This window comes from Rahnella sp. AA (genome assembly GCF_002834385.1).
Taxonomy (GTDB): domain Bacteria; phylum Pseudomonadota; class Gammaproteobacteria; order Enterobacterales; family Enterobacteriaceae; genus Rahnella.
In genome coordinates, this window is sequence record NZ_PITQ01000001.1 from 403,700 (window position 1) to 461,370 (window position 57,671).

A 57,671-nucleotide genomic window follows, 5' to 3' on the forward strand; every position below is an offset into this window, starting at 1 on the left:
TGATTAACTCCTGCATCTGAATGCGCGCCATTTCGCCGCTTGCATTGATGTCTTTGGTTTGCGTGGACACGTTGTGATCCATGGTCGCAAAGGTTTTGCCCGGCTGACGCACCGGACGCCCCATCGCGCGCAGGCCGTCGAATGCCTGCGGAGAGGTCACTTCGTGAACCAGATGGCGGTCGATATATAACAATGGCGTTTCGTTTTGCGCTTCGTAAACCACGTGAGCATCAAACAATTTTTGGTACAGAGTCTTGGCCATGTTATGCCCCTTCTTTCACAAAGCGGGCAATAATGTCGCCCATTTCACTGGTGCCCAACGCCTGTTGGCCGTTCGCCAGATCGCCGGTGCGGTGACCGGCTTCCAGCGCTTTATTCACGGCCTGTTCGATTGCATTTGCCGCGTCATCCGCGCCCAGGCTGTAACGCAGTAACAGCGCCGCAGACAGGATTTGTGCAATCGGGTTAGCGATGTTTTTACCGGCGATATCCGGGGCAGAACCGCCTGCCGGTTCGAACAGACCAAACGCCTGCTCATTCATGCTGGCAGAAGGTAACATGCCCATAGAGCCGGTGATCATCGCGCACTCGTCAGACAGGATGTCGCCGAACAGGTTGGAACACAGCAGCACGTCAAACTGGGACGGATCTTTAATCAGCTGCATCGTCGCGTTGTCGATATACATGTGGCTCAGGCTGACGTCCGGGTAATCTTTCGCGATTTCGTTAACCACTTCGCGCCACATAATCGAGGTCTGCAACACGTTGGCTTTATCGATGGAGGTCACTTTGCTGCGGCGTTTGCGCGCAGATTCAAACGCGATGCGTGCAATGCGTTCGATTTCAAAGCGGTAATAAACTTCGGTATCAAACGCTTTTTCGTGCTGACCCTGACCTTCGCGGCCTTTCGGCTGACCGAAGTAGATACCGCCGGTCAGTTCACGTACGCACAGAATGTCGAAGCCTTTTGCGGCAATGTCGGCACGCAGCGGGCAAAACTCTTCCAGACCCTGATACAGACGGGCAGGGCGCAAGTTGCTGAACAATTTGAAGTGCTTACGCAGCGGTAATAATGCGCCGCGCTCCGGCTGATCGTTCGGCGGTAAATGTTCCCATTTCGGGCCGCCGACGGAGCCAAACAGAATGGCATCAGCCTGTTCGCAGCCAGCCACGGTGGCTTCCGGCAGCGGGCTGCCGTGTTTATCGATGGCTGCACCACCGACGTCATATTCGCTGGTTGTAATTTTCAGGCCAAAGCGCTGACGCACTGCGTCCAGAACTTTATAGGCCTGGGCCATAACTTCAGGGCCAATTCCGTCTCCGGGTAAGACGGCAATATGATGGGTCTTGCTCATGTTCACACCGTTTCCTGATTATTTTGAATGTTGTTGTGTTGCTGACTTTCCTGCTGCAAACGTTGTTTTTCAATCTCAACTTGTTTGCTGCGCCAGATGTTGTTCAGGACATGCACCATCGCCTGTGCGGAGGATTCGACGATGTCCGTCGCCAGACCCACACCGTGGAAGCGGCGGCCATTAAAGGAGACGACAACGTCGACCTGGCCCAGCGCGTCGCGGCCCTGACCTTTTGCACTCAGCTGGTATTTGACCAGCTCAATCTGATAGCCGGTGATGCGGTTGATGGCCTGATAGACAGCATCAACCGGGCCGTTGCCGGTGGCCGCTTCGGTCACAATTTCTTCGCCACAGGCCAGATTCACAGAAGCCGTGGCGGTAATTTTGGAGCCGGACTGCACGCTGAAGTTATCCAGACGGTAGAATTCCGGCTCTTCCTGCTGCTTATTAATGAAGACCAGCGCTTCTAAATCGTAGTCGAAAACCTGACCTTTTTTGTCGGCCAGCTTCAGGAATGCGGTATACAGATGATCCATGTTGTAATCGGATTCTTTATATCCCATTTCTTCCATACGATGCTTCACGGCCGCGCGGCCGGAGCGGGAAGTCAGGTTCAGCTGAATCTGGTTCAGGCCGATAGATTCCGGAGTCATGATTTCGTAGTTTTCGCGGTTTTTCAGCACGCCGTCCTGGTGAATACCGGACGAGTGTGCGAACGCGTTAGACCCGACAATCGCTTTGTTGCCCGGGATTGGCATGTTGGTGATCTGGCTGACAATCTGGCTGGTGCGGTAGATTTCTTTATGATTGATGTTGGTATGAACATTCATGTATTCCGAACGGGTGCGGATTGCCATGATCACTTCTTCCAGCGCGGTATTCCCGGCGCGTTCGCCGATACCGTTCAGCGTGCCTTCTACCTGACGCGCACCGGCCTGAATGGCGGCGATGGAGTTACCGACCGCCATACCCAAATCATCGTGGCAGTGAACGGAGATAATCGCTTTATCGATGTTAGGCACGCGTTCGTACAGATTAGTAATGATGCCGCCGAACTGAACCGGCGTGGTGTAACCGACGGTATCGGGGATATTAATGGTGGTCGCACCGGCTTTGATGGCAGCTTCCACGACGCGGCACAGATTATCCAGCGGCGTACGGCCTGCATCTTCGCATGAGAATTCAACGTCATCGGTGTAATTACGGGCGCGTTTCACGGAGTGAATCGCCATATCCAGCACCTGATCAAACGAACGCTTCAGTTTGGATTCAATGTGCAGGGTAGAGGTCGCCAAAAACACGTGGATACGGAACGCTTCGGCCACGCGCAATGCTTCGGCAGCGGCATCGATGTCACCGTCTACGCAACGGGCCAGACCGCAAACACGGCTGTTTTTAATCTGGCGCGCGATGGTTTGTACAGACTCGAAATCGCCGGGAGAAGAAACCGGGAAGCCAACTTCCATGACATCCACGCCCATTCTTTCCAGCGCCATTGCAATTTGAATCTTCTCTTTAACACTCAGGCTGGCTTGTAACGCCTGTTCACCATCACGCAGCGTGGTATCGAAAATAATGACTTGCTCGCTCATGGGTTGTTCCTTGTCTGTTTTATTTTCGCGCCCTGCGGGGAGATAAAAAAAAACCCGCGCATCGGCGCGGGTTTATTGTCTGTGGAAGTTGAAATCAGTTCTGATTTTCGCCCACTGGCTTACCGCGCAAATTTTCTGCGTTGAGTAGTAGGCCTAGGAGACGGGTAATCATGAACATGTTTTCAGCTTCTCATAATCGGGTGGTCAGAACGGATGTCGTTCAAACAGTGCCTAAAGTGATACGGGAATGTCCTTTGTATGTCAACCTTCGTTGTGTGGAAATCGCGAAAAACCTAGCAAATGATATTTTGTCTCATTTAGCATAAAAAACTGGATGTTGATGTCTGTGAGTCGTAAATGTTTTACATAAAATGACGTGCAATGGAACTATAAACAAAAAGAACGGCATGGATTTGAAAATTATCTAAAAATAAAGCTTGTATTACAATGGATTAAAAATGATTTACTTCTGGTTAATTTATTATTCATTTTTTGAATATTGTTTGAAAAACCATTTTATAGTCTTATATCATCAGTTTTTTAGCGGTTACTAGAGAGTGCATTACAGTTTCTGATTATAAGAATGAATGCTTTTTTTGGAAAGAAAAAGGATTATTAAAAAATAGCTTTCCTGATTTATTTTTATGATCTGATATTGTTTCGTCTTTTATAACTAAATCAATTAATAATATTCTTCTCAAATGGGAAGGCTATTCTTTGATGGAGAATCCTGTGCCTGAAATCATTGCAGAAAATAAAAAGAATTCAGCGGAAACAGAAACGCATCTTCGTAATGTCGACTTGAATTTATTGACAGTCTTTGATGCTGTGATGCAATTGCAGAATATCACCCGCGCAGCGCATCTTCTGGGCATGTCCCAGCCGGCGGTCAGCAATGCAGTTGCGCGCTTAAAAATTATGTTTAACGATGATTTATTTGTTCGCTCCGGGCGCGGGATTCAACCGACGATGCGCGCCCGTCAGTTGTTCGGCCCGATACGGCAAGCTCTGCAGTTGGTCATGAATGAACTTCCGGGGTCTGGTTTTGATCCCAATATCAGCTTGCGCCAGTTTAACATCGCCATCTGCAGTCCGCTTGATAAGTTCCTGACATCTCAGGTGCTTAATGCGGTTGAGATGTCTTCGGCTGGTATTAGTGTCAAATTACAAACTATTGTAAGTGATAATATTGAACATCAGTTACGTTATCAAAATATTGAGTTTATGATCAGCTACAGTAAATTTGAACGTGCTGATTTTTGTCATCAGGCATTATTTAATGATGAGCTGGTATTAGTCGCGGCGAAAAATCACCCAAGAATTAGCCCGCATATGTCTGATGAAAAATACCTGAAAGAAAGACATGCTGTAATGATGTTGGATAGATTTTATTCTTTCAGTTCTCCTTATTATGACGATCATGAATTACATTCTTTAATCGCGTATCAGGGAACGGACCTTTTAAGCGTTATGGATGTTGTTTCTAAAACCGAGATGGTGGCATTGGTTCCCCGGTGGTTGGCGCAATCGAATGCCGGAATACTGAATTTATCCGTTATTCCATTGCCTTGGATGAAAAGTAATTTGACCTGTTACCTTTCATGGCACGAGTCATCGAGCAAAGATAAAGGCAATATGTGGATGAAGTCACTGCTGAGCCAGTGCGTTCTCTCGTTGTAATCAGCCAATAGCCTTAACTCTTGCTGCCGTATCGGGTGCAGTAAGAGTTGCTGTTAAATTTCTATCAGGCAATATTTTATCCTGCACTTTTTCAGGCTTTATCCGGGCGCTTCGGGCTCCTGAAATTTCAGAAATCTTCCGGTTTTTTTTCTTGAATTGCCATGCAACCACAATTTCATTTCACCGCACAATGTTTGCCGGTAAACTGCGTTAAATCTTTGTAACAGAGCAATGTGGTCAGTTTCTTTCTTACTCTGACCGCGCTGGACGTCGGTATAAGCGCTCAATGAACCCAACCTTGAATAACTTTCATCTGATTACCCGTTTCCGCCAGCAAGTCAGTGCCCGTGCTGAGCAAATTGCTTTCCGTGAATGGTCCCCTGCGGCAGAAACCTCCCTGATCTGGCGCGAGCTTGGCGAAAAAGTGAATGCCCTGTCCGACGTGTTATTGCAGGAACAGGTGAGTGTTCAGGAACGCATCGCGATTTGCGGAAATAACTCCATGGCGTGGGCCATCGCCGATCTGGCGATCCTCCAGTTACGTGCCGTGACCGTGCCCATTTATGCCACGAATACGCCTTCCCAGTCGGCGTATGTGCTCAATGATGCCGATATCCGCATTCTGTTTGTTGTGGGCCAGAAACAGTATGACGCGGCGGTTGCCTTGCGCGATTTGTGTCCGCAGCTGAAACATATTCTGGTGCTGGACAGTGACGTCGATTTGCGTGCTGTTCCTATTGCCCGGCATGTCGCCGACATTGTGCCGCAGGACCGGGCTCTGGCGGCGGAGCGCGAAGTTCGCGTGAACGCTTGTAGTCTGGACGATCTCTTCACGCTGATTTATACGTCAGGCACCACTGGTGAAGCCAAAGGGGTGATGCTCGATTACAGCAGCATGGCGACCCAGCTTATGCAGCATGAAAAACGTCTGAACATTTCTGAACATGATATTTCCTTATGTTTTCTGCCGCTGGCGCACGTTTTTGAACGGGCCTGGAGTTTTTTTGTGCTCCACTCCGGCGCGCAGAATGTTTTCCTGCGGGAAACCGATCTGGTTCGCGATGCGTTGCAGGCAGTTAAACCAACGGTCATGTGCGCCGTTCCGCGTTTCTATGAAAAAGTCTTCAGTGCGATACACGATAAAGTTGCCCGTGCAGGGACGATCAAAAAAAGGCTTTTTCACTGGGCAGTGGCACAGGGAAAAGAGAAGTTTCTGATCGAACGCCGTGGTGAGCGCTATCCCTTCTGGCTTTCTCCTGCCTACTTCCTTGCCGATAAACTGGTGTTGAAAAAGCTCCGTGGTCTGCTTGGCGGTAATTTGCGTTTTCTGCCTGCGGCCGGTGCCAGCCTGGATGACAATGTGATCCTATTTTTTGAATCACTGGGTCTGAAAATTAAATACGGCTACGGCCTGACAGAAACCTGTGCGACGGTAACCTGTTGGGAAGAAAATGATTTTCGCTTTGGCTCCGTCGGCACAGCTTTGCCTGAAATTGAAGTCCGGATCGGGGAAGAAAATGAGATCCAAGTCCGGGGGCCAACATTGTTGCGAGGCTACTTCAATAAACCGGAAGAAACTGCCGCCAGTTTTACCGCTGATGGCTGGTTCAAAACCGGCGATGCCGGGAAAATGGACGAGCAGGGCAACGTATTCATCACTGAACGCCTCAAAGATCTGATGAAAACATCGGGTGGGAAATACATCGCGCCGCAACGGATCGAAGGCACGCTGGTGCAGGATCGTTATATTGAGCAGGCGGCGGTGATTGCCGATGAGCGGCATTTTGTTTCCGCACTGATCGTACCGGATTTTGATGTGCTGAACGTATATGCGCAGGCCCACCACATTGATTATTTCAACCGCGCCGGTCTGGTAAAAAACGAACAAATCCTGTCGCTCTTTGCGCACCAGTTACGTGAGGTCCAGCACGATCTGGCCGGTTTTGAGCAGGTGAAAAAGTTTGTGCTGCTGACCAAACCGTTCACCATGGAAGCCGGAGAACTGACGCCGACGCTCAAACTGCGGCGGAAGATCATTTTCAGCCGCTATCAGAAAGAAATCGATAAGCTTTACCTGGAGTAGCGTTCCACCTGCCTCAGTCACCGGCGGATGTCAGTTCGCCGGTTTTCTCTCCTTTTTATGTCAGCCACGGACATAATTTAATACTGTAATTTTCTCAGCCTTCCTGATATTTCTGACTGGTTACCGCACGCAGGCAGTGTTTTGTCCCAAGCGGGGTAATGAAGACAGTGTGAGGCCATAAAACAACGGTTCCGGACAATTTTTGGCGTTTGCCTGACTCAGATTCTGACGCTAAGGTACTGAGTTAGATTCGTGAACGCCAATAAGAACAGCAGGGTCTTGTGAGCCAGAATTAAAGTCCTAAAATTCAGCAATTTATCGCTAAATTGTTGCCTGATAGAACAGATAGCTGAAATAAAAAGTCATCCTATAGAAGAAACAAAAAGCCTGGAGGCAAAACCATGGAGATGTTGTCAGGAGCCGAGATGGTCGTCCGGTCGTTAATCGACCAGGGCGTAAAGCACGTATTCGGTTATCCCGGCGGAGCGGTGTTGGATATCTATGATGCCCTGCATACGGTCGGTGGGATTGATCATGTGCTGGTGAGACATGAGCAGGGTGCTGTTCATATGGCTGACGGTTATGCGCGCGCCACAGGCGATGTGGGCGTGGTGCTGGTGACTTCGGGTCCCGGCGCAACCAATGCGATCACCGGTATTGCCACGGCTTATATGGATTCCATCCCACTAGTGGTGCTATCCGGCCAGGTACACAGTTCACTCATCGGGTATGACGCGTTCCAGGAATGCGACATGGTGGGGATTTCCCGCCCGGTGGTGAAACACAGTTTTCTGGTAAAACGCGCGGAAGATATTCCGACTGTCCTGAAAAAAGCGTTTTATCTGGCCTCAACCGGCCGTCCTGGCCCGGTAGTGGTTGATTTGCCTAAAGACGTGGTGAATCCGCAAATCAAACTGCCTTATGCCTACCCCGATCAGGTTGCGATGCGTTCGTATAACCCGACCGTACAAGGCCATCGCGGGCAAATCAAACGTGCCGTTCAGACTCTTCTGGCCGCAAAAAAGCCGGTGTTGTATGTCGGTGGTGGTGCGATCAACTCTGAATGTGACGCGGAACTTTTACAACTGGCCGAGAAACTCAATCTGCCGGTGACCAGTTCCCTGATGGGGCTGGGCGCGTTCCCGGGCACACATCGCCAGAGCCTCGGTATGCTGGGCATGCACGGCACCTATGAAGCTAATATGGCAATGCACAATGCGGATCTGATCTTCGGCGTGGGCGTGCGTTTCGATGACCGAACCACTAACAATCTGGCCAAGTACTGCCCGAATGCGACGGTCATGCATATCGATATCGACCCTACGTCCATTTCCAAAACCGTGAATGCGGACATTCCGATTGTCGGCGATGCGAAGCAGACGCTGGTTCAGATGCTCGAACTGCTGGCGCAAAGCGATGAAAAGCAGGAGTTCGATGCGCTGCGCGACTGGTGGCAGAATATTGAGAACTGGCGCGGTCGTGAATGCCTGAGCTACGACAAAAATACCGGCACCATCAAACCGCAGGCGGTCATTGAAACGCTGCACCGTCTGACCAACGGTGAGGCGTATGTGACGTCAGACGTTGGCCAGCATCAGATGTTTGCCGCGTTGTATTACAAATTCGACAAACCGCGCCACTGGATCAACTCCGGCGGCCTGGGCACGATGGGCTTCGGCTTACCGGCAGCGCTGGGCGTGAAACTCGGCCTGCCAGACGAAACGGTCATTTGTGTGACCGGCGACGGCAGTATCCAGATGAATATTCAGGAGCTGTCCACTGCACTGCAATACGATTTGCCGGTGATTGTCGTCAACCTGAACAACGGTTATCTCGGCATGGTGAAACAGTGGCAGGACATGATTTACTCCGGCCGTCATTCACAGTCTTACATGCAGTCACTGCCTGATTTCGTCAAACTGGCGGAAGCTTACGGCCATGTGGGTATTGCCATCCGTAAACCTGAAGAGCTGGAAAGCAAACTGGCGCTGGCGCTGGAACAGAAAAATCGCCTGGTATTTGTCGATATCAGCATTGATGAAACAGAACACGTTTACCCGATGCACATCCGTGGCGGTGCGATGGACGAAATGTGGTTAAGCAAAACGGAGAGGACCTGATCATGCGCCGGATTTTATCAGTATTACTGGAAAACGAATCGGGTGCATTGTCCCGCGTAGTCGGCCTGTTCTCTCAGCGTGGCTACAACATTGAAAGCCTGACGGTTGCGCCGACAGACGATCCGACGTTGTCGCGCATGACGATTCAGACCGTGGGGGACGCCAAGGTGCTGGAGCAAATCGAAAAGCAGCTGCACAAGCTGGTGGACGTGCTGCGCGTGACCGAGCTGGTGCAGGGCGCGCACGTCGAGCGTGAAATAATGTTGGTGAAGGTTCAGGCTTCCGGTTATGGCCGCGAAGAAGTGAAGCGTTCAACCGACATTTTCCGTGGTCAGATTGTTGATGTCACGGCGACGCTTTACACCGTTCAGCTTGCCGGAACCAGCGATAAGCTTGACGCATTCTTAGCCAGTATTCGTGATGTGGCAGAAATAGTAGAAGTTGCACGCTCTGGCGTGGTTGGCGTTTCACGCGGCGACAAGATCATGCGCTAAAGCGTAAATAATCAGCAAGATGTAAAATTTATCTGCTTCATAAAAGCCCAACTTTTTCGTTGGGCTTTCTTTTTTGCGCGTCAGGTGAAGCGATTCGGTAAAACACCTTGCCCGGCAGTGGCTTCTGGGGTTAGATAAAGCATTATCTTTATTAAGGGGTTTTCTCAGTGAAGCTGGATGAGATCGCGAGGTTAGCGGGCGTTTCGCGTACCACGGCCAGTTATGTAATTAATGGCAAAGCGAAACAGTATCGTGTCAGCGATAAGACAGTCGAAAAAGTCATGGCTGTCGTGAAGGAACATAACTATCACCCGAATGCGGTGGCAGCAGGTTTGCGTGCCGGCCGTACTCGTTCTATTGGTCTGGTGATCCCCGATCTGGAAAACACCAGCTATACCAAAATTGCCAATTTTCTTGAACGTCAGGCCCGGCAGCGAGGGTATCAGCTGTTGATCGCCTGTTCTGAAGATCAGCCTGACAATGAGATGCGTTGCATCGAACATCTGCTTCAGCGGCAGGTTGACGCGATTATTATTTCCACCTCATTGCCGCCGGAACATCCTTTCTATCAGCGCTGGGCCAACGATGATTTCCCGATCATCGCACTCGACCGCGCGCTGGATCCTGAGCATTTCATCAGCGTCGTGGGCGCTGATCAAGATGACGCCCTGATGCTGGCGCAGGAATTGCGCACATTCCCGGCTGAATCCGTCTTGTATCTGGGCGCGCTGCCGGAGCTTTCCGTGAGTTTCCTGCGTGAGCAGGGCTTCCGTCAGGCCTGGGCGGAAGACCCACGTCAGCCGAAATATTTGTACGCCAATGCGTACGATCGCGAATCGGCGGCCGTCGTTTTCGCCGAGTGGCTGAAAACCAATCCGATGCCGCAGGCGTTATTCACGACATCCTTCCAGCTGTTGCAGGGGGTGATGGATGTGACGCTCAAAACAGAAGGGCGTTTGCCGGTCGATCTGGCTATCGCAACTTTCGGGGATAATGAGCTGCTCGATTTCCTCGAATGCCCTGTTCTCGCCGTCGCTCAGCGTCATCGTGATGTGGCCGAACGCGTGCTGGAACTGGTGCTGGCTTGCCTTGATGAACCTAAGAAGCCGAAAGCCGGCCTGACCCGAATCCGCCGTAACTTGTTCCGCCGTGGCCGTCTGAGCCGCAAGTAAACACCGCAACGGGCATTCGTAAAGATTGCCCGTCACTTTTTGCCCGGTATGCTCCCTCTTTGTTTCGGATAATTCGAATCATTCTTGCTGATAATACAAATACGAAAATTCCCATAGGGGATGAATGGATAATTTAGGAGCATTCCCAGATGCCTGAATTATTAACAAATGTTTTCGCTTTTCTGCAGTTGATATAAACCTTCCAATCAATTTCTAAAATACGTTAATGCTGACTGCAAAAGTGCTGTAGAATTCCCCGCTTAATTTCCTTCAGTTTGTGTTTACATCGGCACTGATGGTTTTTGAAACGCCTTAAAGGCTTGTGCCATGCGGGCTGGCATTTAAAATGATGATGATTTAGCAGTGATGGCCAGAAAAAAATTGAGAAGGATTTTTCTTATGGCTAACAGGTTAAGAAATGAGAGTTAGATAGCAGAAGAATATAAATAGTTAAATAATGTTCAGTTTGGTTTTTTTTTAAACGAAATTATTAACCCTCCGAAATTTCTTCAACTAATCATGACGTTATTTTCTATTCCTCTTCTAAAACACCTCACAAGATTGCGCTGCGCTTTCGCAGGCCTGCGTAAATATTGCTAAACCGCCTCCGCTCTGGCTTGACAAGGTTTTAAAACCATCCGTAAACTCTTTTCTGTGGGAATTTGTGGAGGAAAGTGGTGAAAAGGGTCACAGAGGGGTAGATCGGTCATGTTTCGTGGCGCGACGATGGTTAACCTCGACAGCAAAGGGCGACTTGCCGTACCCACCCGTTATCGGGATTTGCTGAGCGAAGAATCGCAAGGTCAAATGGTGTGCACCATAGACCTCCATCACCCATGCCTCCTCCTTTACACACTCCCGGAATGGGAAGTTATCGAACAAAAATTGTCCCGTCTGTCGAGCATGAACCCCGTTGAGCGCCGTATTCAGCGCCTGTTACTTGGGCATGCCAGTGAATGTCAGATGGATAACGCCGGGCGTTTGCTGATCGCAACAACTTTGCGCCAGCACGCCGGGCTCGCAAAAGAAGTGATGCTGGTTGGGCAGTTCAATAAGTTTGAACTGTGGGATGAACAGACCTGGTATCAACAAGTTAAGGAAGACATCGACGCTGAACAATCGTCTCAGGAACCGCTTTCTGACCGATTACAGGACTTGTCATTATAAGCATGGTTGAAAATTACAAACACACTTCCGTTTTGCTGGATGAAGCCGTTAACGGCCTCAATATTCGACAGGACGGCATTTATATAGACGGAACCTTTGGCCGTGGTGGCCACTCACGTCTGATTCTGTCCCAGCTTGGGCCGGACGGGCGCTTGCTGGCGATTGACCGCGATCCTCAGGCGATCAAGGCCGCAGAATCTATTGACGATCCGCGATTTTCCATCGTTCATGGGCCTTTTTCTGATCTGGCTGAATATGTGCGCGATCGTGGGCTGGAAGGCAAGATCAACGGTGTCTTGCTGGATTTAGGGGTTTCTTCTCCACAGCTTGACGATCCTGAACGCGGCTTCTCTTTTATGCGCGACGGGCCTCTGGATATGCGTATGGATCCTACCCGTGGTTATTCAGCCGCTGAATGGCTGATGAAGGCAGAAGCAGAAGATATTGCCTGGGTGTTGAAAACCTTTGGCGAAGAGCGTTTCGCCAAGCGTATTGCGCGCGCGATTGTTGAGCGTAATCGTGAACTGCCGATGACCCGAACCAAAGAGCTGGCCGATTTGATCGCCAATGCTTCACCTGTTCGTGAGAAACATAAGCATCCCGCGACGCGCAGTTTCCAGGCAATCCGTATTTATATCAACAGTGAACTGGAAGAAATCGAACGTGCACTGGATGGGGCTCTGGAGATTCTGGCACCGGAAGGGCGTCTATCTGTGATCAGCTTCCATTCATTGGAAGACCGTATCGTGAAGCGTTTCATCCGCCAGCACAGCCGTGGCGCGCAGGTTCCGGCGGGTATCCCGATGACCGAGGCGCAGATCGCCGAACTGGGTGGTCGCTCGCTGAAGTCTGTCGGGAAAATGATGCCTTCCGAAGCGGAAGTCGCTGAAAACCCAAGAGCCCGTAGTTCTGTTCTGCGTTTTGCACAGAGAACGACTGCGTGATTGGCAACGAACGCCACGGATTAGTGGGAGTCATCGCCAGCGATATTCTTCGCAATGGCAAGATCCCGATGATTTTGCTGATCGCTGTTTTGGTCAGTGCGATTTTTGTGGTGACGACGGCTCACCGCACGCGTTTGCTGACGGCGCAACGCGAACAGTTAGTACTGGAACGGGATGCGCTGGATATCGAATGGCGCAACCTGATCCTTGAAGAGAATGCCCTCGGCGATCATAGCCGGGTTGAACGCATCGCAACGGAGAAATTGCAGATGCAACATGTTGATCCATCTCAAGAAGTTATTGTGGTTCAGCCTTAAAATGCGCACGGAGAATACAGGCAGCTAATGAAAGCAACACGCACCGCGAAGTTAAAGCGTCCAGAAGATCAAGCCAGCTTTATTAGCTGGCGTTTTGCGTTGTTGTGCGCCTGTATCCTGTTGGCATTGGTGGGTCTGATGTTGCGCGTGGCATATTTGCAGGTCATTAACCCGGATAAACTGGTTAAAGAAGGGGATCTGCGTTCCCTGCGTGTGCAAACAATTCCTACTTCGCGCGGCATGATCACGGATCGCTCAGGCCGCCCTCTGGCGGTCAGCGTTCCGGTCAACGCCATCTGGGCGGATCCGAAAGAAATAAGCGATCGTGGTGGCATCACTGTTGATACCAAATGGAAAGCGCTGGCCGACGCGCTGAACATGCCGCTCGATCAACTTTCGTCGCGAATTAATGCCAATCCGAATGGGCGTTTCGTCTATCTGGCGCGTCAGGTCAACCCTGCCGTTGGCGAATATATTCACAAACTCAAATTGCCGGGGATTTCCCTGCGCCAGGAATCCCGCCGTTATTATCCGGCCGGGCAGGTCACGTCGCACGTTATTGGTGTCACCAACATTGATGGCGAGGGTATCGAAGGTGTTGAGAAGAGTTTTGACCGCTGGCTGACGGGTAAACCGGGCGAACGTACCATCCGTAAAGACCGATTTGGCCGCGTCATTGAAGACATCTCCACCGTTGACAGTCAGGCTGCGCATAACCTGGCGTTAAGCATTGATGAACGTCTGCAAGCGCTGGTTTACCGCGAGCTGAATAACGCCGTGGCTTTCAACAAAGCAGAATCAGGTACGGCGGTGCTGGTAGACGTACAAACGGGCGAAGTATTGGCGATGGCCAACAGCCCGTCATATAACCCGAACAACATGCCGGATACGCCGAAAGACGTCATGCGTAACCGGGCGATCACTGACATTTTCGAACCGGGTTCTACCGTTAAGCCGATGGTAGTCATGACCGCGTTGAAAAATGGCGTAGTCCGTGAGAACAGCGTTCTTAACACGCTGCCGTACCGGATCAACGGCCATGAGATTAAAGATGTGGCCCGTTATGCGGAGCTTTCCGTCACGGGTATCTTGCAAAAGTCGAGTAACGTCGGTGTTTCACGACTGGCGTTATCGATGCCATCCGCAGAGCTTGTAGATACTTACTCGCGATTCGGATTGGGAAAACCAACCAATTTGGGGCTGGTTGGGGAAAGCAGTGGCCTATACCCTAAAAAACAACGGTGGTCTGACATAGAGAGGGCCACCTTCTCTTTCGGCTACGGGCTAATGGTGACACCTCTCCAGTTAGCGCGAGTCTATGCCACGATCGGCAGTATGGGCGTCTATCGCCCATTGTCGATCACGAAAGTTGATCCACCTGTTTCCGGTGAGCGCGTGTTCCCGGAGCCGCTGGTGCGTACCGTCGTTCATATGATGGAAAGCGTCGCGTTGCCGGGCGGCGGCGGCGTGAAAGCCGCCATCAAGGGTTACCGTATTGCGATCAAAACCGGTACGGCGAAGAAAGTCGGTCCGGACGGAAAATACGTCAATAAATACATTGCTTACACCGCAGGCGTTGCGCCGGCCAGCAATCCAAAATTTGCCCTGGTGGTCGTGATTAACGATCCGCAGGCAGGGAAGTATTACGGTGGGGCCGTTTCCGCACCGGTGTTTGGCGCCATCATGGGCGGAGTATTGCGCACCATGAACGTTGAACCAGATGCGCTGACTGCCGATGAAAATGCAGACATAGTAAATAATCAAAAAGAGGCAACAGGTGGCAGATCGTAATTTGCGCGACATCTTAGCGCCCTGGGTGAGTGAAGCCCCGGCAGTAGCGCTAAAAGACATGATCTTAGACAGCCGCATCGCGGCTGCCGGCGATCTGTTTGTCGCGGTCTCAGGCCATACCAGTGATGGGCGTCGTTTTATTCCCCAGGCAATTGCTCAGGGCGTCGCTGCCGTCGTGGCCGAAGCAAAAGGTGAACAAGAGCACGGAACGGTTTGCCAGATGCATGGTGTACCGGTGATTTATCTCGAGGATCTCAATGTCTCGCTTTCCGAACTGGCAGGACGTTTTTACCAGCAGCCAGGCAAGTCATTGCGTCTGGTTGGTGTGACAGGCACCAACGGCAAAACCACCACCACACAATTGCTGGCGCAGTGGAGCCAGTTGCTGGGCGAAACCAGCGCGGTGATGGGGACGGTGGGAAATGGCCTGCTCGATAACGTGGTTCCGGCGGAAAACACCACCGGTTCTGCCGTTCAGGTCCAGCATATTCTGGCTGATTTAGTGAAACAGGGGGCCACCTTCGCCGCGATGGAAGTCTCTTCCCACGGGCTGGTGCAGCATCGTGTGGCCGCGTTGCCGTTTGCTGCCGCCGCGTTTACCAACCTGAGCCGCGATCATCTCGATTACCACGGTGACATGCAAAGCTATGAAGAAGCCAAATGGCTGCTCTTCTCCTCGCATCCGGTCGGTCAGAAAATTATCAATGCTGACGATGAAGTCGGGGCGCGCTGGCTGGCGAAAACCCCGGATTCCGTTGCGGTCAGCATGGAAGAAAAAATCCCGGCAGGCTGGAAAGGCCGCTGGCTGGTTGCGCGTAGCGTGAATTACCACGACAACGGTGCGACGGTGAATATCGATTCAAGCTGGGGCGAAGGCAAGCTGGAGAGCCGCCTGATGGGCGCGTTCAACGTCAGCAATTTGCTGGTCGCGCTGGCTACTCTGCTTTCTCTGGATTACCCGCTGGCACAGTTGCTGACGACGGCTTCTCAGCTACAGCCGGTTTGCGGTCGTATGGAAGTCTTTAACGCGCCGGGTAAACCGACCGCCGTTGTCGATTACGCGCATACGCCGGACGCGCTGGAAAAAGCGCTGGCGGCTGCCCGTCTGCACTGCAAAGGGCAACTGTGGTGCGTGTTCGGTTGCGGTGGCGATCGCGATAAAGGCAAACGTCCTCTGATGGGTGGGATCGCCGAACAGTTCGCCGATCGCGTTATCGTGACCGATGACAACCCGCGTAGCGAAGAACCTCGCGCCATCGTGGCGGATATTCTTGCCGGGTTGCTTGATGCTGGCCGTGCGCAGGAAATCCACGGTCGTGCGGAAGCGGTGACCAGCGCCATCATGCAGGCGAAGGAAGACGACGTCGTTCTGATTGCCGGCAAAGGCCACGAAGATTATCAGCTGGTGGGAAATCAGCGTCTTGATTACTCCGATCGCGTGACCGTCGCACGTTTGCTGGGGGTGATTGCATGATCCGCGTTTCTCTGCAAACTCTGGCTGACGCGCTCAACGCTGAACTTGTCGGCGCGGATACACAAATTGACAGCGTGACGACGGATACCCGTCAGATCACCTCCGGCTGTCTGTTTGTGGCGCTGAAAGGCGAAAAATTTGATGCACACGATTTTGCGGCAGACGCCGTTAAAGCGGGTGCAGGGGCATTGCTGGTGAGTAAGCGCTTACCGGTGGAGGTCCCTCAGTTAGTGGTCGCTGACACCCGCATCGCACTGGGGCAACTCGGTGGCTGGGTTCGCCAGCAGGTCCCTGCCCGCGTGGTCGGTCTGACCGGTTCCTCCGGCAAAACCTCTGTGAAAGAAATGACCGCGGCGATTTTGCGTGAGTGCGGCAATGTGCTGTACACCGCAGGCAATTTCAATAACGACATCGGCGTACCGTTGACGTTACTGCGCCTGACCGCAGAGCATGATTTTGCCGTCATTGAGATGGGCGCAAACCATCCGGGCGAAATCGGTTATACCACCGCGCTGGCACGTCCCGAGACGGCGCTGATCAACAACCTCTCAGCGGCGCATCTGGAAGGTTTTGGTTCTCTGGCTGGCGTTGCCCGCGCTAAAGGCGAGATTTTCGACGGTTTGCCTGAAAACGGTATTGCGGTGATCAACGCGCAGAGCAATGACCTCGCAAACTGGCAGCACAAGCTGGCCGGCAAAACCGTCTGGCAGTTCTCTTCTGCAAAAACGGAAGGCACTGATTTCAACGCGACCGATGTCAGACTCAGCCCGCTGAACACGGCTTTCACTCTGCATTCTCCAAAAGGCAGCATTGATGTTTCGTTGCCTGTGCCGGGCCGCCACAATATTGCCAACGCTTTGGCTGCGGCTGCGCTGGCGCTGTCTGTCGGCGCATCGCTTGAAAACGTACGTGCTGGCCTGAAAACCCTGCAATCCGTCAAAGGGCGTTTGTTCCCGATTGCGCTTAGCGAAGGTAAAACTCTGCTCGATGACAGCTATAACGCGAACGTCGGTTCAATGACGGCAGCGGCACAAGTGCTGTCAGAAATGCCGGGCTACCGCGTGATGGCCGTCGGCGATATGGCTGAGCTGGGCGCTGAAAGCGAAAGTTGCCACCGTCAGGTCGGCGAAGCGATTCGTGCAGCAGGTATCGATAAAGTATTCAGTATTGGCCACGACAGCCGCATCATCAGTGATGCCAGCGGATGTGGTGAGCATTTAGAGGATAAGGCAGCCCTGACGGCCCGTTTAACGAGCTTACTGTCTGAACATGCGGTAATTACCGTTTTGATTAAAGGTTCACGTAGTGCCGCAATGGAGCAGGTAGTACGCGCGTTACAGGAGAATGCAACATGCTAGTTTGGCTGGCCGAACACTTGGTCAAATATTATTCCGGCTTCAACGTCTTTTCCTATCTGACGTTTCGCGCCATTGTCAGCTTGCTGACTGCTTTGTTCCTGTCTTTGTGGATCGGACCACGGATGATTGCCCGTCTGCAAAAAATGTCTTTCGGTCAGGTTGTCCGTAACGACGGCCCGGAATCGCATTTCAGCAAACGCGGTACTCCAACGATGGGCGGCCTGATGATTCTGGCGTCCATCACGATTTCCGTCCTGATGTGGGCTTACCCGTCGAATCCATACGTCTGGTGCGTACTGTTTGTCCTGCTGGGCTACGGTGTTGTCGGTTTTATCGATGACTATCGCAAAGTTGTCCGTAAAGACACCAAGGGCCTGATTGCCCGCTGGAAATACTTCTGGCAGTCGGTTATCGCACTTGCCGCCGCTTTCACGATGTACGCCATCGGGAAAGACACGCCAGCCACCGAACTGGTGGTTCCGTTCTTCAAAGACATCATGCCGCAGCTTGGCTTGCTGTATATCCTGCTGAGTTACTTCGTGATTGTCGGAACCAGTAATGCGGTCAACCTGACGGATGGTCTGGATGGTCTGGCGATTATGCCAACCGTGTTTGTCGCTGCCGGTTTTGCGCTGGTGGCCTGGGCGACCGGTAACATGAATTTTGCCAGCTACCTGCATATTCCTTACCTGCGCCACGCAGGTGAACTGGTGATCGTGTGTACCGCCATTGTTGGCGCCGGGCTGGGCTTCCTGTGGTTTAACACGTATCCGGCGCAAGTCTTCATGGGCGATGTCGGTTCACTGGCTCTCGGCGGTGCGCTGGGGACTATCGCCGTGTTGCTGCGTCAGGAGTTCTTACTGGTGATTATGGGCGGTGTGTTCGTGGTCGAAACACTGTCGGTCATCTTGCAAGTCGGGTCCTTTAAGTTACGCGGTCAGCGCATTTTCCGAATGGCGCCGATTCACCACCATTACGAACTTAAAGGCTGGCCGGAACCGCGCGTCATCGTGCGCTTCTGGATTATTTCGCTGATGCTGGTCCTGATTGGCCTGGCGACGCTGAAGGTGCGGTAATTATGGCTGACTATCAGGGTAAAAAAGTGGTCATCATCGGGCTGGGTCTTACCGGCCTGTCCTGTGTTGATTTCTTTGTGGCACGGGGCGTGACGCCGCGTGTTATTGATACCCGCGTCAGCCCGCCCGGACTGGATAAACTCGCGGATAACATTGAGCGCCACCTCGGTTCACTCAATGAAGACTGGCTGCTCGATGCGGACCTGATTATTGCCAGCCCCGGTATGGCGCTGGCAACGCCTGCGCTCAGCGCTGCCGCCGATGCAGGCGTGGAAATTGTGGGTGATATCGAGCTGTTCTGCCGCGAGACGCAAACGCCAATTGTGGCGATCACCGGTTCGAACGGTAAAAGCACCGTAACGATGCTGGTCGGCGAAATGGCGAAAGCCGCCGGATGGCGCGTCGGAGTGGGTGGCAACATTGGCTTACCGGTGCTGACCCTGCTTGATCACGAATACGATTTGTTTGTCCTTGAGCTGTCCAGTTTCCAGCTTGAGACCACGTACAGCCTGCACGCTGCGGCCGCGACGATCCTTAACGTGACCGAAGATCATATGGATCGTTATCCGTTTGGTCTGCAGCAGTACCGTGCGGCAAAACTGAAGGTTTATGAGAACGCCGCGCTGTGCGTCGTCAATGCTGATGATGCGCTGACAATGCCGGTGCGTGGCGCGGATAAGCGTTGCGTGAGTTTTGGTGTGGACGTTGGTGATTATCACCTGACACGCCAGCAGGACGATATCTGGCTGCGCGTGCATGGCGAGAAGGTTCTGAATACCAAAGAAATGCCGCTCACGGGCCGCCACAATTATACCAATGCGCTGGCTGCGCTGGCGCTGGCGGATGCCGTGGGCATTCCTCACGCATCAGGCCTGCAAGCGCTGACGACCTTTACCGGCCTGGCGCATCGTTTTCAGGTAGCGTGGCAACACAATGGCGTGCGTTGGATCAACGATTCCAAAGCGACCAACGTGGGCAGTACCGAAGCGGCACTCAACGGCCTGCATGTTGATGGCACATTGCATCTGTTGCTGGGTGGGGACGGGAAATCCGCAGATTTCTCACCACTGACGCAATATTTGCAGGGCGATAATCTGCGTATTTACTGCTTTGGCCGTGACGGCGCGGAGCTGGCGGATTTACGCCCTGAAGTTTCTTCTTTGTTTGAAACCATGGAGCAGGCGATGCGTGATATCAGCACGCGTGTGGCTTCTGGTGACATGGTTTTACTGTCTCCGGCCTGCGCGAGCCTCGATCAGTTCCGCAGTTTTGAACAACGCGGTGATGTTTTCACTGCGCTGGCGAAGGAGCTGGGTTAATGCGGATCCGTATCCCAAAACTGGGCCTTGCCGGAAGATTTAACGATTGGGTGATGGGGTCGAAAGAAAACGACGCATTAACGCTCGTGCTATACGACCGGACCTTGCTTTGGCTGACTTTTGGTCTGGCGATTGTGGGTTTTGTGATGGTGACGTCAGCTTCGATGCCGATTGGCCAGCGCCTTGCAGATGACCCGTTTTTATTTGCCAAGCGTGACGCGATTTACCTTGCGCTGGCCTTTGGGCTTTCGATGGTCACGCTGCGTGTACCGATGGCGGTCTGGCAGAAATACAGCAACGTTCTGCTGTTGCTTTCCGTGGTGATGTTGCTGGTTGTACTGGTGGTCGGGAGCTCAGTTAACGGGGCATCGCGCTGGATTTCGCTGGGGCCATTACGTATTCAGCCGGCAGAGTTTTCCAAACTGTCACTGTTTTGCTACCTCGCCAGCTATCTGGTGCGAAAGGTCGATGAAGTCCGGAGTAACTTCTGGGGTTTTTGTAAACCGATGGGCGTCATGGTGGTTCTGGCGGTGCTCCTGCTGGCTCAGCCAGACCTGGGTACCGTCGTTGTACTGTTTATTACCACGCTGGCGATGCTGTTTCTGGCGGGGGCGAAGATGTGGCAGTTCCTGGCTATCATCGGTTCCGGTGCTTTCGCTGTCGTGTTGCTGGTTTTGGCGGAACCGTATCGTATGCGCCGCGTAACGTCGTTCTGGAACCCGTGGGCGGATCCGTTTGGCAGCGGTTATCAGCTGACCCAGTCTCTGATGGCATTTGGCCGCGGTGAATTCTGGGGGCAAGGGCTAGGGAATTCGGTGCAGAAACTGGAGTATTTACCGGAAGCGCATACCGACTTCATCTTCTCCATTTTGGGGGAAGAGTTGGGCTATTTCGGTGTGGTTCTGGCCTTGTTGATGGTATTCTTCGTCGCTTTTCGGGCGATGTCCATCGGGCGTCGTGCTCTGGAGCTTGATCAGCGTTTTTCCGGCTTTTTAGCCTGCTCAATTGGCGTGTGGTTCAGCTTTCAGGCGCTGGTCAACGTAGGGGCCGCCGCGGGGATGTTGCCAACGAAAGGTCTGACTTTACCGCTCATCAGTTACGGTGGTTCGAGTCTGTTAATTATGTCGACGGCAATCGTGTTATTGCTGCGAGTGGATTTTGAAACGCGTCTGGCAAAAGCCCAGGCGTTTGTAAGGAGCGCCCGATGAGTGGCAATACCCGGCGTTTAATGGTGATGGCAGGCGGTACCGGCGGGCACGTTTTCCCCGGTCTGGCGGTCGCACATCATCTGATGGCGCAAGGCTGGGAAGTTCGCTGGCTGGGCACGGCAGACCGGATGGAAGCGGATTTGGTGCCGAAAAATGGCATTGAGATTGATTTCATTAAAATTGCAGGATTGCGTGGGAAAGGTCTGAAAGCGCAGCTCACCGCCCCTGTTCGCATATATCATGCGTGGCGCCAGGCAAAAGCCATCATGAAGCGCTTCCAGCCTGATGTGGTTTTAGGCATGGGCGGTTACGTTTCCGGCCCCGGCGGTCTGGCGGCATGGTCGCTGGGTATTCCGGTGGTGCTGCATGAGCAAAATGGTATTGCGGGCATGACCAATCGCGGTTTGTCGCACATTGCCAAAAAAGTATTACAGGCGTTTCCCGGCGCGTTCCCGAATGCGGCTGTGGTCGGTAATCCGGTGCGTACTGATGTGCTGGCGCTGGAATTACCGCAAACCCGCCTGGCCGGGCGTGAAGGTCCAATCCGCGTGCTGGTTATTGGCGGAAGTCAGGGCGCGCGGGTGCTTAATCAGACCCTGCCGGAAGTGGCGGCGCTGATGGGCGATAAAATTACGTTGTGGCATCAGGTCGGTAAAGGCGCGCTGGAGTCCGTGGATCAGGCTTACGAAAAAGCCGGTCAGACTCAGCATAAGGTCACCGAATTTATTGATGACATGGCGCAGGCTTATGCCTGGGCAGATGTCGTGGTTTGTCGTTCCGGTGCACTGACCGTCAGCGAAATTGCGGCTGCGGGTTTACCGGCGATATTCGTGCCGTTTCAGCATAAAGATCGTCAGCAGTACTGGAATGCGCTGCCGCTGGAAAAAGCCGGTGCCGCGAAGATTATTGAGCAGAAAGATTTTAGTGCCGCAGCCGTCTCTGATCTGATGGCCGGATGGGACAGAACCCATCTGATGGACATGGCGATCGCTGCCCGTGCAGCCGCGATCCCCGATGCGACAGAGCGTGTTGCCGCAGAAGTGGTCGCCGTCAGCAAAAAATGAAATTGAACGGGCCATGCGCAGCGTGGTCCCAGCCGTAAGAAACGGATTAATCAGTAACCTGAAATAGTGAATAAAAACGTGAATACACAACAATTGGCGAAACTACGTACCTTCGTGCCCGAGATGCATCGTGTCCGGCACATTCACTTTGTTGGCATCGGTGGTGCCGGCATGGGTGGTATCGCCGAAGTGTTGGCCAATGAAGGCTATCAGATTAGCGGTTCTGACTTAGCACCGAATGCGGTCACTCAGCAACTGACCGCGCTGGGCGCGACCATTTATTTCAATCACCGCCCGGAGAACGTGCTGGATGCCAGCGTGGTGGTGGTTTCGACGGCAATCTCTTCCGATAATCCGGAAATTGTCGCCGCCCGTGAAGCGCGTATCCCGGTTATCCGCCGCGCGGAAATGCTCGCCGAGCTGATGCGTTTTCGTCACGGTATTGCCGTGGCAGGGACACACGGTAAAACCACAACCACCGCGATGGTCACCAGTATTTATGCAGAAGCCGGGCTGGACCCGACTTTCGTAAATGGTGGGCTGGTTAAAGCGGCAGGCACGCATGCGCGTCTGGGCTCAAGCCGTTTCCTGATTGCAGAAGCGGACGAAAGCGATGCGTCCTTCCTGCATCTGCAACCGATGGTGGCGATTGTGACCAACATCGAAGCAGACCATATGGATACGTATCAGGGCGATTTTGAAAACCTGAAACAGACGTTTGTGAATTTCCTGCACAACCTGCCGTTCTACGGACGCGCGGTGATGTGCATTGATGATCCGGTGATCCGTGAGCTGATCCCACGCGTAGGCCGCCATATGACCACCTACGGATTCAGCGAAGACGCTGATGTGATTATCGAAAATTACCGACAGGTTGGCGCGCAGGGGCACTTTACGATACGTCGTCAGGATCTGCCGCTGATCAGCGTCACGCTGAACGCTCCGGGCCGTCATAACGCCCTGAATGCCGCTGCGGCTGTGGCTGTTGCGACAGAAGAAGGTATCAGCGACGACGCAATTTTGCGTGCACTGGAAGGTTTCCAGGGAACCGGTCGTCGTTTTGATTTTTTGGGCGATTACGCGCTGGAAAATGTGAACGGAAAAACCGGCAGCGCGATGCTGGTTGATGACTACGGCCATCACCCGACAGAAGTGGATGCGACAATCAAAGCTGCGCGCGCGGGCTGGGCGAACAAGCGCCTGGTGATGATTTTCCAGCCTCACCGTTACACGCGTACCCGCGATTTGTACGACGACTTTGCGAACGTGCTGTCTCAGGTCGATGTGCTGATCATGCTCGACGTTTATCCGGCCGGTGAAGCGCCAATTCCGGGCGCGGACAGCCGTTCGCTGTGCCGCACCATTCGTGCGCGAGGAAAACTGGATCCTATTCTGGTTTCTGACATTGATGCCGTGCCTGAAAACCTGGCGCAGATCCTCGAAGGCGATGATTTAGTGCTGGTGCAGGGTGCTGGCAACGTTGGCAAAGTGGCCCGTAAACTGGCTGATCAAAAGTTGCAGCCAGTGAAAAAAGGTGAAGAACATCATGTCTGAGAAAGTAGCGGTATTATTGGGTGGTACTTCCGCAGAACGCGATGTGTCATTACAGTCCGGCGCGGCCGTGCTGGCCGGTTTACGCGAATCAGGTGTGGATGCGCATGGCATCGACACCAAAACATTCAACGTGGCGCTTCTTAAAGAAGAAGGGTTCAGCAAAGTCTTTATCGCGCTGCATGGCCGCGGCGGTGAAGACGGTACGTTGCAAGGGCTGCTCGAGCAAATCGGCCTGCCGTATACCGGCAGCGGCGTGATGGCTTCTGCGCTGACCATGGATAAATTCCGCACCAAGCTGGTGTGGCAGGCGCTGGGTTTGCCGGTTGCCCCGTTCGTGGCATTGCATCGTTCACAAATTGAAGAAGCAGGGCAGGGCGCTCTGGCGGCAAAAATCGCCGAATTAGGCCTGCCGGTTATCGTCAAACCGAGCCGTGAAGGTTCCAGCGTTGGCATGAGTAAAGTGACAACTGAAAAAGAGTTGCTGCCAGCCCTGCAGGAAGGCTTCCGACATGACGATAACGTTCTGATTGAAAAGTGGTTAAGCGGCCCTGAATACACGGTAGCTATCGTTGGCGATCAGGTTATGCCATCAATCCGTATCCAGCCAGCCGGGACGTTTTATGACTATCAGGCGAAGTATCTGTCGGACGAAACACAGTATTTTTGCCCAAGCGGTTTGAGCGGGGAGCAGGAAAAACAATTATCTGCACTGGCACTGCAGGCTTACCAGGCACTGGATTGCAGTGGCTGGGGGCGTGTTGATGTGATGCAAGACGGTGATGGCAGCTTTAATTTGCTGGAAGTGAATACGTCGCCGGGAATGACCAGCCACAGCCTGGTGCCGATGGCGGCCAGGTATGCCGGGCTGAGCTTCCCTCAACTCGTTTTCCGTATTCTGGCATTGGCTGACTGATATGTCTCAAGCCGCCCTGAATACCCGAGAGCGCGAGACGGCCGAAAACAACGGTCGTCGCAGTAACGGTGGCCAGCTGGCAGGGATCGTGTTTCTGCTGTTGGTAGTAGGAACAATTTTATGGAGTGCGTGGGCTGTTGTTGGCTGGATGCAGGATGCGAACCGGTTGCCGTTGTCCCAGCTTGTGGTTACGGGGGAACGTCATTACACGACCAATGATGATATTCGTCAGGCGATTCTGTCCTTAGGGGCACCGGGAACGTTCATGACGCAGGATGTAAACGTCATTCAGCAGCAGATTGAGCGTTTACCCTGGATAAAACAGGTCAGCGTACGTAAGCAATGGCCGAATGAATTGAAGATACACCTGGTGGAGTATGTGCCGGTCGCACACTGGAATGATCTGCATATGGTTGATGCCGATGGCAAATCATTCAGCATACCCGCTGAACGTGTGGTCAAACAGAAAATGCCGTTGCTTTACGGTCCGGAAGGCAGCGAACAGGATGTTTTGCAGGGCTTTCAAACGATGAGCCAGACGCTTGCCGTCGGGAAATTCACGCTGAAAGCAGTAGCAATGAGTGCGCGTCACTCGTGGCAGTTAACTCTGGATAATGACGTCCGGCTGGAATTGGGAAGAGATGACCGGATGGGGCGTTTACAGCGTTTTATCGAGCTTTACCCGCGATTCCAGCAACAGGCAGAAGCCGATAAAAAACGCATCACTTATGTCGATTTACGTTACGACAGCGGTGCGTCAGTAGGCTGGGCGCCAGAGTTTATTGACCAGCAAAACAGTAATCAGCAACAGAATCAGGCACAGGCTAAACAACAATGATCAAGTCGACGGACAGAAAACTGGTAGTTGGGCTGGAAATCGGTACGGCAAAGGTTGCCGCATTGGTGGGGGAAGTTCTGCCCGATGGCATGGTCAATATTATCGGTGTGGGCAGTTGCCCGTCCCGTGGCATGGACAAGGGTGGAGTGAATGATCTGGAATCGGTGGTGAAATGCGTACAGCGCGCCATCGATCAGGCTGAACTGATGGCGGATTGCCAGATTTCCTCTGTTTACCTTGCTTTGTCCGGTAAACATATCAGTTGCCAGAATGAAATAGGGATGGTTCCTATTTCAGAAGAGGAAGTCACGCAGGAAGATGTAGAGAACGTTGTGCATACCGCGAAATCGGTTCGCGTACGTGACGAACATCGTGTTCTGCATGTGATTCCTCAGGAATATGCCATTGATTATCAGGAAGGGATCAAAAACCCCGTCGGACTTTCCGGCGTGCGTATGCAGGCAAAAGTTCACCTGATTACCTGCCATAACGATATGGCAAAGAACATTGTGAAAGCGGTTGAACGCTGTGGCTTGAAAGTTGACCAGCTGATTTTTGCCGGTCTGGCAGCCAGTTATGCGGTTCTGACCGAAGATGAGCGCGAATTAGGGGTCTGTGTCGTCGATATTGGTGGTGGAACCATGGATATCGCGGTTTATACCGGCGGCGCACTACGTCATACTAAGGTTATCCCTTATGCAGGGAACGTGGTCACCAGCGACATCGCTTATGCGTTTGGAACGCCACCGACCGATGCCGAAGCTATCAAAGTTCGCCACGGTTGTGCATTAGGTTCGATTGTCGGCAAAGACGAAAACGTCGAAGTGCCGAGCGTAGGCGGACGTCCGCCACGCAGTCTGCAACGTCAGACACTGGCTGAAGTCATCGAGCCTCGTTACACAGAATTGCTGAATTTAGTGAACGACGAAATTTTGCAATTGCAGGAGCAGTTACGTCAGCAGGGCGTAAAACATCATCTGGCCGCAGGTATTGTTTTGACAGGCGGTGCAGCACAAATTGATGGTCTGGCAGCTTGTGCGCAGCGGGTATTCCATACCCAGGTGCGTATCGGGCAACCTCTGAACATCACAGGGCTGACAGATTATGCGCAGGAACCTTACTACTCAACGGCTGTAGGGCTGCTGCACTATGGTAAAGAGTCTCACCTGAGCGGTGAGGCCGAAGTGGAAAAACGCGCCTCAGTGGGCAACTGGTTCAAACGAATCAACAGCTGGCTGAGAAAAGAGTTTTAATGTTTTAACAACGGGATCATGCTGTTATGGCTTTTGGTCCCGACGCGACAGGCACAAAACGGAGAGAAACTATGTTTGAACCTATGGAACTGACCAACGACGCGGTGATTAAAGTCATCGGCGTCGGCGGTGGCGGCGGTAACGCTGTCGAACACATGGTGCGTGAACGCATCGAAGGTGTTGAATTCTTTGCCGTTAATACAGACGCCCAGGCGTTGCGTAAAACGGCTGTAGGCCAGACGATTCAGATCGGTAGCGGTATTACCAAAGGTCTGGGTGCTGGTGCGAACCCTGAAGTGGGTCGCAATTCTGCAGAAGAAGACCGTGAAGCCCTGCGCGCTGCGCTTGAAGGTGCCGACATGGTCTTTATTGCAGCGGGCATGGGCGGCGGTACCGGTACCGGTGCTGCACCAGTAGTCGCTGAAGTTGCAAAAGATTTGGGTATTCTGACCGTTGCTGTCGTGACTAAGCCTTTCAACTTTGAAGGCAAGAAGCGCATGGCATTTGCGGAGCAGGGTATCGCTGAACTGTCCAAGCATGTGGACTCCCTGATCACAATCCCGAACGATAAGCTGTTGAAAGTTCTGGGTCGCGGCATCTCTCTGCTGGACGCCTTCGGTGCGGCCAACGACGTGCTGAAAGGCGCGGTGCAGGGTATCGCTGAGCTGATCACCCGTCCGGGTCTGATGAACGTCGACTTTGCTGACGTGCGCACTGTAATGTCCGAAATGGGTTATGCCATGATGGGTTCCGGCGTGGCATGTGGTGAAGACCGTGCTGAAGAAGCGGCTGAAATGGCGATCTCCAGCCCGTTGCTGGAAGACATCGACTTGTCTGGTGCGCGCGGCGTTCTTGTCAACATTACAGCGGGCTTCGACCTGCGTCTGGATGAATTCGAAACCGTGGGTAACACTATCCGTGCTTTCGCTTCTGACAACGCAACCGTGGTTATCGGGACTTCCCTTGACCCGGAAATGAATGACGAATTGCGTGTTACCGTGGTTGCGACCGGTATCGGCATGGACAAACGTCCTGAGATCACTTTGGTGACCAACAAGCCAGCCAGCCAGCCAGTGATGGATCACCGTTACCAGCAGCACGGGATGTCTCCGTTGCCGCAGGAAACCAAGCCAGCGGCTAAAGTGGTGAATGATCAAAGCGCGCAATCTAATAAAGAGCCCGACTATTTGGACATCCCGGCCTTCCTGCGTAAGCAGGCAGACTAGTCCGAATTGTAGGATCTCCGCTCTTTGTGCTAAACTGTCCCACCGATCTTAAGGTAAGCTTAGGTCGGTTGGATGGATAACATTGCGAGATAAATACGATGATCAAACAACGTACATTAAAACGTATCGTTCAGGCGACGGGCGTCGGTTTGCATACCGGCAAGAAAGTCACCCTGACTCTGCGTCCTGCACCGGCAAATACCGGGGTCATCTATCGTCGCACTGACTTGAATCCACCGGTTGATTTCCCGGCAGATGCAAAATCCGTGCGTGATACCATGCTCTGTACTTGTCTGGTTAATGAGCATGACGTACGTATTTCTACGGTTGAACACCTTAATGCAGCATTAGCGGGGCTGGGCATTGATAACATTGTTATCGAAGTCGATGCGCCTGAAGTGCCCATTATGGACGGTAGCGCTGCGCCTTTTGTCTATCTTTTGATGGATGCAGGGATCGAAGAACTGAAAAGCGCGAAGAAATTCCTGCGCATCAAAGAAACCGTGCGTGTTGAAGATGGTGATAAGTGGGCAGAGTTCAAACCATTCAATGGTTTCTCTCTGGATTTCACTATCGACTTCAATCACCCGGCGATTGATTCCAGTTCACAGCGTTACAAAATGAACTTCTCCGCAGAAGCATTTGTTCGCCAAATCAGCCGTGCACGTACTTTTGGTTTCATGCGTGATATCGAGTATCTGCAGTCACGCGGTTTGTGCCTGGGTGGCAGCTTTGATTGCGCGATTGTTGTGGATGATTACCGAGTGCTTAACGAAGATGGTCTGCGCTTTGAAGACGAATTCGTTCGTCACAAAATGCTTGATGCTATCGGCGACCTGTTTATGTGTGGACATAACATCATTGGTGCGTTTACCGCATTCAAGTCCGGCCACGCGTTGAACAACAAGTTATTGCAAGCGGTACTGGCTAAGCAGGAAGCCTGGGAATTAGTTACCTTCCAGGATGAAGCTGAAATGCCTGTGGCTTTTAAAGCACCTTCTACAGTATTGGCGTAATCGGTACTGATATCATTACTTATTACGACTGGTTGTTTTGGCACCCTCTCCGGCCAATTCTGCCAGTCGTTCTAATGCTTTTCTCAGTTTTTCCGGGCTACGGCTCGCAAGCCCTCGCAATTCTTCCGCACTCTGTGCACTCAAATGCCTGACCGGCATCGATTCAGAAGCGTTCGCTTTATTTTTAACCGCAATCTGCGAAGCATTTTCCATTTTCGCCATGAGCGAAGGATTAATCCTGATGTCGATTGATGACAATGATGGTAGAATTTGCGCTCGAAGTGCAGAGAGTAATGCGGGTTGTTCATAGCGTAAGCGCATCATCCAACTGGCATTAGCTATCTCAAGTACTAAAACTCCCTGTCGATAATTACCGACACGACACCATGGTTGCATGGGCGCCGGTAACAGACCTTTCACTGCGCGGTTTAGTTTTAATAACGCCGCCGCACGCTGTTGAACAATACGCAGCGGGCTTTGCTCTGTGGAAGAGGCATCATCGAACAGGATATCTAATAATTGTGGGCGGCTATCGCGCATGATGGGCTCCGGCGGATTGTAAACGTGTGATTGGCATTCTAAATCGTTGGCGACAATTTGGCAGAAGGTATTTTTGGCCGCATCTCCTGTTGGGGATGGTCGCGGCGAGCCTTGGCGTGTCAACGAACCTCTCGCAAACGGAACTGCCTGCGGTTCCCAATACGTCCTCAAGTCTAAACCGACTTAACATCGGCAGTACAGGGCTGAGTAACCTCGCGTTGCTCCAGGCAAATCGCCGCCCGTCTTTCGGTGTGGATTACTGGCAGCAGCATGCACTGCGCACGGTCATCCGTCATCTTTCTTTTGCGCTGGCGCCGCAGGTGGTTTACACCACAGCCCAACCTGAAATTGTCGCGCAGGCAGCAGAACCTCTTCATGTACAGCAGCTCGCGTTGCTGGTGACCCTGAACGCATTACTGACGCATGAGTCCAAACCGCCGGTTATCATCCGTTACACGCAACAACCTTTCCTGAATTTCTCTTCATCACATCAAACCGGACTGTGGTTAGCACAGGTGCAAGGCATTCGTGCCGGCCCGGTCTTCCTGATTTAACAGACTGTAAATTTAAACTCTATCTATAAATCAACAAATTAGTGGCTGCGTTAGGTGGCCTCCAAGAGATATTAAGCATCATGTTAATCAAATTATTGACCAAAGTTTTTGGTAGCCGTAACGATCGTACACTGCGCCGCATGCGTAAAGTTGTGGAACTTATTGGCCGCATGGAACCTGAAATTCAGAAGCTTACTGACGAGCAACTGAGAGCTAAAACTGATGAGTTCCGTGAGCGTCTGGCAAAAGGCGAAGTTCTGGAGACCCTGATCCCGGAAGCGTTTGCAGTGGTTCGCGAATCCAGTAAACGTGTGTTCGGCATGCGTCACTTCGACGTCCAGTTGCTCGGCGGTATGGTACTGAACGAGCGTTGCATCGCAGAAATGCGCACCGGTGAAGGTAAAACGCTGACCGCAACGTTGCCGGCTTACCTGAACGCACTGAGCGGTAAAGGTGTTCACGTTGTCACCGTCAACGACTACTTAGCTCAGCGTGACGCCGAAAATAACCGCCCATTGTTCGAGTTCCTCGGTCTGAGCATCGGGATTAACCTGCCGGGCATGCCTTCTCCGGCTAAGCGCGCTGCTTACGCTGCCGACATCACTTACGGTACAAACAACGAATACGGCTTTGACTACCTGCGCGATAACATGGCTTTCAGCCCGGAAGAACGCGTTCAGCGTAAACTGCATTACGCGCTGGTGGATGAGGTTGACTCCATCCTGATCGATGAAGCACGTACTCCGCTGATCATTTCCGGTCCGGCAGAAGACAGTTCAGAAATGTACACCCGCGTTGACAAACTGATCCCTAAACTGATCCGTCAGGAAAAAGAAGACTCCGACACCTTCCAGGGTGAAGGCCACTTCTCTGTGGACGAAAAAGCGCGTCAGGTTCATCTGACCGAACGTGGCCTGGTTCTGATTGAAGAAATGCTGGTTGATGCAGGCATCATGGAAGAGGGCGAATCTCTGTATTCCCCGACCAACATTATGCTGATGCATCACGTGACCGCCGCACTGCGTGCGCACGTGCTGTTCACCCGCGATGTCGATTACATCGTGAAAGACGGTGAAGTTATCATCGTTGACGAACACACCGGTCGTACCATGCAGGGGCGCCGCTGGTCTGATGGCTTGCATCAGGCAGTGGAAGCGAAAGAAGGCGTCGATATTCAAAACGAAAACCAGACGCTGGCTTCTATCACCTTCCAGAACTACTTCCGTCTGTATGAAAAACTGGCCGGTATGACCGGTACTGCGGATACTGAAGCGTTCGAATTCAGCTCCATCTACAAGCTGGATACCATCGTTGTGCCAACGAACCGCCCTATGGTGCGAAAAGACATGGCCGACCTGGTGTACATGACCGAAATGGAAAAAATTGGCGCGATTATCGAAGATATCCGTCAGTGTACTGCCAAAGGCCAGCCGGTTCTGGTGGGGACTATTTCGATTGAGAAATCCGAAGTCGTTTCCAACGAACTGACTAAAGCAGGCATCGCGCACAGCGTGCTGAACGCCAAGTTCCACGCAAAAGAAGCAGATATCGTCGCACAGGCGGGCCAGCCGAGCGCGGTAACCATCGCCACCAACATGGCCGGCCGTGGTACGGATATCGTGCTGGGCGGCAGCTGGCAGGTTGAAGTTGAAAACCTGGGCGAAGAAGCCACCGACGAGAAAATCGCTGAAATTAAAGCGGCATGGCAGATTCGTCACGATGCCGTATTGGCTTCCGGTGGTTTGCATATTATCGGTACCGAGCGTCACGAATCTCGCCGTATCGATAACCAGTTGCGTGGCCGTGCAGGTCGCCAGGGTGATGCCGGTTCATCCCGCTTCTATCTGTCCATGGAAGATGCCCTGATGCGCATTTTTGCTTCTGACCGTGTGTCGAGCATGATGCGTAAACTGGGTATGAAACCGGGCGAAGCGATTGAGCATCCTTGGGTGACCAAAGCGATTGCCAATGCTCAGCGTAAAGTTGAAAGCCGTAACTTTGATATTCGTAAGCAATTGCTGGAATATGATGATGTTGCCAGCGATCAGCGTCGCGCGATCTACAGCCAGCGTAACGAATTGCTGGATGTGTCCGACGTGAGCGAAACCATCGCCAGCATCCGTGAGGACGTGTTTAAAGCGACTATCGACAGTTACATTCCACCGCAGTCTTTGGAAGAAATGTGGGATGTGCAGGGCCTGGAAGAACGCCTGAAAAAAGACTTCGAGCTGGAAATGCCGATTGCAGAATGGCTGGATAAAGAGCCTGAACTGCATGAAGAAACCCTGCGCGAACGTATTATGGAAATCGCGAAAGAATCTTACGCCCGTAAAGAAGAAATAGTTGGCGCAGAAATGATGCGTAACTTCGAGAAAGGTGTGATGCTGCAAACGCTTGATTCCCTGTGGAAAGAACATCTGGCAGCGATGGACTATCTGCGTCAGGGTATCCATTTACGTGGCTATGCGCAGAAAGATCCTAAGCAGGAATACAAACGCGAATCCTTTGCTATGTTTGCCGCCATGCTGGAATCACTTAAATATGAAGTGGTCAGCGTGCTGAGTAAAGTTCAGGTTCGTATGCCTGAAGAAATTGAAGCAATGGAGATTCAGCGCCGCGAAGAAGCCGAGCATCTGGCCCGCCAGCAGCAGCTAAGCCATCAGGATCAGCAGGAAATTGAAGTGGCTGAAGCTGCACGACTTGCCGCATCCGGCGAGCGCAAAGTGGGTCGTAACGATCTCTGCCCATGTGGTTCAGGCAAAAAATACAAACAATGCCATGGCCGCCTGCAAAAGTAAGATCTCAGGCTAAGTCATCGTGTTAATCTAAAAGGCGGCTAATCACCGCCTTTATTTTTGTCTAAAAATTCTTATATAAGATAGTCATTACAGTCAGTCAATAGGTGGAAAAGTGACGCTTAAACAACTGAATATCGCAGCCGGTATTATCCGGAATTCAGCTAAAGAAATCTTTATCACTCAGCGTGATGCGTCATCGCACATGGCGGGTTTTTGGGAATTTCCGGGCGGTAAAATCGAAGCTGGCGAGACGCCTGAGCAGGCTGTTATTCGTGAGTTGCAGGAAGAAGTGGGTATTGACGCAGAAGCGCCCGTGTTGCTGAAAACCCTTGAACACCGGTTTCCGGATCGTATTATCACGCTTTACTTCTTTTTGGTGGAAGAATGGCAGGGCGAGCCATATGGAAAAGAAGGACAACCAAAGCGCTGGGTTAAACAGTCCGAACTGAAAGCGGAAGAGTTTCCTCCTGCCAACGAAGCCATCGTGAACGCGCTTAAAAACAGCCAACTCTGATGATTTGAGAATGAGATTGTTCACAAAAAAAGGGGCTATGCCCCTTTTATCGTTACTGAATGCCAGCGTTAAATCTCTTCTTCGCTCCACTCGTCCAGATCGTTCACATCCCCTTTGCTCGGAATGCGTTTTTCTTCATCTGCCCACTCGCCGAGATCGATAAGCTGACAGCGTTTCGAACAAAAAGGGCGGTAAGGGCTTTCTTCGCCCCAGACAACTGTTTTGTTACAAGTCGGGCAATTTACTTCAATAATTTCGGGATCCATTTGCAACTCCTAGCAGCAGGCAAGTTCAAAATTCAGTCGTGCCGGAACCACGCCATGTTCGCTGTCGAGTGGTAAGAAACGAATGGCATAACGGGTTTTGTGCCCGGAAACTTGCGGGTAAAGCTGGTTTTCCATCGAGAGGCGCAAGCGTAACAGGTCTGCGCCTTCTGCGTTATCCTGGAAAAAGCCATTCAGGCTGATTTGGTTACGGAAAGCGCCGGACTGGCGAATTAAACCCAGTACCATGGTGAGCGAGTTGTTGAGTGGCGCCAGTGCTTCAAGCCAGTTCTGAACTTCATTGTCACGCTGGGATTGTGCCAGATGCAGCCAGATATGCAGCGTCGGTAAATCAAAACTGCAACAACCACCGGGAATACTCAGGCGCTGTCGAACCAGCGCAATCAGACGATCTTCTTTCAGTGCCTGTCCAATTCTCGGTGCTTTCATCAGCACAGAGGCACACTGTTTTAGTTCGGAACGCAATCCGTCAATCCGTGATGGATCCACACCCGGAACATCCTGCCATTGAGATAATTTCTGTTGCTGACGTTCCAGCTCTTTCAGCAAATCGGTGCGGACTTCTCCACGTTCCAGCACGTCCAGCAAGTCAGACGCAGTGCGGAAAAACAGGAGTGCCGAAGCCGCAGCAGTGATTTGTGCATTAGCATGCATCTGCTGTAGCAGAAATTCGATACGCAACCAGGTACGCATTTTTTCATTCAGAGGATGTTCAAAAAGAACGGTTGCAGCTACATCAGTCATGCTCAGCAATATCCTGTCTGTTTTCGCCCGCCGCCAGTTTCAGATAAAGGCGATGTAATTGGGCTACACGCGGTTCGATCATATGGGGATCTCCGCTGTTATCAATAACGTCATCTGCGCAGGCCAGGCGTTTTTCACGGCTTACCTGCGCGGCAATAATATTTTCAGCTTGCTGGCGGTCAACGCCGTCACGCAGCATAGTGCGGGAAAGCTGAATGTGTGGCTCGACGTCCACCACCAGAACGCGATCGGCCTGCGTTTGTAATCCATTTTCAAGCAGCAATGGGACGACCCAAAGCACATAAGGCGTATCCGCCAGTGCAATGAGTTGCTGCGTCCGGGCATGAATAATAGGGTGCAATAATTTATTAACCCACTCTTTTTCAAGCGGATGACTAAAGATGCGCTCCCGCAATGCCGGACGGTTCAGCGAGCCATCGCCAAGAATAATACTTTTGCCAAATTTTTTGACCAGTTCCTCCAACGCCTGTTCACCCGGAGCAACGACCTGGCGGGCAATAATATCTGCATCGACAATGGTTATTCCATGTTGGGCAAAGCTTTCAGCAACGGTACTCTTACCGCTACCGATACCTCCGGTCAATGCAACGATATAGCTCATACGGGCGCTCTGATAAAATTAGTCAGGTAAATGATAAAGAGATTATGAGTAAGTGCAAGCCGCCGTCGTCTTGGTTTTGATGCGGAAAATTATTCATCAGTGCAATCAAAAGTCTGTGATGTGCGTTATAAAAGCCATCTTGCCGTTGTCATTTTCCTGTGTATGATAAAACCACTGGAAAGGGTGTCTAAAATTTTTTGTATGCCCTAGCGATCCGTCGCCAAACCAGGACAAAACCGTAATGCGTATTGAAGAAGATTTGAAATTAGGTTTTAAAGACGTACTTATCCGCCCTAAACGCTCCACTCTCAAAAGCCGTTCCGAAGTTGAACTGGAACGCACATTCACATTCAAACACTCTGGTATCAGCTGGTCCGGCACCCCGATTATCGCTGCCAATATGGACACTGTGGGTACTTTTCGCATGGCAACGGTATTAGCGTCCTTTGGTTTGCTGACTGCAGTACACAAACATTACAGCGTCGAACAATGGCAGGCTTTTATCACTTCCGCTGACGAGTCAGTATTACGAAATGTGATGGTATCAACCGGGACGTCTGAAGCTGATTTTGTGAAAACACTGCGAATTCTCGCACTTTGTCCGCTGCTGAAATTTGTCTGCCTTGACGTCGCTAACGGTTATTCCGAACATTTCGTTGGTTTCTTGCAACGTGTTCGTGAAGCCTGCCCGGACAAAGTTATTTGCGCCGGTAATGTGGTCACGGGCGAAATGGTCGAAGAGCTGATTCTCTCCGGCGCAGATATCGTTAAAGTTGGTATCGGCCCGGGGTCGGTATGTACTACCCGTGTGAAAACCGGTGTGGGCTACCCGCAACTTTCTGCCGTTATCGAATGCGCAGATGCCGCTCACGGGCTGGGCGGGCAAATCGTCAGTGACGGCGGTTGTGCAGTTCCTGGCGATGTAGCGAAAGCTTTTGGCGGCGGTGCAGACTTCGTGATGCTTGGCGGTATGCTGGCAGCACACGAAGAATGTGAAGGCACCGTTGTTGAAGAAAATGGCGAGAAATTTATGCTCTTCTACGGCATGAGCTCAGAATCTGCCATGAAACGCCACGTTGGCGGTGTCGCCGAATATCGCGCTGCGGAAGGCAAAACCGTAAAACTGCCTTTGCGTGGCCCGGTTGAGAATACTGTGCGCGACATTCTTGGCGGCCTGCGTTCTGCCTGTACCTATGTCGGTGCAGAACGCCTCAAAGAGCTGACAAAACGTACTACCTTTATTCGTGTCGCAGAGCAGGAAAACCGCCTGTTCGGCACTAAATAAACCGGAAAAATGACCCGCGGCGGAACGTATTTTCGCCGCCTTTATTTTGCCCGCGCCACCGTCATCCCATTACTGAGCCCAGCTGAAAAATGGGCAAATACATCGCAATGACTAGCCCGCCAACAATTACCCCCATTACCGCCATCAGTACCGGCTCAATCGTCTGAGATAACGTATCCGCCAGCGAATTGGCTTTTTCATTATGCAAATGTGCAAGCTTGAGCATCAGATCATCCAAAGAACCTGACTCTTCACCTATTTTTATCAGTTGATGACACAAAGCCGGGAATCTGGGGGATCCGGTAAAGGCTTTATGCAAAGGGACTCCTTGCATAATTTGCTCACGTATCTGGATCAGGGATGCTTGAAAATGAAGATTGGAGATTGAAGAAGATGCTGCGGCCAGGCCTGAAATCAATGTCATTCCTGCCTGTTGTGTCATTGCCAGTGTCTGAAAGATCTGGCTGAGGCAACTGTCTGTAACCAGTCGTGAAGCCAGTGGTAATCTGAGTAATAACATTTGTTCACGCAGTTTCCAACGCGGGTGCGGATGTAGTTTTCGCAAATAGCCAAAACAGCAGAGCGACACAATTCCTGCCAGCCATGGGCCAATGTGAATTAGAACATCGGATGTGTTAATCAGCATGCGTGTAAACCAGGGAAGTTCGGCATCAAAAGAAGCATAGATTTTAGCAAATTCAGGCAGAACTAAAGTCAGCATCAACAGAGTAACTATTGTGGCTATGACGCTGACGATTAGCGGATAACGCAGTGCCTTTTTCACTTTTACCCTAAGCGCCATCTGTTGTTCCTGCTGGGTTGCCAGCTGTAAACAGCACTTGTCCAGCTGACCGGTCAGTTCACCAATTGAAATTATTTGTGGGTAGATATCTGGGAAAACGTCCGGATAAACCAAAATCATCTCTGATAAAGGTTTCCCTTCCCTGACTCCTTTGGCGATATTTGACAATACGCAATGCCATGCCGGTTTTGAGTGCTCATTCGCCAGTAACGTCAAACTATTAACCAGCGGCAGGCCCGCCTGTAAGAGTGTTGAAAGTTGTCTGACAAAGGCCACGCGCTCCTGGTTTTTCCAGAAGCGTTTTGTCAGACGTTGCTTCATCCGGATGTTTAGCGGTTGTAAACCCGCAGTAAAAAGCTCCTGATAAATGTTTTTTTTATTCTGCTCAATGATGTTGCCTTGCTGGATGCACCCGGAGGGGTCAATAGCCTGCCACTGGTAAAGCCGCCATTTGTAAGAAAGTGCTGTCGCTTCTTTCATGCACCAGCACCTTCTTCACCGGTGACACGATAGAGTTCCTCAAGAGATGTGATTCCTTGTTCCACCAGTAGCATCCCCGCTTCCTGCAAGGTTTTTTGCCCTTGCTCCCGGGCTATTTTGCTAAGTTCATTAACATTTGCCTCTGCCACCAGTGCCTGCTGTAAGCGCGGAGTGACGTTCAGGATTTCATAAATTCCGATTCGGCCGTAATAGCCGGAAAAACATTGGTGGCAGCCTGAAGGGAGCCACAGTTGCATATGTCCGCCCTGACCATCGGGCGTTTTTTCAACCAGTGAGATATGCGGCTTCCTGCAATGCGGGCAGAGTTTACGCACCAGACGTTGAGCAATCACAAGACGCAAACTGGCTGCGATGTGAAAGCCTTCAATGCCCATTTGCCGAAGCCGGATCAGCGTTTCGCAAGTCGAATTAGTATGCAACGTTGAAAGTACCAGATGCCCGGTTTGGGCTGCTTTCACCGCGATTTCCGCAGTCTCTTTATCCCTAATCTCACCGACCATAATTACATCGGGATCCTGTCGTAGCATTGCGCGCAGCACACTGGCAAAGCTGAGATCTGTTTTGCTGTTGATTTGAGTTTGATTGATACCGCTAACTGGAATTTCGACAGGATCCTCCACACTGCAAATATTGCGAGAAATGGCATTCAGGTCTCGTAATCCACTGTAAAGTGTCACCGTTTTCCCACTCCCTGTCGGACCGGTGACCAGAATCAGCCCTTGCGGGTGTTTGAGTGCAGCTCTGAAATATTCCAAATCCCTCAGCGTAAATCCCAACTGTGACATTGGCAGATCTTGCTGAGCCATGTGCAAAATGCGCAATACTATTTTTTCTCCATGCAGTGTGGGCAGGGAGGAAACACGCATTGAATAACGTTGATTTTGCAGCATGACCGAAAGCTGCCCATCTTGCGGCAATCTGCGTTCAGCAACGTTGAGTTGCCCCATAATTTTCAGCCGCGCGCACACGCTGGGAGCCATTGAAAATTCAGGGCCAGATAGTTCCTGCAAGACTCCATCAATCCGTATTCGTACCCTAAAACTGTGTTCGTAAGGCTCAAAATGTATGTCAGAAGCCCTGCGGAGGATCGCCTGTCTCAATATCTGATTGAGAATGTTAATCACGGGGGCATCGCTTTGGTCACTCAGCTCATTATTAGCGTCAATTCCTGAAGATACCTGGGAGGTTTCTGCTGATATTTGCTCCTTTACCTGCGGGCTCCCTTTTTCTATGACTTGTTCCAGACGTGCTTGTGGCCAGCGTTCGAGCTGAACTTTAAGGCCAGTGGCAAAACGCAGCATGTTGCCTAACGCTTCCGTTTCTGGTTCCGCTTCGTGACAGGCAACATGAATTGTCTGGCTGTCTCGATGCAAGATAACGGCTTTGTAGCGCTGGCAAAGTGCTTCGAGTGCGTCTTCATTCTGCAGCCCTTTTTGTGCAAAAGGGTTAAGTGGCATATCACTCATTTTGGCGCCCCTGAGGTATCAAAGCGGAAAACGCTTTCACAGGCTTCGACCATTGACGTATTGCTGGCGTTTGTACAATTTCGGCTCCAGATAATGCCGCCTGCCTGATTGTCGAGAACCGGTGTCATCAACACCATCAGGCCACTCAACGCCTGCTGGCCGGTGAGTGAAATAACACCTGAGTTCACTTGTATCAGGCTGACGTAACGGCTGGTGGCAGCAGCCGGGATCCCCTGACTCCCGGCGTTGCAACCTGTCAACGCCCCCGCATCGATCACACATAATTCGACACCAGTTTTGTAGGGCACCATCGCTTGCAGCATGTCGGTCATCGCTGCTTTCTGGATATAGCTTTGATAGGCGGGGATACCGATGGCGCTTAGGATCGCAATAATCGCGATCACGACCATCAGTTCAATGAGGGTAAATCCTTGTTGCCGGTGCATGGCGTTCTCCATTTATAGGGCTGCGTGTTTGTTGCTCGGCAGCAAACTAAATGGGGAAGAAATTTTCTTCCAGCGCCTTTGATGAGTTTTCCATTATGCCTTCCACGGTCTTTACCGGAGACGGCAAGCACGTCAAAATTTTTGCGGCATGTCTCGCAGCAATGAAAGGTCAATGCAAAAGAGGCTGGCGGTCAGAAGTGATGAGTGGGAGGGTAGCTCGGCAAGATGAAATAGACCGGAAAGAAGTCGTGTTGCCCCCGAAATGGAGTTCAGGGGCAATAGCGCAGAAATGTGATCAGCTAAAACGCATTGAGAGATCCATTGCGCGGACATGCTTGGTCAGTGCGCCTACGGAAATGTAATCCACGCCCGTTTCAGCGAATTCACGCAGTGTTTTTTCTGTAACGTTTCCGGAGACTTCAAGCAGAGCGCGGCCTGCGGTCAGAGCAACGCCTTCACGCATCATAGGGACGGTGAAGTTGTCGAGCATGATAATATCAGCGCTGGCATCCAGCGCCTGCTGGAGTTCGTCGAGTGATTCCACTTCTACTTCAACAGGAACATCCGCGTGGATCCACAATGCGCGTTCTACAGCAGCTTTAATCGAGCCGCAGGCAATAATGTGGTTTTCTTTGATAAGAAATGCATCGGCCAGGCCAAGACGGTGATTGCTTCCGCCACCGCACAGGACGGCATATTTCAGCGCCGTACGCAGCCCCGGTAAGGTTTTTCGCGTATCCAGCAGCCGGGTTTGGGTGCCTTCTAGGATTTTCACATAGTGATTTACTTCGGTAGCGACACCTGAAAGCGTCTGGACGAAATTCAGTGCGGTGCGTTCGCCAGTCAGCAGCATGCGGGCAGAACCGGTCAGTTCACACAATTTCTGATTTTCAGAAACGACGTCGCCGTCTTTGACGTGCCATTTTACCGAAACTTTATCACCGGCCAGTTGGTGGAAGACTTCATCCAGCCAGCGCTGGCCGCAAAAAATACCGGCTTCACGGGTGATGATCGTCGCGTTCGCTTCTTTATCCTGCGGCAGAAGTTGTGCGGTTAAGTCATTGTTGGCGTTGGCCTCGCCCCCGAGGTCTTCGCCAAGCGCCTGAGTGACAGTGGCAGGGATATCATGCTGAATACGTTCGAGTAACTGTGCGCGGCGACTTTCAGGGCTGTAGCTGCGTGTGGACATACAAATACTCCGAAATGGCGGATAAGAAGGACAAAAAAACATGCTACCCTGTTGCTGTGATAAGTACCACACAAGCACATCATTGAGGCCTTTGATGCACTTAGAACATGGCTGGATTGCCGGAGCACGGCAGGTTGTTTCCCCCCATTTTGATCTCCGCCCTGACGATGAGATCCCGTCTTTGCTGGTTATCCATAACATCAGCCTGCCGCCCGGAAAGTTCGGTGGCCCTTATATTGATCAACTATTTACCGGCATGCTGGATCCGCAGGATGATCCTTACTTTGAAGGGATCCACCAGTTGCGTGTGGCGGCACATTGCCTGATTCGCCGGGATGGCGAAATTGTTCAGTATGTTCCGTTTGATAAACGCGCCTGGCATGCCGGAGTTTCGACATGGGGCGGGCGTGAACGCTGCAATGATTTCTCGATTGGTATTGAGCTGGAAGGCACCGATTTTGTGCCTTTTACTGAGGCGCAGTATTACAGCCTTGCGGAGGTTACCCGCTTGTTAATTAAGCACTATCCGATTAGTCTGGATGCCATTACCGGGCACAGCGATATTGCTCCTGGGCGCAAAACCGATCCCGGCCCTGAGTTCGACTGGGCATTTTATCGCAAGCTGTTAGCATCGCCGGTAGGGCAAAATGAACCCTCTGACCAGTGAGTGAAAGGTCGCCGGTTATTGTTTTAAGAATATGTAGAGAGAGTGATAGGCGATGACGTTATTTACTTTGCTGCTGGTACTGGCCTGGGAACGATTGTTCAAACTGGGTGAGCACTGGCAGTTGGATCATCGGTTTGAGATCATATTCCGCCGCGGGCGGCAGACTTCTTTAGTCAAAACGCTGGCGATCATGATTGTCTGGATGGCCGTTATTTGGGGCATTCTGCGAGCCCTGCACGGGGCGTTTTTTGGTGTACCGTCCCTCGTTATCTGGGTGATTTTGTGCCTGCTGTGCATTGGCGCCGGGATCAAACGTAAGCATTACCGTGCCTATCTTAAATCAGCCCGTCAGGGGGATACGGATGCCTGTAAAGAAATGGCGGAAGAGCTGGCGCTGATCCACGGATTACCGAGTGATTGCACGGAAGAAGCTCGTTTGAGAGAACTGCAAAACGCGCTCTTGTGGATCAACTACCGTTACTATCTGGGGCCACTGTTTTGGTTTGTGGTCTGTGGCCCGTTTGGGCCTGTCGCGCTGGGCGGATATGCCGTTCTGCGTGGCTACCAGACATGGCTGGCGCGTCACATGACGCCGCTCAAACGCTCACAGTCCGGTGTCGACAGCCTGCTGCATGTTCTTGACTGGATCCCTGTTCGCCTTGCCGGTGCGGCGTATGCACTGCTCGGGCACGGCGAAAAAGCCTTACCGGCGTGGTTTGCGTCATTGGGTGATATTCATTCTTCGCAATATCAGGTGCTGACGCGGCTTGCACAGTTCTCTCTGGCGCGTGATCCGCATTTGGATCCCGTACAAACGCCTCGCGCCGCAGTAAGTCTGGCACGTAAAGTCACCATGATTATTCTGGTCGTTGTGGCACTTTTGACGATTTACGGCGCACTGATTTAAGACGTGATTATCGCGAAGTGAAAATTGAAAAGCCCGGCACATTTCTGTTGCCGGGCTTTTTGTTTTTTATTGCACAGTGTTTTTCTGCAACGTCAGCGGGCGGTTATCTGGCCCGGGAACACCAAAATCCGGTAGCCCGTTTTCGCCCCAGACGAAGGTTTTAATCCGGGTATGACGGTTCGGGTCATACAGCGGGTCGCCCTCAATTTCAGTGTAATTTCGGGCATGGTAAACCAGCACGTCTTCGCCCTGTTCGTTGCGCGTAAAGCTGTTGTGACCGGGGCCAAACTGCCTGTTCTGCTTATGTGTGGTGAATACCGGTCGTGGCGATTTATGCCACGCAGCTGCGTCGAGCAGATTGCTGCCGGTGTCTGCCGAGAGCAGCCCGATACAGTAATTTTCATCGGTCGCGCTGGCGGAATAAGTAATGAAAATCTTATCGCCGTGCTTAATCACTGCCGGGCCTTCATTTACCCAAAAGCCGATAATTTCCCAGTCCAGTTCAGGTTTGCTGAGCATGACGGGCGGTGATTTCAGCGTCCACGGATCCTCCATTTCGGCAATGTACAAATTAGAGTTACCCCGAATAGCCGGGTCTTTTTGCGCCCACAGATAATAGCTTTTTCCCTGATGTTCAAAGTGCGTTGCATCAAGCGAGAAACTGTCGATTGGCGTCTGAATCCGGCCTTTCTCCACCCATTCCCCTGACAGTGGATCGGCATCTTCACACACCAGCGCATACATTCGGTGCTGGAATAAGCCATCAACGATGTCCTGTGAAGGCGCAGCCGCGTAATAAATAACCCATTTACCGCCGATGAAATGCAGTTCAGGCGCCCAAATCAGTGCGCTCATCGGGCCGGCATCGGGTTTATGCCAGACCACAGTGGCAGGTGCGTCGGCCAGCCCCGTCAGCGTTGACGAACGCCGGATTTCGAGCCGGTCATATTCCGGAACCGAGGCAATAAAGTAATAGTGGCCATCGCTGTGCAGCCAGATATGAGGATCCGCGCGCTGTTCGATCAGCGGATTCGGGTAATTACTCATGTTTCAGCTCCTTGCTGTGAAGGGGGGCAGAGGCAGGCTCCTGCGCCTGTTTTTCATCATGATATTCATTGAGTTCGCGGTAGTTGCGGCGGCGAATTTCCAGGTCAGCCTGAATCGTCCGCATGGTTTCACGATCCACTTTCAGTAAGCGTACAACCCCCGCCGTAATGAGATAACCGACGCCGGGAATAACGGTAAACAGCAGCACAATCCCGTTGATTGCATGGTCACTTTGCTGCGCCGCACCGGCGTTGTAGCCGTAAGCGGAGAGCAGGAATCCGACCATCGCACCGGCCACGGCCAGCCCGCATTTGAGGAAGAACAGGTTGCCGGAGAAGCTGATCCCGGTGACGCGTTTACCAGTTTTCCATTCACCATAGTCATCCACGTCGGCCATCAGCGACCAGTGCAGCGGGGAAGGGAGCTGATGCATGATGTTCAGAACAAAGTAAGCAATCAGGATAAGCGTGGTGGCGTGCGGGTCGAGGAAATAGAATCCGCAGGAGAAAATGGTCAGAATGATATTGGCCCAGAAGAAGACTTTCAGTTTGCAGTATTTGTCCGTCAGCGGTTTCGCCAGCGCACTGCCAATCATCATGCCGACCACGCCGAGGCTGATAAACATACTGGCGAATGACGTCGATTTTTCCATCACCCAGGTAACGTAATACATGGTGGCCGCCATGCGGATAAAGCCGGGGCAGACGTTGCAAAAAGTCAGCAGCAGAATGCGAACCCACTGGTCGTTTTTCCATACATCTTTCAGGTCAGATTTTAAGGCGTGTTTGGACGGTACGGCAGGCTGGATGCGTTCTTTCACTGAGCTGAAGCAGAACAGGAACATAAACAGTGCGATGATCGCCATGACGCCCATAGACATCTGGTAGCCTTTGGCTTTGTCCGCCCCCCCAAAGAAATCGGCCATGGGCAGCAGGGTGGATGACAAAATCAGTGTGGCAATACCGACCATAAAGAAGCGATAAGACTGGCATGCGACGCGCTCGTGCGGGTCGGCGGTAATCACGCCGCCGAGCGAGCAATACGGAATGTTGATGGCAGTATAGGTCAGCGACATCAGAAAATAAGTGACAAAAGCATAGATAACTTTGCTGTTGTAGCTCCACTCTGGCGTGGTAAACATCAGCACGCTAAACAGAACGTAGGGCACCGATATCCATAACAGATACGGGCGGAACCGGCCCCAGCGGGTGGTGGTGCGGTCAGCAATTGCCCCCATTATCGGGTCGGTGACGGCGTCGATAATGCGCACCGACAGCAACAGTACGCCGACCAGCGCGGGTGCCAGGCCGAACACGTCGGTATAGAAATAATTGAGAAACAGCATGATGGCACCGCCAATCATATTGCAGCCCGCATCTCCCATTCCGTACGCTACTTTCTCTTTGAACGACAGCGCGCCTTCCTTCATGGATGTTCTCCGGCTATTGGTTGAAAAGGTGAGTTGTTAAAAAACTGTTTGATAGCGTTGAGTATTGGCTGGAGAGGCGAAGAGGAGTCAGGAGGTAAGAGTCATGAAGATGGACGATTTGGTCATGTCGGACAAACTGTGACGCATATAACAAAGCGCCCCGGTAAGTGAAACTTAGCCGGGGCGCTTTACGTTTTTAGCGGTTTAAAATCGGAAGATTATGCGTTGACCGATTTTCCGTTTTGCTGATTTTTGATCCAGTAACCCACACCAAGAATGACCAGCCAGACAGGGATCAGCCAGACGGAAATCGCCATGCCCGGCGTGATCGCCATAATCACCAGGATTGCGGCCATGAACAGCAGGCAGATGTAGTTGCCCAGCGGATAAAGCAGCGCTTTGAACTTGGTTTCCACACCCTCACGACGTTTCGCCTGACGGAATTTGATGTGTGCGAGGCTGATCATCGCCCAGTTGATTACCAGTGCGGAAACCACCAGCGCCATCAGCAGGCCGAAAGCTTCGCCCGGCATCAGGTAGTTAATCAGTACGCAAAGTGCAGTGGTCACGGCAGACACGAGGATTGATGCCACCGGAACGCCGCGCTTGTCGACATTGAGCAAGGCTTTTGGCGCGTTGCCTTGCTGAGCCAGACCAAACAGCATGCGGCTGTTGCAGTAAACGCAGCTGTTATAAACCGACAATGCCGCTGTCAGGATAACCACGTTAAGAGCGTTGGCGACCAGCGCATCACCCAGATCATGGAAAATCAGAACAAACGGGCTGGTGTCTGGCCCGACGCGGGTCCATGGCATCAGCGAAAGCAGAACCGCCAGTGAGCCCACATAGAAAATCAGGATGCGGTAGATAACCTGGTTGGTTGCTTTCGGAATGCTGACTTCAGGATTATCCGCTTCTGCTGCAGTAATACCGACCAGCTCAAGACCACCGAACGAGAACATGATGATAGCCATCATCATCACCAGCCCGGTCATTCCGTGAGGCAGGAAACCGCCTTGTTCCCACAGGTTACGAACTGTGGCCTGCGGGCCTGCGGTGTCACTAAACAGTAACCATCCGCCGAACAGAATCATGGCGACAACGGCAACCACTTTAATGATCGCAAACCAAAACTCCATTTCCCCGAACACTTTTACGTTGGTCAGGTTGATGGCGTTAATCACCACAAAGAAAACGGCCGCTGAAGCCCAGGTTGGGATCTCCGGCCACCAGAACTGAATGTACTTACCGACTGCTGTCAGTTCAGCCATCGCGACCAGAACGTAAAGCACCCAGTAATTCCAGCCGGAAGCAAAACCGGCAAATCCGCCCCAGTATTTATAGGCAAAATGGCTGAATGACCCGGCGACCGGCTCTTCAACCACCATTTCACCCAACTGACGCATAATTAAAAATGCAATAAATCCAGCGATAGCGTAGCCAAGAATAATCCCAGGGCCCGCGGACTGGATGACGGAGGCGCTGCCCAGAAACAGACCTGTTCCGACAGCCCCCCCCAGCGCGATCAACTGAATATGACGGTTTTTCAGGCCGCGCTTCAGCTCTTCGCCTTTTTGTTGATCAACCATTTACCTGTCCTCTGTCATTGGGGCAAAAGCCATAACATTCTGTATGTTAGGCAGGATGTAAGGCGATAATTACACTTTTTGTATCTAATTATTTACGGCTGAATTGTGCCTAAAAATCAGCATCATCTACCGTTCGGGCAAGAATAATGTTATGCGCAAAAGTTTGCACGGGGTTTATGCGTCATCTGCATAACAAATAGCCAAATTGGCTGGAAATTTGTTCAGGATCTAAAAAATGTGATCTGACGCAGAGAAAAATCGAGAGATGATAAGAATTTGTTAAAATGTGCGGGGTCGACGCATTTACTGGGTAGCCATATGGACACAAGGTGAATACTTTGTTACTTTACGGCCACGTTTTTTAAATTGGTATTACCAATTGACTCCGGCAACTTACAGAGTCGCTACTCGCAGAGAACAGCACAGATATGGCTTACAGCAAAATCCGACAGCCTAAGTTATCCGATGTGATCGAGCAGCAACTTGAGTTCCTGATCCTCGAAGGCACCTTGAGACCCGGGGAAAAGCTTCCGCCAGAACGCGAACTGGCCAAACAGTTTGATGTTTCGCGACCTTCTCTGCGTGAGGCAATCCAAAGCCTCGAAGGGAAGGGACTACTCCTGCGCCGCCAGGGTGGTGGTACTTTCGTCCAAAGTAATCTGTGGCAAAGCGTGAGTGACCCGCTGGCTGAGTTACTGGCCGACCATCCTGAATCACAATTCGATCTCCTTGAAACACGACATGCCCTTGAAGGGATCGCTGCGTATTACGCGGCGCTTCGTGGCACAGAGGAAGATTTGCAGCGTATTCGCGATTGCCATGTGGTCATTCAGACCGCACAAGACAGCGGAGATCTGGACGCAGAAGCCGATGCGGTTATGCAGTATCAGGTCGCTGTAACAGAAGCAGCGCATAATGTGGTGCTGCTGCATCTGGTCCGTTGTATGGGACCGATGCTTGAGAAGAACGTTCGACAGAACTTTGAATTGCTTTACTCACGCCGGGAAATGCTGGCCACGGTAAGCAACCACCGCGCCAGTATTTTCGAGGCGATTGTTGCACGGGAACCAGAAATAGCGCGTGCCGCATCACACCGTCACCTGGCGTTCATTGAAGAAGTTTTGCTGGATCTCAGCCGGGAACACACCCGGCGGGATCGGTCTTTACGACGGCTCCAGCAACGAAAAGATGAAAGTTAACCTTCGGGATTAATTTTTAGAGCCTTCATTTGAGGGCTCACGGCAACTACATGACGGGCCTGTCTTCGTGCGTTTTGTTCGTGACGAAGAGTGTTGTAGAAAGAGCGCAGGAAGACAGGCTCCAGATAAACCAACGTATTAGATACAGATAAGGAAAAGCACCATGTCAGAACGTGTAAATAATGACGTGGATCCGATCGAAACTCGCGACTGGCTACAAGCGATCGAATCGGTCATCCGTGAAGAAGGTGTTGAGCGTGCACAGTTCCTGATCGATCAGGTTCTGAGTGAAGCGCGCAAGGGCGGCGTAAGCGTCGCTGCTGGTGCAGCCAGCCGTAACTACGTCAATACCATCGCTGTTGAAGACGAACCGCAATACCCGGGTAACCTGGAGCTGGAACGTAATATTCGTACCGCAATCCGCTGGAATGCGATCATGACCGTTCTGCACGCCTCTAAGAAAGACCTGGAACTGGGCGGTCATATGGCTTCCTTCCAGTCTTCTGCGACCGTGTATGAAGTTTGCTTCAACCACTTCTTCCGTGCGCGTAATGAGAATGACGGCGGCGATCTGGTGTACTTCCAGGGCCACATCTCTCCGGGCGTGTACGCGCGTGCTTTCCTTGAAGGCCGCCTGACCGAAGACCAGATGAACAATTTCCGTCAGGAAGTTCACGGTAAAGGTCTGTCTTCTTATCCGCACCCTAAACTGATGCCTGAATTCTGGCAGTTCCCGACCGTTTCCATGGGTCTGGGTCCGATCGGTGCAATCTATCAGGCTAAATTCCTGAAGTACCTGGAACACCGCGGTCTGAAAGACACCTCCGCGCAGCGTGTTTACGCGTTCCTGGGCGACGGTGAAATGGACGAACCAGAATCCAAAGGGGCGATCACCATCGCGACCCGTGAGAAACTGGACAACCTGTGCTTCATCATCAACTGTAACTTGCAGCGTCTTGATGGCCCGGTGACCGGCAACGGCAAAATCATCAACGAACTGGACGGCATCTTTGCAGGCGCTGGCTGGAACGTGATCAAAGTGATTTGGGGCGATCGTTGGGATGCTCTGCTGCGTAAAGATACCAGCGGCAAACTGATCCAACTGATGAACGAAACCGTGGACGGCGACTACCAGACCTTCAAATCCCGTGACGGTAAATACGTTCGTGAACACTTCTTCGGTCGTTACCCTGAAACCGCTGCTCTGGTCAAAGACATGACCGACGACGAAATCTGGGCACTGAACCGTGGTGGTCATGATCCGAAGAAAGTCTTTGCAGCGCTGAGCAAAGCACAGAACACCAAAGGCCAGCCTACCGTAATCCTTGCGCATACCATCAAAGGTTATGGCATGGGTGATGCGGCCGAAGGTAAAAACATTGCGCACCAGGTGAAGAAAATGAACATGGATGGCGTGCGCTATATCCGTGATCGTTTCAGCGTGCCAGTTTCCGATGAAAATCTGGAAAAACTGCCGTATATCACTCTGGAAAAAGACTCTGCAGAATACAAATACCTGCATGAGCGTCGTGCTGCGCTGAAAGGCTACCTGCCGACCCGTCTGCCAAAGTTCACACAGAAGCTGGAAATGCCTGCGTTGTCTGATTTCGCTCAACTGCTGGAAGAGCAGAAGAAAGAAATCTCTACAACCATCGCTTTCGTTCGTGCCCTGAACGTGATGCTGAAAAACGACTCCATCAAAGACCGTCTGGTCCCCATCATCGCCGATGAAGCGCGTACATTCGGTATGGAAGGTCTGTTCCGTCAGATTGGTATTTACAGCCCGAACGGCCAGCAGTACACCCCGCAGGACCGTGAGCAGGTTGCTTACTATAAAGAAGACGAGAAAGGTCAGATCCTGCAGGAAGGTATCAATGAACTGGGTGCCGCGTCTTCATGGCTGGCCGCAGCGACTTCCTACAGCACCAACGATCTGCCAATGATCCCGTTCTACATCTACTACTCCATGTTTGGTTTCCAGCGTATCGGCGACCTGTGCTGGGCAGCGGGTGACCAACAGGCGCGTGGCTTCTTGATCGGCGGTACTTCAGGTCGTACGACCCTGAACGGTGAAGGTCTGCAGCACGAAGATGGTCACAGCCACATTCAGTCTCTGACTATCCCTAACTGTATTTCTTACGACCCGTCTTACGCTTACGAAGTTGCTGTCATCATGCATGACGGTCTGGTTCGTATGTACGGCGACGCGCAGGAAAACGTTTATTACTACATCACTACGCTGAACGAAAACTACCACATGCCGGCAATGCCGGAAGGCGCTGAAGAAGGCATCCGTAAGGGTATCTACAAGTTAGAAACTCTGGAAGGTAGCAAAGGTAAAGTACAGCTTCTGGGCTCCGGTTCTATCCTGCGTCACGTTCGTGAAGCGGCTGAAATCCTGTCCAAAGAGTACGGCGTAGGCTCTGACGTTTACAGTGTAACCTCCTTCACCGAACTGGCCCGTGACGGTCAGGACTGTGAGCGCTGGAACATGCTGCACCCAACCGAAACTCCACGCGTTCCGTACATTGCTCAGGTGATGACCGACGCGCCAGCGGTTGCGTCTACTGACTACATGAAACTGTTTGCTGAACAGGTTCGTACTTACGTTCCGGCCAGCGATTATCGCGTTCTGGGTACGGATGGCTTCGGTCGTTCAGACAGCCGCGAAAACCTGCGTCACCACTTCGAAGTGGATGCTTCCTACGTTGTGGTTGCTGCGCTGGGTGAATTGGCTAAACGCGGCGAAATCGAAACTTCTGTAGTGGCTGAAGCCATTAAGAAATTCGATATCAATCCAGAAAAAGTTAACCCGCGTCTGGCATAAGAGGTAAAGACAGATGGCTATTGAAATTAACGTACCGGACATCGGTGCAGATGCAGTGGAAGTCACCGAAATCATGGTGAAGGTGGGCGATAAAGTCGAAGTTGAACAATCGCTGATCACCGTTGAAGGCGACAAAGCTTCTATGGAAGTGCCTTCTCCACAGGCAGGCGTGGTCAAAGAAATTAAAGTTGCGGTCGGCGATACCGTTGAAACCGGCAAACTGATCATGATCTTCGAAGCCGCTGACGGTGCTACTGATGCAGCACCTGCGAAACAGGAAGCGAAAGCAGAAGACAAACCTGCTGCTGCCGCACCTGCTTCCAGCGAAAGCAAAGAAGTGAACGTGCCAGATATTGGCGGCGACGAAGTTGAAGTCACCGAGATCATGGTCAAAGTGGGCGACACCGTGTCAGCTGAACAATCGCTGATCACCGTAGAAGGCGATAAAGCTTCTATGGAAGTCCCTGCTCCGTTCGCGGGCAAAGTCAAAGAAATCAAAATCGCTGCGGGCGACAAAGTCAGCACCGGTTCTCTGATTATGGTCTTCGAAGTCGCAGGTTCTGGTGCAGCAGCACCGGCAGCAGCAGAAGCCAAATCAGAAGCGGCTCCGGTGGCTCCTGCACAAACCGGCAGCAAAGAAGTGAACGTGCCTGATATCGGCGGCGACGAAGTTGAAGTCACTGAAATCATGGTTAAAGTGGGCGACAAAATCAGTGCTGAACAATCACTGATCACCGTTGAAGGCGACAAAGCTTCAATGGAAGTCCCGGCTCCGTTCGCGGGTACCGTGAAAGAAATCAAAATCGCTGCGGGCGACAAAGTCAGCACCGGCTCTCTGATCATGGTCTTCGAAGTTGAAGGCGCTGCGCCTGCTCCGGCGGCGAAGAAAGAAGAAGCTGCTGCCCCTGCGAAACAGGAACAAAAAGCTGCTGCACCTGCTGTTAAAGCAGAAAGCAAAGGCGAGTTCGCTGAGAACGACGCTTATGTTCACGCCACGCCGGTTATCCGTCGTCTGGCCCGTGAATTCGGCGTTAATCTGGCGAAAGTGAAAGGGACAGGCCGTAAAGGTCGTATCCTGCGCGAAGACGTTCAGACTTACGTGAAAGACGCGGTCAAACGCGCTGAAGCCGCGCCGGCTGCTGCCACTGGCGGCGGTATTCCGGGCATGCTGCCTTGGCCGAAAGTTGATTTCAGCAAGTTCGGCGAAATCGAAGAAGTGGAACTGGGCCGTATCCAGAAAATCTCCGGTGCAAACCTGAGCCGTAACTGGGTGATGATCCCGCACGTTACACACTTCGACAAAACCGATATCACTGAGCTGGAAGCGTTCCGTAAACAGCAAAATGACGAAGCTGCGAAGCGCAAGCTGGATGTGAAATTCACCCCGGTAGTCTTCATCATGAAAGCCGTTGCGGCTGCCCTTGAGCAGATGCCACGTTTCAACAGCTCTCTGTCCGAAGATGGCCAGAAACTGACGCTGAAAAAATACATCAATATCGGTGTTGCGGTTGATACGCCTAACGGCCTGGTTGTTCCGGTCTTCAAAGACGTGAACAAGAAAGGCATCGCTGAGCTGTCCCGTGAACTGATGGCTATCTCCAAGAAAGCCCGTGATGGTAAGCTGACTGCCGGCGAAATGCAGGGCGGTTGCTTCACTATTTCCAGCCTTGGTGGTATCGGGACAACCCACTTTGCGCCAATCGTCAACGCGCCTGAAGTGGCTATCCTGGGTGTTTCTAAATCAGCCATCGAGCCGGTCTGGAACGGTAAAGAGTTCGCTCCGCGTCTGATGATGCCAATGTCGCTCTCCTTCGACCACCGTGTTATCGACGGTGCGGATGGTGCGCGCTTTATCACCATCATCAATAACGTGTTGTCTGACATTCGCCGTCTGGTGATGTAAGTGAGAAGCCGGCCAAACGGCCGGCTTTTTGCAGGTCAATCTCATGCCGTTGTTTGGGATTTTCGGGCGCTAGGCACAAATCGTATGCCGTTTGTTGTTTCAAATTTGTTAACAATTTTGTAAACTGCGGGCGGATAAAACGACCCGGTGGATGATGGGCGTTACGACATAAAAATAACGTCAGACCAGCCGGAAATAAATTAAGAGGTCATGATGAGTACTGAAATTAAAACTCAGGTCGTGGTACTTGGGGCGGGCCCTGCGGGCTATTCTGCTGCTTTCCGTTGCGCTGATTTAGGTCTTGAAACCGTTCTGGTTGAACGTTATTCCACTCTGGGTGGCGTGTGCCTGAACGTTGGCTGTATCCCTTCTAAAGCTCTGCTGCACGTCGCGAAAGTGATCTCTGAAGCAAAAGCACTGGCTGAACACGGTATTGTTTTCGGTGAGCCGAAAACCGATATCGACAAAGTCCGTCTCTGGAAAGAAAAAGTCATCAACCAACTGACCGGTGGTCTGGCCGGTATGGCGAAAGGCCGTAAAGTCAAAGTCGTTAACGGCTTGGGCAAATTTACCGGTGCGAATACCCTGGTTGTTGAAGGCGAAAATGGTCCAACGACCATCACTTTCGACAATGCAATCATTGCGGCGGGTTCCCGTCCAATCAAACTGCCATTCATTCCTCATGATGACCCACGCGTATGGGATTCCACCGACGCGCTGGAACTGAAAACCGTCCCTGAGCGTCTGCTCGTGATGGGCGGCGGCATCATCGGTCTGGAAATGGGCACCGTTTACCACGCGCTGGGTTCTCAGATTGACGTGGTAGAAATGTTTGATCAGGTCATTCCTGCGGCTGATAAAGACGTGGTGAAAGTCTTCACCAAGAAAATCAGCAAGCAATTCAACCTGATGCTGGAAACCAAAGTGACTGCTGTAGAAGCCAAAGAAGATGGCATTTACGTCACTATGGAAGGTAAAAAAGCGCCATCTGAGCCACAGCGTTATGACGCCGTGCTGGTGGCTATCGGCCGCGTACCTAACGGTAAGCTGCTGGAAGCCGGCGCTGCAGGCATCGAAGTTGACGACCGTGGTTTCATCCATGTCGACAAACAGATGCGTACCAACGTGCCGCACATCTTTGCTATCGGCGACATCGTCGGTCAGCCAATGCTGGCGCACAAAGGTGTTCACGAAGGTCACGTGGCAGCCGAAGTTATCTCCGGCAAAAAACACTACTTCGATCCGAAAGTCATTCCGTCAATTGCCTACACTGAGCCAGAAGTTGCCTGGGTTGGCCTGACTGAGAAAGAAGCGAAAGAAAAAGGCATCAGCTACGAAACCGCCACCTTCCCGTGGGCAGCTTCAGGCCGTGCTATCGCTTCTGACTGCGCAGACGGTATGACCAAGCTGATCTTCGACAAAGAATCTCACCGTGTTATCGGTGGTGCGATTGTCGGTACCAACGGCGGCGAGCTGCTGGGCGAGATTGGTCTGGCAATCGAAATGGGTTGTGATGCAGAAGATATCGCGCTGACCATCCATGCTCACCCGACTCTGCACGAGTCTGTGGGTCTGGCAGCAGAAATCTACGAAGGCAGCATTACTGACCTGCCAAACCCTAAAGCGAAAAAGAAATAATTCAGCTTTAACGGTTTGAGAACGGCGCCGAAAGGTGCCGTTTTTTTATGTCTGAAAAACGGCGCCCGATATATTGGAAAGCATCTCGCAAAGACAATCTTTAGGATTGTTTTTCACGCGGTTTTTTGTGCCTTTTTTCTCCCTTTTCTGCCATTTATTCCCTTGTGCCAATATGGTTGTTGTGATGATCTAGAAGGCGAATTGGGATGAACAGCCGATCCGTCTGTGCTCAACGATTCAGCAAAGATTTAATGTTGCTTTTATGTGAACGAATTAACAAGCGGGCAAAATCCTGCTATGCTGCTTCGGCGCTAAAGGGCACTGTGCTCAGGTTCAGGACGATCGAGAAACCCTCTTACCCGCAGTGTCCCCGAGTCATCAGACAGCTTGAATTCCCCTGTCCCTACAGGCATAACGTGATGCTGATGATGGAAGCCAGGCATAATAAATGACAATGAGAGCGAGGAGAATGTCGTGCTAGAAGAATACCGTAAGCACGTAGCCGAGCGTGCTGCAGAGGGCATCGTCCCTAAGCCACTTGATGCTTCACAGATGGCAGCGTTGGTTGAGTCCCTGAAAAATCCGCCAAAAGGCGAAGAAGAAACTCTGTTAGACCTGCTGATTAATCGTGTTCCGCCGGGCGTCGACGAAGCCGCCTATGTAAAAGCCGGGTTCCTGGCTGCCGTCGCCAAAGGCGAAACTACCTCCCCGTTGGTCACTCCTGAAAAAGCCATTGAACTGTTAGGCACCATGCAAGGTGGCTACAACATTCATCCGCTGATCGACGCACTCGAAAACGAAACGCTGGCGCCGATTGCTGCCAAAGCGTTGTCCCACACGCTGCTAATGTTCGATAACTTCTACGACGTGGAAGAAAAAGCGCACGCAGGCAACGAACACGCTAAAAAGATTTTGCAGTCCTGGGCGGATGCCGAATGGTATCTGTCACGCCCGCAGCTGGCTGAAAAAATCACCGTCACCGTCTTCAAGGTGACCGGCGAAACCAACACCGATGATTTGTCACCGGCTCCGGATGCCTGGTCCCGTCCAGATATTCCACTGCACGCGCTGGCCATGCTGAAAAATGAACGCGAAGGTATCCATCCGGATCAACCTGGCAGCGTTGGCCCGATCAAACAGATCGAAGAACTGAACAAAAAAGGCTTCCCGCTGGCCTATGTCGGTGACGTGGTCGGTACCGGTTCTTCCCGTAAATCTGCGACAAACTCCGTGCTGTGGTTCATGGGCGACGATATCCCTCATGTGCCGAACAAACGCGGCGGCGGCGTCGTGCTGGGTGGCAAAATTGCGCCAATCTTCTTCAACACTATGGAAGATGCCGGTGCGTTGCCGATTGAAGTGGACGTTTCTAACCTGAATATGGGCGATGTGATCGACATCTATCCGTACAAAGGTGAAGTGCGTAACCACGAAACCGGTGAAGTGATTGCCACTTTCGAATTGAAAACTGACGTTCTGCTGGACGAAGTTCGCGCCGGTGGCCGTATTCCGCTGATCATTGGCCGTGGTTTAACCACCAAAGCCCGTGAATCGCTGAAACTGCCTCAGAGCGAAGTATTCCGCATCGCGAAGCCGGTGGCTAAAAGCAACAGAGGCTTCTCGCTGGCGCAGAAAATGGTGGGCCGCGCCTGTGGCGTTGCCGGTATTCGTCCGAACGAATATTGCGAACCAAAAATGACGTCTGTGGGCTCTCAGGACACCACCGGCCCGATGACCCGTGACGAGCTGAAAGATCTGGCGTGCCTGGGCTTCTCCGCTGATTTAGTGATGCAGTCATTCTGTCATACCGCCGCGTATCCTAAGCCGGTTGACGTGACCACGCACCACACGCTGCCGGACTTCATCATGAACCGCGGCGGTGTTTCCCTGCGTCCGGGCGACGGTATCATCCACTCATGGCTGAACCGTATGCTGCTGCCGGATACTGTCGGCACCGGCGGTGACTCCCATACCCGCTTCCCGATCGGGATTTCGTTCCCTGCGGGTTCCGGTCTGGTGGCGTTTGCCGCAGCGACCGGCGTAATGCCGCTGGATATGCCAGAATCTGTTCTGGTGCGTTTCAAAGGTGAAATGCAGCCGGGTATCACCCTGCGTGATCTGGTCCATGCGATCCCTTACTACGCCATCCAGGAAGGTCATCTGACCGTTGAGAAGAAAGGTAAGAAAAACCTCTTCTCTGGCCGTATTCTGGAAATCGAAGGCTTGCCGGAACTGAAAGTGGAACAGGCGTTTGAACTGGCGGATGCGTCTGCAGAACGTTCAGCGGCCGGTTGTACGATCAAACTGGATCAGGCGCCAATCAAAGAATACCTGAGCTCCAACATCGTGCTGCTGAAGTGGATGATCTCTGAAGGTTACGGCGATCGTCGTACCATCGAGCGACGCATCAAAGGCATGGAGGAGTGGCTGGCGAACCCAAGCCTGCTCGAAGCCGATGCCGATGCCGAATATGCTGCGGTGATCGAAATCGATCTGGCGGATATCAAAGAGCCGATCCTTTGTGCGCCAAACGATCCGGACGATGCGCGTCTGCTGTCTTCTGTTCAGAACAGCAAAATCGATGAAGTGTTCATCGGTTCGTGCATGACCAACATCGGTCACTTCCGCGCTGCCGGTAAACTGCTCGACAGCCATAAAGGCGCGTTGCCAACCCGTCTGTGGGTTGCGCCACCGACCAAAATGGATGCCGCACAGCTGACGGAAGAAGGCTATTACAGCGTCTTTGGTAAGAGCGGTGCACGTGTTGAAATCCCGGGCTGTTCACTGTGCATGGGGAACCAGGCGCGTGTGGCCGACGGTTCTACCGTGGTTTCGACCTCAACGCGTAACTTCCCGAACCGTCTGGGCAACGGCGCCAATGTTTATCTGGCTTCCGCTGAACTGGCGGCTATCGCGTCTCTGCTGGGTCGCCTGCCGACACCAGAAGAATATCTTGGCTACATGGCTGAAGTGGATAAGACTGCGGTGGATACTTACCGTTATCTGAACTTCGACAAGCTGAGTGAATATACGGATAAAGCTGACGGCGTGATCTTCCAAACCGCAGTCTAAATCGTTATATTTGCGCGATTGACGGAAAGGAGGCTTCGGCCTCCTTTTTTATTTTCATTTTTCCAGAGGGCTGAGCCATGGATTACGATTTTCTGCGCGATATCACCGGTGAGGTCAAAGTGCGCTTTTCTATGGGCCACGAAGTACTGGGTCACTGGCTGAATGAAGAAGTAAAAGGCGACCTGAGCGTGCTTGATTCCGTTGAAGCGGCGCTGGCTGAGCTTAAAGGCAGCGAGCGCCAGACACAAATGGTCGGCCACGAATACACGTTGCTGCTGGCGGATGACGAAGTGATGATCCGCGCGAATCAGCTGGATTTCGACGGCGATGAAATTGAAGAAGGCATGAGCTATTACGACGAAGAGAGCCTGGCGTTTTGCGGCGTCGAGGACTTTCTGCAAGTCCTCGCCAAATACCGCACCTTTGTTACCACCAACCGCTAAGTTTTACTTCCCGCGTGAGGCGGTCCAGCACAACAGCGAGCCGCCGACCACCATCAGCACACCCGGCCAGAAACTTGCGCCCGGCAGCGTGTGCAGCCACAATCCGGCAATCACAATCGATGACAGCGGCGTGAAATACGACAGCGCCGCGACCAGTGTCGCATTGCCTTTTTTCATCGCCAGATCCCAGC

The 57,671-nt window shown here is 52.1% G+C and carries 49 protein-coding genes (2 of these 49 running past the window's edge); 33 read left to right on the forward strand and 16 right to left on the reverse strand.

Annotated elements, in window-relative coordinates; all coding sequences use genetic code 11:
* The 3 genes in view from leuC to leuA are tightly spaced (at most 2 nt apart) and all read right to left on the reverse strand, a layout consistent with a single transcriptional unit that may run on beyond the window.
* Positions 1 to 262, reverse strand: the 5' end (the start) of a protein-coding gene (leuC, locus tag CWS43_RS01795; protein WP_101075152.1) for a 3-isopropylmalate dehydratase large subunit. Its footprint begins 1,139 nt before the window's first position; 262 of the gene's 1,401 nt are visible here — the first part of the coding sequence; the start codon lies at positions 260 to 262; its stop codon lies beyond the left edge, outside the window.
* Between the two features lies 1 nt (position 263).
* Complete coding sequence (leuB, locus tag CWS43_RS01800; RefSeq protein ID WP_101075153.1) at positions 264 to 1,355, reverse strand: 3-isopropylmalate dehydrogenase; 1,092 nt, start codon at positions 1,353 to 1,355, stop codon at positions 264 to 266.
* A 2-nt stretch (positions 1,356 to 1,357) separates the two neighbouring features.
* Positions 1,358 to 2,947, reverse strand: coding sequence for a 2-isopropylmalate synthase (gene leuA, locus CWS43_RS01805; RefSeq protein WP_101075154.1), 1,590 nt, complete (start codon positions 2,945 to 2,947; stop codon positions 1,358 to 1,360).
* 720 nt (positions 2,948 to 3,667) lie between these two features.
* Between leuA and leuO the strand changes: the two genes are divergently transcribed.
* Entirely contained in the window at positions 3,668 to 4,627 is a 960-nt protein-coding gene (leuO, locus tag CWS43_RS01810) for a transcriptional regulator LeuO (protein WP_101075155.1), read from the forward strand.
* Here leuO and CWS43_RS27130 read toward each other — a convergent pair whose 3' ends face one another.
* Positions 4,628 to 4,798: a hypothetical protein gene (locus tag CWS43_RS27130; RefSeq protein WP_157825342.1), complete on the reverse strand. Its 171-nt coding sequence runs from the start codon at positions 4,796 to 4,798 to the stop codon at positions 4,628 to 4,630.
* A 115-nt stretch (positions 4,799 to 4,913) separates the two neighbouring features.
* On the opposite strand from CWS43_RS27130, the gene CWS43_RS01815 reads away from it, so the two are divergent.
* The 20 genes from CWS43_RS01815 (at position 4,914) to lpxC (ending at position 29,014) form a co-directional block, all read left to right on the forward strand.
* Positions 4,914 to 6,710, forward strand: a complete 1,797-nt coding sequence (locus CWS43_RS01815; protein WP_101075156.1) for a long-chain fatty acid--CoA ligase — start codon at positions 4,914 to 4,916, stop codon at positions 6,708 to 6,710.
* Between the two features lie 401 nt (positions 6,711 to 7,111).
* Positions 7,112 to 8,830: an acetolactate synthase 3 large subunit gene (ilvI, locus tag CWS43_RS01820; protein WP_101075157.1), complete on the forward strand. Its 1,719-nt coding sequence runs from the start codon at positions 7,112 to 7,114 to the stop codon at positions 8,828 to 8,830.
* A 2-nt stretch (positions 8,831 to 8,832) separates the two neighbouring features.
* Positions 8,833 to 9,324 carry an acetolactate synthase small subunit gene (gene ilvN / locus CWS43_RS01825; RefSeq protein WP_198555754.1) on the forward strand — a complete coding sequence of 164 codons (492 nt, stop codon included), beginning with the start codon at positions 8,833 to 8,835 and terminating at the stop codon, positions 9,322 to 9,324.
* Between the two features lie 167 nt (positions 9,325 to 9,491).
* The gene (gene cra / locus CWS43_RS01830; protein ID WP_101075158.1) at positions 9,492 to 10,496 is read left to right on the forward strand and encodes a catabolite repressor/activator; all 1,005 of its coding nucleotides are present in this window, start codon (positions 9,492 to 9,494) and stop codon (positions 10,494 to 10,496) included.
* Between the two features lie 708 nt (positions 10,497 to 11,204).
* Positions 11,205 to 11,663, forward strand: a complete 459-nt coding sequence (mraZ, locus tag CWS43_RS01835) for a division/cell wall cluster transcriptional repressor MraZ (RefSeq protein ID WP_034787151.1) — start codon at positions 11,205 to 11,207, stop codon at positions 11,661 to 11,663.
* Positions 11,664 to 11,665: 2 nt separating this feature from the next.
* The gene (gene rsmH / locus CWS43_RS01840; protein WP_101075159.1) at positions 11,666 to 12,607 is read left to right on the forward strand and encodes a 16S rRNA (cytosine(1402)-N(4))-methyltransferase RsmH; all 942 of its coding nucleotides are present in this window, start codon (positions 11,666 to 11,668) and stop codon (positions 12,605 to 12,607) included.
* Positions 12,604 to 12,924, forward strand: coding sequence for a cell division protein FtsL (ftsL, locus tag CWS43_RS01845; RefSeq protein ID WP_101075160.1), 321 nt, complete (start codon positions 12,604 to 12,606; stop codon positions 12,922 to 12,924). Before rsmH ends, ftsL begins: the two co-directional genes overlap by 4 nt.
* Positions 12,925 to 12,951: 27 nt before the next feature.
* On the forward strand, positions 12,952 to 14,715 hold the full coding sequence (locus CWS43_RS01850; RefSeq protein WP_101075161.1) for a peptidoglycan glycosyltransferase FtsI: 1,764 nt from the start codon (positions 12,952 to 12,954) through the stop codon (positions 14,713 to 14,715).
* Entirely contained in the window at positions 14,702 to 16,189 is a 1,488-nt protein-coding gene (gene murE, locus CWS43_RS01855) for a UDP-N-acetylmuramoyl-L-alanyl-D-glutamate--2,6-diaminopimelate ligase (RefSeq protein WP_101075162.1), read from the forward strand. Before CWS43_RS01850 ends, murE begins: the two co-directional genes overlap by 14 nt.
* Positions 16,186 to 17,547, forward strand: a complete 1,362-nt coding sequence (gene murF, locus CWS43_RS01860) for a UDP-N-acetylmuramoyl-tripeptide--D-alanyl-D-alanine ligase (RefSeq protein ID WP_101075163.1) — start codon at positions 16,186 to 16,188, stop codon at positions 17,545 to 17,547. Before murE ends, murF begins: the two co-directional genes overlap by 4 nt.
* Positions 17,541 to 18,623 (forward strand): phospho-N-acetylmuramoyl-pentapeptide-transferase, encoded by a 1,083-nt coding sequence (mraY, locus tag CWS43_RS01865; RefSeq protein WP_101075164.1) that lies wholly within the window; start codon positions 17,541 to 17,543, stop codon positions 18,621 to 18,623. Before murF ends, mraY begins: the two co-directional genes overlap by 7 nt.
* Before the next feature lie 2 nt (positions 18,624 to 18,625).
* Complete coding sequence (gene murD, locus CWS43_RS01870) at positions 18,626 to 19,942, forward strand: UDP-N-acetylmuramoyl-L-alanine--D-glutamate ligase (RefSeq protein WP_101075165.1); 1,317 nt, start codon at positions 18,626 to 18,628, stop codon at positions 19,940 to 19,942.
* A gap of 5 nt (positions 19,943 to 19,947) precedes the next feature.
* A complete protein-coding gene (gene ftsW, locus CWS43_RS01875; RefSeq protein ID WP_369825843.1) occupies positions 19,948 to 21,150 on the forward strand; it encodes a cell division protein FtsW in 1,203 nt (400 codons plus the stop codon).
* A complete protein-coding gene (gene murG, locus CWS43_RS01880; RefSeq protein WP_101075167.1) occupies positions 21,147 to 22,214 on the forward strand; it encodes an undecaprenyldiphospho-muramoylpentapeptide beta-N-acetylglucosaminyltransferase in 1,068 nt (355 codons plus the stop codon). Before ftsW ends, murG begins: the two co-directional genes overlap by 4 nt.
* 78 nt (positions 22,215 to 22,292) lie before the next feature.
* Positions 22,293 to 23,768: a UDP-N-acetylmuramate--L-alanine ligase gene (gene murC / locus CWS43_RS01885; protein ID WP_101075772.1), complete on the forward strand. Its 1,476-nt coding sequence runs from the start codon at positions 22,293 to 22,295 to the stop codon at positions 23,766 to 23,768.
* Positions 23,761 to 24,681, forward strand: coding sequence for a D-alanine--D-alanine ligase (locus tag CWS43_RS01890; protein ID WP_101075168.1), 921 nt, complete (start codon positions 23,761 to 23,763; stop codon positions 24,679 to 24,681). The genes murC and CWS43_RS01890 overlap by 8 nt, the downstream gene beginning before the upstream one ends.
* A gap of 1 nt (position 24,682) precedes the next feature.
* Positions 24,683 to 25,519 (forward strand): cell division protein FtsQ, encoded by an 837-nt coding sequence (gene ftsQ / locus CWS43_RS01895; protein ID WP_101075169.1) that lies wholly within the window; start codon positions 24,683 to 24,685, stop codon positions 25,517 to 25,519.
* Positions 25,516 to 26,772, forward strand: a complete 1,257-nt coding sequence (gene ftsA / locus CWS43_RS01900) for a cell division protein FtsA (protein ID WP_009634688.1) — start codon at positions 25,516 to 25,518, stop codon at positions 26,770 to 26,772. Before ftsQ ends, ftsA begins: the two co-directional genes overlap by 4 nt.
* Before the next feature lie 71 nt (positions 26,773 to 26,843).
* On the forward strand, positions 26,844 to 27,998 hold the full coding sequence (gene ftsZ / locus CWS43_RS01905; protein WP_013577005.1) for a cell division protein FtsZ: 1,155 nt from the start codon (positions 26,844 to 26,846) through the stop codon (positions 27,996 to 27,998).
* A 98-nt stretch (positions 27,999 to 28,096) separates the two neighbouring features.
* Positions 28,097 to 29,014, forward strand: coding sequence for a UDP-3-O-acyl-N-acetylglucosamine deacetylase (gene lpxC, locus CWS43_RS01910; protein WP_101075170.1), 918 nt, complete (start codon positions 28,097 to 28,099; stop codon positions 29,012 to 29,014).
* Positions 29,015 to 29,029: 15 nt separating this feature from the next.
* Here lpxC and CWS43_RS01915 read toward each other — a convergent pair whose 3' ends face one another.
* A complete protein-coding gene (locus CWS43_RS01915; RefSeq protein ID WP_101075171.1) occupies positions 29,030 to 29,554 on the reverse strand; it encodes a DUF721 domain-containing protein in 525 nt (174 codons plus the stop codon).
* A 26-nt stretch (positions 29,555 to 29,580) separates the two neighbouring features.
* Here CWS43_RS01915 and secM point away from each other — a divergent pair, with 26 nt between their 5' ends.
* From secM to mutT, 3 genes are all read left to right on the forward strand, one after another.
* Positions 29,581 to 30,108, forward strand: coding sequence for a secA translation cis-regulator SecM (secM, locus tag CWS43_RS01920; RefSeq protein WP_101075172.1), 528 nt, complete (start codon positions 29,581 to 29,583; stop codon positions 30,106 to 30,108).
* A gap of 80 nt (positions 30,109 to 30,188) precedes the next feature.
* Positions 30,189 to 32,906 carry a preprotein translocase subunit SecA gene (gene secA, locus CWS43_RS01925; protein ID WP_101075173.1) on the forward strand — a complete coding sequence of 906 codons (2,718 nt, stop codon included), beginning with the start codon at positions 30,189 to 30,191 and terminating at the stop codon, positions 32,904 to 32,906.
* A 112-nt stretch (positions 32,907 to 33,018) separates the two neighbouring features.
* Positions 33,019 to 33,420, forward strand: a complete 402-nt coding sequence (gene mutT, locus CWS43_RS01930; protein WP_101075174.1) for an 8-oxo-dGTP diphosphatase MutT — start codon at positions 33,019 to 33,021, stop codon at positions 33,418 to 33,420.
* Between the two features lie 68 nt (positions 33,421 to 33,488).
* Here mutT and yacG read toward each other — a convergent pair whose 3' ends face one another.
* From yacG to coaE, 3 genes are read right to left on the reverse strand one after another with little or no spacing between them, the layout of a single operon-like run.
* Positions 33,489 to 33,686 carry a DNA gyrase inhibitor YacG gene (yacG, locus tag CWS43_RS01935; protein ID WP_101075175.1) on the reverse strand — a complete coding sequence of 66 codons (198 nt, stop codon included), beginning with the start codon at positions 33,684 to 33,686 and terminating at the stop codon, positions 33,489 to 33,491.
* Positions 33,687 to 33,695: 9 nt separating this feature from the next.
* Positions 33,696 to 34,448: a cell division protein ZapD gene (zapD, locus tag CWS43_RS01940; protein ID WP_101075176.1), complete on the reverse strand. Its 753-nt coding sequence runs from the start codon at positions 34,446 to 34,448 to the stop codon at positions 33,696 to 33,698.
* On the reverse strand, positions 34,441 to 35,070 hold the full coding sequence (gene coaE, locus CWS43_RS01945; protein WP_101075177.1) for a dephospho-CoA kinase: 630 nt from the start codon (positions 35,068 to 35,070) through the stop codon (positions 34,441 to 34,443). The genes zapD and coaE overlap by 8 nt, the downstream gene beginning before the upstream one ends.
* A 241-nt stretch (positions 35,071 to 35,311) precedes the next feature.
* Between coaE and CWS43_RS01950 the strand changes: the two genes are divergently transcribed.
* Positions 35,312 to 36,355 carry a GMP reductase gene (locus CWS43_RS01950; RefSeq protein ID WP_101075178.1) on the forward strand — a complete coding sequence of 348 codons (1,044 nt, stop codon included), beginning with the start codon at positions 35,312 to 35,314 and terminating at the stop codon, positions 36,353 to 36,355.
* Between the two features lie 61 nt (positions 36,356 to 36,416).
* Here the strand turns inward: CWS43_RS01950 and hofC are convergent, their stop codons facing one another.
* From hofC to nadC, 4 genes are all read right to left on the reverse strand, one after another.
* Positions 36,417 to 37,637 (reverse strand): protein transport protein HofC, encoded by a 1,221-nt coding sequence (hofC, locus tag CWS43_RS01955; RefSeq protein ID WP_101075179.1) that lies wholly within the window; start codon positions 37,635 to 37,637, stop codon positions 36,417 to 36,419.
* Entirely contained in the window at positions 37,634 to 39,124 is a 1,491-nt protein-coding gene (gene gspE / locus CWS43_RS01960) for a type II secretion system protein GspE (RefSeq protein WP_101075180.1), read from the reverse strand. The genes hofC and gspE overlap by 4 nt, the downstream gene beginning before the upstream one ends.
* Complete coding sequence (gene ppdD / locus CWS43_RS01965) at positions 39,121 to 39,570, reverse strand: prepilin peptidase-dependent pilin (RefSeq protein ID WP_101075181.1); 450 nt, start codon at positions 39,568 to 39,570, stop codon at positions 39,121 to 39,123. The genes gspE and ppdD overlap by 4 nt, the downstream gene beginning before the upstream one ends.
* A gap of 295 nt (positions 39,571 to 39,865) precedes the next feature.
* On the reverse strand, positions 39,866 to 40,759 hold the full coding sequence (gene nadC / locus CWS43_RS01970) for a carboxylating nicotinate-nucleotide diphosphorylase (protein ID WP_101075182.1): 894 nt from the start codon (positions 40,757 to 40,759) through the stop codon (positions 39,866 to 39,868).
* Positions 40,760 to 40,853: 94 nt separating this feature from the next.
* Between nadC and ampD the strand changes: the two genes are divergently transcribed.
* Together ampD and ampE are read left to right on the forward strand one after the other, a co-directional pair.
* Positions 40,854 to 41,426 (forward strand): 1,6-anhydro-N-acetylmuramyl-L-alanine amidase AmpD, encoded by a 573-nt coding sequence (ampD, locus tag CWS43_RS01975; protein WP_101075183.1) that lies wholly within the window; start codon positions 40,854 to 40,856, stop codon positions 41,424 to 41,426.
* A 52-nt stretch (positions 41,427 to 41,478) separates the two neighbouring features.
* Entirely contained in the window at positions 41,479 to 42,333 is an 855-nt protein-coding gene (gene ampE / locus CWS43_RS01980) for a beta-lactamase regulator AmpE (protein WP_101075184.1), read from the forward strand.
* A gap of 66 nt (positions 42,334 to 42,399) precedes the next feature.
* Here the strand turns inward: ampE and CWS43_RS01985 are convergent, their stop codons facing one another.
* From CWS43_RS01985 to aroP, 3 genes are all read right to left on the reverse strand, one after another.
* On the reverse strand, positions 42,400 to 43,380 hold the full coding sequence (locus tag CWS43_RS01985; RefSeq protein WP_101075185.1) for a family 43 glycosylhydrolase: 981 nt from the start codon (positions 43,378 to 43,380) through the stop codon (positions 42,400 to 42,402).
* Positions 43,373 to 44,809, reverse strand: a complete 1,437-nt coding sequence (locus tag CWS43_RS01990) for an MFS transporter (protein WP_101075186.1) — start codon at positions 44,807 to 44,809, stop codon at positions 43,373 to 43,375. Before CWS43_RS01990 ends, CWS43_RS01985 begins: the two co-directional genes overlap by 8 nt.
* Before the next feature lie 218 nt (positions 44,810 to 45,027).
* On the reverse strand, positions 45,028 to 46,398 hold the full coding sequence (gene aroP, locus CWS43_RS01995; protein WP_101075187.1) for an aromatic amino acid transporter AroP: 1,371 nt from the start codon (positions 46,396 to 46,398) through the stop codon (positions 45,028 to 45,030).
* Positions 46,399 to 46,826: 428 nt separating this feature from the next.
* Here aroP and pdhR point away from each other — a divergent pair, with 428 nt between their 5' ends.
* The 6 genes from pdhR (at position 46,827) to yacL (ending at position 57,480) form a co-directional block, all read left to right on the forward strand.
* Complete coding sequence (gene pdhR, locus CWS43_RS02000; RefSeq protein WP_013576986.1) at positions 46,827 to 47,597, forward strand: pyruvate dehydrogenase complex transcriptional repressor PdhR; 771 nt, start codon at positions 46,827 to 46,829, stop codon at positions 47,595 to 47,597.
* Between the two features lie 163 nt (positions 47,598 to 47,760).
* Complete coding sequence (aceE, locus tag CWS43_RS02005; protein ID WP_101075188.1) at positions 47,761 to 50,424, forward strand: pyruvate dehydrogenase (acetyl-transferring), homodimeric type; 2,664 nt, start codon at positions 47,761 to 47,763, stop codon at positions 50,422 to 50,424.
* A 13-nt stretch (positions 50,425 to 50,437) separates the two neighbouring features.
* On the forward strand, positions 50,438 to 52,327 hold the full coding sequence (gene aceF / locus CWS43_RS02010; protein WP_101075189.1) for a pyruvate dehydrogenase complex dihydrolipoyllysine-residue acetyltransferase: 1,890 nt from the start codon (positions 50,438 to 50,440) through the stop codon (positions 52,325 to 52,327).
* 213 nt (positions 52,328 to 52,540) lie between these two features.
* Complete coding sequence (gene lpdA / locus CWS43_RS02015; protein ID WP_198555755.1) at positions 52,541 to 53,965, forward strand: dihydrolipoyl dehydrogenase; 1,425 nt, start codon at positions 52,541 to 52,543, stop codon at positions 53,963 to 53,965.
* A gap of 474 nt (positions 53,966 to 54,439) precedes the next feature.
* Complete coding sequence (gene acnB / locus CWS43_RS02020; protein WP_101075191.1) at positions 54,440 to 57,037, forward strand: bifunctional aconitate hydratase 2/2-methylisocitrate dehydratase; 2,598 nt, start codon at positions 54,440 to 54,442, stop codon at positions 57,035 to 57,037.
* 77 nt (positions 57,038 to 57,114) lie between these two features.
* Positions 57,115 to 57,480, forward strand: a complete 366-nt coding sequence (gene yacL / locus CWS43_RS02025; protein ID WP_101075192.1) for a protein YacL — start codon at positions 57,115 to 57,117, stop codon at positions 57,478 to 57,480.
* A 3-nt stretch (positions 57,481 to 57,483) separates the two neighbouring features.
* Here the strand turns inward: yacL and yddG are convergent, their stop codons facing one another.
* Positions 57,484 to 57,671, reverse strand: partial view of an aromatic amino acid DMT transporter YddG gene (gene yddG, locus CWS43_RS02030; protein ID WP_101075193.1) — the final stretch only. It continues 691 nt past the right edge of the window; 188 of the gene's 879 nt are visible here — the last part of the coding sequence; its start codon lies off the right edge, out of view — the gene reads right to left on this strand; it ends in the stop codon at positions 57,484 to 57,486.

What these genes read in the sequence shown, in the direction of transcription:
- ilvN (WP_198555754.1), top strand. Translation starts at nt 8,833, where the DNA reads ATGCGCCGGATTTTATCAGTATTACTGGAAAACGAATCGGGTGCATTG.
- aceF (WP_101075189.1), top strand. Translation starts at nt 50,438, where the DNA reads ATGGCTATTGAAATTAACGTACCGGACATCGGTGCAGATGCAGTGGAA.
- ftsA (WP_009634688.1), top strand. Translation starts at nt 25,516, where the DNA reads ATGATCAAGTCGACGGACAGAAAACTGGTAGTTGGGCTGGAAATCGGT.
- ampD (WP_101075183.1), top strand. Translation starts at nt 40,854, where the DNA reads ATGCACTTAGAACATGGCTGGATTGCCGGAGCACGGCAGGTTGTTTCC.
- CWS43_RS01950 (WP_101075178.1), top strand. Translation starts at nt 35,312, where the DNA reads ATGCGTATTGAAGAAGATTTGAAATTAGGTTTTAAAGACGTACTTATC.
- CWS43_RS01850 (WP_101075161.1), top strand. Translation starts at nt 12,952, where the DNA reads ATGAAAGCAACACGCACCGCGAAGTTAAAGCGTCCAGAAGATCAAGCC.
- gspE (WP_101075180.1), bottom strand. Translation starts at nt 39,124, where the DNA reads ATGAGTGATATGCCACTTAACCCTTTTGCACAAAAAGGGCTGCAGAAT.
- mraZ (WP_034787151.1), top strand. Translation starts at nt 11,205, where the DNA reads ATGTTTCGTGGCGCGACGATGGTTAACCTCGACAGCAAAGGGCGACTT.
- aceE (WP_101075188.1), top strand. Translation starts at nt 47,761, where the DNA reads ATGTCAGAACGTGTAAATAATGACGTGGATCCGATCGAAACTCGCGAC.
- rsmH (WP_101075159.1), top strand. Translation starts at nt 11,666, where the DNA reads ATGGTTGAAAATTACAAACACACTTCCGTTTTGCTGGATGAAGCCGTT.
- ilvI (WP_101075157.1), top strand. Translation starts at nt 7,112, where the DNA reads ATGGAGATGTTGTCAGGAGCCGAGATGGTCGTCCGGTCGTTAATCGAC.
- CWS43_RS01915 (WP_101075171.1), bottom strand. Translation starts at nt 29,554, where the DNA reads ATGCGCGATAGCCGCCCACAATTATTAGATATCCTGTTCGATGATGCC.
- leuO (WP_101075155.1), top strand. Translation starts at nt 3,668, where the DNA reads ATGGAGAATCCTGTGCCTGAAATCATTGCAGAAAATAAAAAGAATTCA.
- pdhR (WP_013576986.1), top strand. Translation starts at nt 46,827, where the DNA reads ATGGCTTACAGCAAAATCCGACAGCCTAAGTTATCCGATGTGATCGAG.
- ftsQ (WP_101075169.1), top strand. Translation starts at nt 24,683, where the DNA reads ATGTCTCAAGCCGCCCTGAATACCCGAGAGCGCGAGACGGCCGAAAAC.
- lpdA (WP_198555755.1), top strand. Translation starts at nt 52,541, where the DNA reads ATGAGTACTGAAATTAAAACTCAGGTCGTGGTACTTGGGGCGGGCCCT.
- murG (WP_101075167.1), top strand. Translation starts at nt 21,147, where the DNA reads ATGAGTGGCAATACCCGGCGTTTAATGGTGATGGCAGGCGGTACCGGC.
- CWS43_RS01890 (WP_101075168.1), top strand. Translation starts at nt 23,761, where the DNA reads ATGTCTGAGAAAGTAGCGGTATTATTGGGTGGTACTTCCGCAGAACGC.
- yacG (WP_101075175.1), bottom strand. Translation starts at nt 33,686, where the DNA reads ATGGATCCCGAAATTATTGAAGTAAATTGCCCGACTTGTAACAAAACA.
- CWS43_RS01985 (WP_101075185.1), bottom strand. Translation starts at nt 43,380, where the DNA reads ATGAGTAATTACCCGAATCCGCTGATCGAACAGCGCGCGGATCCTCAT.
- leuB (WP_101075153.1), bottom strand. Translation starts at nt 1,355, where the DNA reads ATGAGCAAGACCCATCATATTGCCGTCTTACCCGGAGACGGAATTGGC.
- CWS43_RS01990 (WP_101075186.1), bottom strand. Translation starts at nt 44,809, where the DNA reads ATGAAGGAAGGCGCGCTGTCGTTCAAAGAGAAAGTAGCGTACGGAATG.
- ftsZ (WP_013577005.1), top strand. Translation starts at nt 26,844, where the DNA reads ATGTTTGAACCTATGGAACTGACCAACGACGCGGTGATTAAAGTCATC.
- aroP (WP_101075187.1), bottom strand. Translation starts at nt 46,398, where the DNA reads ATGGTTGATCAACAAAAAGGCGAAGAGCTGAAGCGCGGCCTGAAAAAC.
- lpxC (WP_101075170.1), top strand. Translation starts at nt 28,097, where the DNA reads ATGATCAAACAACGTACATTAAAACGTATCGTTCAGGCGACGGGCGTC.
- zapD (WP_101075176.1), bottom strand. Translation starts at nt 34,448, where the DNA reads ATGACTGATGTAGCTGCAACCGTTCTTTTTGAACATCCTCTGAATGAA.
- coaE (WP_101075177.1), bottom strand. Translation starts at nt 35,070, where the DNA reads ATGAGCTATATCGTTGCATTGACCGGAGGTATCGGTAGCGGTAAGAGT.
- murD (WP_101075165.1), top strand. Translation starts at nt 18,626, where the DNA reads ATGGCTGACTATCAGGGTAAAAAAGTGGTCATCATCGGGCTGGGTCTT.
- yacL (WP_101075192.1), top strand. Translation starts at nt 57,115, where the DNA reads ATGGATTACGATTTTCTGCGCGATATCACCGGTGAGGTCAAAGTGCGC.
- ampE (WP_101075184.1), top strand. Translation starts at nt 41,479, where the DNA reads ATGACGTTATTTACTTTGCTGCTGGTACTGGCCTGGGAACGATTGTTC.
- nadC (WP_101075182.1), bottom strand. Translation starts at nt 40,759, where the DNA reads ATGTCCACACGCAGCTACAGCCCTGAAAGTCGCCGCGCACAGTTACTC.
- secA (WP_101075173.1), top strand. Translation starts at nt 30,189, where the DNA reads ATGTTAATCAAATTATTGACCAAAGTTTTTGGTAGCCGTAACGATCGT.
- ppdD (WP_101075181.1), bottom strand. Translation starts at nt 39,570, where the DNA reads ATGCACCGGCAACAAGGATTTACCCTCATTGAACTGATGGTCGTGATC.
- CWS43_RS01815 (WP_101075156.1), top strand. Translation starts at nt 4,914, where the DNA reads ATGAACCCAACCTTGAATAACTTTCATCTGATTACCCGTTTCCGCCAG.
- murF (WP_101075163.1), top strand. Translation starts at nt 16,186, where the DNA reads ATGATCCGCGTTTCTCTGCAAACTCTGGCTGACGCGCTCAACGCTGAA.
- mraY (WP_101075164.1), top strand. Translation starts at nt 17,541, where the DNA reads ATGCTAGTTTGGCTGGCCGAACACTTGGTCAAATATTATTCCGGCTTC.
- hofC (WP_101075179.1), bottom strand. Translation starts at nt 37,637, where the DNA reads ATGAAAGAAGCGACAGCACTTTCTTACAAATGGCGGCTTTACCAGTGG.
- leuA (WP_101075154.1), bottom strand. Translation starts at nt 2,947, where the DNA reads ATGAGCGAGCAAGTCATTATTTTCGATACCACGCTGCGTGATGGTGAA.